Annotated in this window: 51 protein-coding genes (1 of these 51 running past the window's edge); 29 read left to right on the plus strand and 22 right to left on the minus strand. The window is 69.3% G+C overall.

Annotation, left to right across the window (positions count from 1 at the left end; translation table 11 throughout):
- Positions 1–89: 89 nt before the first annotated feature.
- Both A5789_RS09955 and A5789_RS09960 read right to left on the minus strand, forming a co-directional pair.
- Complete coding sequence (locus A5789_RS09955) at positions 90–959, minus strand: MaoC family dehydratase (protein WP_064901736.1); 870 nt, start codon at positions 957–959, stop codon at positions 90–92.
- A gap of 1 nt (position 960) precedes the next feature.
- Complete coding sequence (locus A5789_RS09960; RefSeq protein WP_082856781.1) at positions 961–2322, minus strand: 3-oxoacyl-ACP reductase; 1362 nt, start codon at positions 2320–2322, stop codon at positions 961–963.
- A gap of 303 nt (positions 2323–2625) precedes the next feature.
- On the opposite strand from A5789_RS09960, the gene A5789_RS09965 reads away from it, so the two are divergent.
- The gene (locus A5789_RS09965) at positions 2626–3981 is read left to right on the plus strand and encodes an acetyl-CoA C-acetyltransferase (protein WP_064901735.1); all 1356 of its coding nucleotides are present in this window, start codon (positions 2626–2628) and stop codon (positions 3979–3981) included.
- Positions 3982–4038: 57 nt separating this feature from the next.
- Here the strand turns inward: A5789_RS09965 and A5789_RS09970 are convergent, their stop codons facing one another.
- On the minus strand, positions 4039–5046 hold the full coding sequence (locus A5789_RS09970) for a sigma-70 family RNA polymerase sigma factor (protein WP_064927193.1): 1008 nt from the start codon (positions 5044–5046) through the stop codon (positions 4039–4041).
- A gap of 129 nt (positions 5047–5175) precedes the next feature.
- Here A5789_RS09970 and A5789_RS09975 point away from each other — a divergent pair, with 129 nt between their 5' ends.
- The 7 genes from A5789_RS09975 to A5789_RS10005 all read left to right on the plus strand — a co-directional run bounded on the left by A5789_RS09975 (position 5176) and on the right by A5789_RS10005 (position 11238).
- Complete coding sequence (locus tag A5789_RS09975; protein WP_063011430.1) at positions 5176–5523, plus strand: DoxX family protein; 348 nt, start codon at positions 5176–5178, stop codon at positions 5521–5523.
- 203 nt (positions 5524–5726) lie between these two features.
- A complete protein-coding gene (locus A5789_RS09980) occupies positions 5727–7007 on the plus strand; it encodes a glycosyltransferase (protein WP_063011432.1) in 1281 nt (426 codons plus the stop codon).
- Positions 7004–7957, plus strand: a complete 954-nt coding sequence (locus A5789_RS09985; protein ID WP_064906214.1) for a phytoene/squalene synthase family protein — start codon at positions 7004–7006, stop codon at positions 7955–7957. The genes A5789_RS09980 and A5789_RS09985 overlap by 4 nt, the downstream gene beginning before the upstream one ends.
- 8 nt (positions 7958–7965) lie before the next feature.
- Positions 7966–8310 (plus strand): lycopene cyclase domain-containing protein, encoded by a 345-nt coding sequence (locus A5789_RS09990; protein WP_030514245.1) that lies wholly within the window; start codon positions 7966–7968, stop codon positions 8308–8310.
- Entirely contained in the window at positions 8307–8639 is a 333-nt protein-coding gene (locus tag A5789_RS09995; protein ID WP_063011436.1) for a lycopene cyclase domain-containing protein, read from the plus strand. The genes A5789_RS09990 and A5789_RS09995 overlap by 4 nt, the downstream gene beginning before the upstream one ends.
- Positions 8636–10234 carry an FAD-dependent oxidoreductase gene (locus tag A5789_RS10000; protein ID WP_064906212.1) on the plus strand — a complete coding sequence of 533 codons (1599 nt, stop codon included), beginning with the start codon at positions 8636–8638 and terminating at the stop codon, positions 10232–10234. Before A5789_RS09995 ends, A5789_RS10000 begins: the two co-directional genes overlap by 4 nt.
- The gene (locus A5789_RS10005) at positions 10231–11238 is read left to right on the plus strand and encodes a DUF5914 domain-containing protein (RefSeq protein WP_064906209.1); all 1008 of its coding nucleotides are present in this window, start codon (positions 10231–10233) and stop codon (positions 11236–11238) included. The genes A5789_RS10000 and A5789_RS10005 overlap by 4 nt, the downstream gene beginning before the upstream one ends.
- A gap of 113 nt (positions 11239–11351) precedes the next feature.
- Here A5789_RS10005 and A5789_RS10010 read toward each other — a convergent pair whose 3' ends face one another.
- Positions 11352–11801 (minus strand): hypothetical protein, encoded by a 450-nt coding sequence (locus A5789_RS10010; protein WP_146100745.1) that lies wholly within the window; start codon positions 11799–11801, stop codon positions 11352–11354.
- A 340-nt stretch (positions 11802–12141) separates the two neighbouring features.
- Between A5789_RS10010 and A5789_RS10015 the strand changes: the two genes are divergently transcribed.
- From A5789_RS10015 to A5789_RS10025, 4 genes are all read left to right on the plus strand, one after another.
- Positions 12142–12645, plus strand: a complete 504-nt coding sequence (locus A5789_RS10015) for a universal stress protein (protein WP_030514240.1) — start codon at positions 12142–12144, stop codon at positions 12643–12645.
- 93 nt (positions 12646–12738) lie between these two features.
- Positions 12739–13839 carry an isochorismate synthase MenF gene (locus A5789_RS10020; RefSeq protein WP_064906205.1) on the plus strand — a complete coding sequence of 367 codons (1101 nt, stop codon included), beginning with the start codon at positions 12739–12741 and terminating at the stop codon, positions 13837–13839.
- 127 nt (positions 13840–13966) lie between these two features.
- On the plus strand, positions 13967–14137 hold the full coding sequence (locus tag A5789_RS35420) for a DUF2613 domain-containing protein (RefSeq protein WP_082940596.1): 171 nt from the start codon (positions 13967–13969) through the stop codon (positions 14135–14137).
- The gene (locus A5789_RS10025) at positions 14118–18770 is read left to right on the plus strand and encodes an alpha-(1->3)-arabinofuranosyltransferase (RefSeq protein WP_193615449.1); all 4653 of its coding nucleotides are present in this window, start codon (positions 14118–14120) and stop codon (positions 18768–18770) included. The genes A5789_RS35420 and A5789_RS10025 overlap by 20 nt, the downstream gene beginning before the upstream one ends.
- Here A5789_RS10025 and A5789_RS10030 read toward each other — a convergent pair.
- On the minus strand, positions 18751–19950 hold the full coding sequence (locus tag A5789_RS10030; RefSeq protein WP_082940597.1) for an acyltransferase: 1200 nt from the start codon (positions 19948–19950) through the stop codon (positions 18751–18753). The genes A5789_RS10025 and A5789_RS10030 overlap by 20 nt on opposite strands.
- Before the next feature lie 234 nt (positions 19951–20184).
- Here A5789_RS10030 and A5789_RS10035 point away from each other — a divergent pair, with 234 nt between their 5' ends.
- The gene (locus A5789_RS10035; RefSeq protein ID WP_064906202.1) at positions 20185–21324 is read left to right on the plus strand and encodes a DUF3068 domain-containing protein; all 1140 of its coding nucleotides are present in this window, start codon (positions 20185–20187) and stop codon (positions 21322–21324) included.
- Between the two features lie 63 nt (positions 21325–21387).
- On the opposite strand, the gene A5789_RS10040 is transcribed toward A5789_RS10035, so the two are convergent.
- Positions 21388–21828 (minus strand): SgcJ/EcaC family oxidoreductase, encoded by a 441-nt coding sequence (locus A5789_RS10040; protein ID WP_063011458.1) that lies wholly within the window; start codon positions 21826–21828, stop codon positions 21388–21390.
- Between the two features lie 95 nt (positions 21829–21923).
- Between A5789_RS10040 and A5789_RS10045 the strand changes: the two genes are divergently transcribed.
- Entirely contained in the window at positions 21924–22388 is a 465-nt protein-coding gene (locus tag A5789_RS10045) for a MarR family winged helix-turn-helix transcriptional regulator (RefSeq protein ID WP_064906233.1), read from the plus strand.
- Between the two features lie 18 nt (positions 22389–22406).
- Here the strand turns inward: A5789_RS10045 and A5789_RS10050 are convergent, their stop codons facing one another.
- Both A5789_RS10050 and A5789_RS10055 read right to left on the minus strand, forming a co-directional pair.
- Positions 22407–23738 (minus strand): hypothetical protein, encoded by a 1332-nt coding sequence (locus A5789_RS10050; protein WP_064906200.1) that lies wholly within the window; start codon positions 23736–23738, stop codon positions 22407–22409.
- Positions 23739–23808: 70 nt separating this feature from the next.
- A complete protein-coding gene (locus tag A5789_RS10055; protein ID WP_064906231.1) occupies positions 23809–24312 on the minus strand; it encodes a DinB family protein in 504 nt (167 codons plus the stop codon).
- Between the two features lie 128 nt (positions 24313–24440).
- On the opposite strand from A5789_RS10055, the gene A5789_RS37720 reads away from it, so the two are divergent.
- Positions 24441–25097 carry an ester cyclase gene (locus A5789_RS37720; RefSeq protein ID WP_228793152.1) on the plus strand — a complete coding sequence of 219 codons (657 nt, stop codon included), beginning with the start codon at positions 24441–24443 and terminating at the stop codon, positions 25095–25097.
- A complete protein-coding gene (locus A5789_RS10065) occupies positions 25000–26853 on the plus strand; it encodes a hypothetical protein (RefSeq protein WP_369817574.1) in 1854 nt (617 codons plus the stop codon). Before A5789_RS37720 ends, A5789_RS10065 begins: the two co-directional genes overlap by 98 nt.
- 50 nt (positions 26854–26903) lie before the next feature.
- On the opposite strand, the gene A5789_RS10070 is transcribed toward A5789_RS10065, so the two are convergent.
- Positions 26904–28130, minus strand: coding sequence for a glycosyltransferase family 4 protein (locus A5789_RS10070; RefSeq protein ID WP_082940604.1), 1227 nt, complete (start codon positions 28128–28130; stop codon positions 26904–26906).
- A gap of 191 nt (positions 28131–28321) precedes the next feature.
- Here A5789_RS10070 and A5789_RS10075 point away from each other — a divergent pair, with 191 nt between their 5' ends.
- Entirely contained in the window at positions 28322–29110 is a 789-nt protein-coding gene (locus A5789_RS10075; protein WP_064906196.1) for a bifunctional 2-polyprenyl-6-hydroxyphenol methylase/3-demethylubiquinol 3-O-methyltransferase UbiG, read from the plus strand.
- Between the two features lie 27 nt (positions 29111–29137).
- Here A5789_RS10075 and A5789_RS10080 read toward each other — a convergent pair whose 3' ends face one another.
- The 5 genes from A5789_RS10080 to A5789_RS10100 all read right to left on the minus strand — a co-directional run bounded on the left by A5789_RS10080 (position 29138) and on the right by A5789_RS10100 (position 34955).
- Positions 29138–29422 carry a hypothetical protein gene (locus tag A5789_RS10080; protein ID WP_030514228.1) on the minus strand — a complete coding sequence of 95 codons (285 nt, stop codon included), beginning with the start codon at positions 29420–29422 and terminating at the stop codon, positions 29138–29140.
- Positions 29423–29619: 197 nt separating this feature from the next.
- On the minus strand, positions 29620–29844 hold the full coding sequence (locus A5789_RS10085; protein WP_064906194.1) for a hypothetical protein: 225 nt from the start codon (positions 29842–29844) through the stop codon (positions 29620–29622).
- Positions 29845–30098: 254 nt separating this feature from the next.
- Positions 30099–31931, minus strand: coding sequence for a phosphoenolpyruvate carboxykinase (GTP) (locus A5789_RS10090; RefSeq protein ID WP_064906192.1), 1833 nt, complete (start codon positions 31929–31931; stop codon positions 30099–30101).
- Positions 31932–32215: 284 nt separating this feature from the next.
- The gene (locus A5789_RS10095; protein WP_082940600.1) at positions 32216–33826 is read right to left on the minus strand and encodes a hypothetical protein; all 1611 of its coding nucleotides are present in this window, start codon (positions 33824–33826) and stop codon (positions 32216–32218) included.
- Entirely contained in the window at positions 33813–34955 is a 1143-nt protein-coding gene (locus A5789_RS10100; RefSeq protein WP_227462681.1) for a hypothetical protein, read from the minus strand. Before A5789_RS10100 ends, A5789_RS10095 begins: the two co-directional genes overlap by 14 nt.
- Positions 34956–35355: 400 nt before the next feature.
- Between A5789_RS10100 and A5789_RS10105 the strand changes: the two genes are divergently transcribed.
- From A5789_RS10105 to A5789_RS10125, 5 genes are all read left to right on the plus strand, one after another.
- On the plus strand, positions 35356–36711 hold the full coding sequence (locus A5789_RS10105) for a lipase family protein (RefSeq protein WP_064906225.1): 1356 nt from the start codon (positions 35356–35358) through the stop codon (positions 36709–36711).
- A 156-nt stretch (positions 36712–36867) separates the two neighbouring features.
- Complete coding sequence (gene trmB, locus A5789_RS10110; protein WP_369817573.1) at positions 36868–37680, plus strand: tRNA (guanosine(46)-N7)-methyltransferase TrmB; 813 nt, start codon at positions 36868–36870, stop codon at positions 37678–37680.
- Positions 37681–37682: 2 nt separating this feature from the next.
- Positions 37683–38438, plus strand: coding sequence for an NYN domain-containing protein (locus tag A5789_RS10115; RefSeq protein WP_064906191.1), 756 nt, complete (start codon positions 37683–37685; stop codon positions 38436–38438).
- On the plus strand, positions 38438–42409 hold the full coding sequence (locus tag A5789_RS38490; RefSeq protein ID WP_082940602.1) for an MMPL family transporter: 3972 nt from the start codon (positions 38438–38440) through the stop codon (positions 42407–42409). The genes A5789_RS10115 and A5789_RS38490 overlap by 1 nt, the downstream gene beginning before the upstream one ends.
- Positions 42410–42475: 66 nt before the next feature.
- A complete protein-coding gene (locus A5789_RS10125) occupies positions 42476–42865 on the plus strand; it encodes a VOC family protein (protein WP_064906188.1) in 390 nt (129 codons plus the stop codon).
- A gap of 3 nt (positions 42866–42868) precedes the next feature.
- On the opposite strand, the gene A5789_RS10130 is transcribed toward A5789_RS10125, so the two are convergent.
- Genes A5789_RS10130 through A5789_RS10145 form a run of 4 tightly spaced genes read right to left on the minus strand, consistent with a single transcriptional unit; the run spans position 42869 to position 46656 of the window.
- A complete protein-coding gene (locus tag A5789_RS10130; RefSeq protein WP_051755533.1) occupies positions 42869–43564 on the minus strand; it encodes a DUF1707 domain-containing protein in 696 nt (231 codons plus the stop codon).
- 59 nt (positions 43565–43623) lie between these two features.
- Positions 43624–44295 carry a response regulator transcription factor gene (locus A5789_RS10135; protein WP_082856785.1) on the minus strand — a complete coding sequence of 224 codons (672 nt, stop codon included), beginning with the start codon at positions 44293–44295 and terminating at the stop codon, positions 43624–43626.
- Positions 44292–45488, minus strand: coding sequence for a MacS family sensor histidine kinase (gene macS / locus A5789_RS10140; protein ID WP_155525534.1), 1197 nt, complete (start codon positions 45486–45488; stop codon positions 44292–44294). The genes A5789_RS10135 and macS overlap by 4 nt, the downstream gene beginning before the upstream one ends.
- Positions 45472–46656, minus strand: a complete 1185-nt coding sequence (locus A5789_RS10145; protein ID WP_063011564.1) for an AI-2E family transporter — start codon at positions 46654–46656, stop codon at positions 45472–45474. The genes macS and A5789_RS10145 overlap by 17 nt, the downstream gene beginning before the upstream one ends.
- 244 nt (positions 46657–46900) lie before the next feature.
- Here A5789_RS10145 and A5789_RS10150 point away from each other — a divergent pair, with 244 nt between their 5' ends.
- From A5789_RS10150 to A5789_RS10160, 3 genes are read left to right on the plus strand one after another with little or no spacing between them, the layout of a single operon-like run.
- Complete coding sequence (locus A5789_RS10150) at positions 46901–48376, plus strand: adenylate/guanylate cyclase domain-containing protein (RefSeq protein WP_063011568.1); 1476 nt, start codon at positions 46901–46903, stop codon at positions 48374–48376.
- A gap of 42 nt (positions 48377–48418) precedes the next feature.
- Complete coding sequence (locus A5789_RS10155) at positions 48419–49591, plus strand: YbhN family protein (protein ID WP_063031093.1); 1173 nt, start codon at positions 48419–48421, stop codon at positions 49589–49591.
- Positions 49592–49639: 48 nt separating this feature from the next.
- Entirely contained in the window at positions 49640–50050 is a 411-nt protein-coding gene (locus A5789_RS10160) for a DUF3054 domain-containing protein (protein ID WP_064906186.1), read from the plus strand.
- A gap of 12 nt (positions 50051–50062) precedes the next feature.
- Here A5789_RS10160 and A5789_RS10165 read toward each other — a convergent pair whose 3' ends face one another.
- A complete protein-coding gene (locus A5789_RS10165) occupies positions 50063–51745 on the minus strand; it encodes an NTF2-like N-terminal transpeptidase domain-containing protein (protein ID WP_064906218.1) in 1683 nt (560 codons plus the stop codon).
- Positions 51746–52015: 270 nt separating this feature from the next.
- On the opposite strand from A5789_RS10165, the gene A5789_RS10170 reads away from it, so the two are divergent.
- Both A5789_RS10170 and aroQ read left to right on the plus strand, forming a co-directional pair.
- The gene (locus A5789_RS10170) at positions 52016–52600 is read left to right on the plus strand and encodes a hypothetical protein (RefSeq protein ID WP_030514211.1); all 585 of its coding nucleotides are present in this window, start codon (positions 52016–52018) and stop codon (positions 52598–52600) included.
- A 19-nt stretch (positions 52601–52619) separates the two neighbouring features.
- On the plus strand, positions 52620–53048 hold the full coding sequence (gene aroQ / locus A5789_RS10175; protein ID WP_062966518.1) for a type II 3-dehydroquinate dehydratase: 429 nt from the start codon (positions 52620–52622) through the stop codon (positions 53046–53048).
- 7 nt (positions 53049–53055) lie between these two features.
- Here aroQ and A5789_RS10180 read toward each other — a convergent pair whose 3' ends face one another.
- Entirely contained in the window at positions 53056–53958 is a 903-nt protein-coding gene (locus tag A5789_RS10180; protein ID WP_227462682.1) for an NAD(P)-dependent oxidoreductase, read from the minus strand.
- Between the two features lie 92 nt (positions 53959–54050).
- On the opposite strand from A5789_RS10180, the gene A5789_RS10185 reads away from it, so the two are divergent.
- Positions 54051–54398 (plus strand): helix-turn-helix domain-containing protein, encoded by a 348-nt coding sequence (locus A5789_RS10185; protein WP_030514208.1) that lies wholly within the window; start codon positions 54051–54053, stop codon positions 54396–54398.
- Between the two features lie 7 nt (positions 54399–54405).
- Here A5789_RS10185 and A5789_RS10190 read toward each other — a convergent pair whose 3' ends face one another.
- A complete protein-coding gene (locus A5789_RS10190; RefSeq protein ID WP_064906182.1) occupies positions 54406–55557 on the minus strand; it encodes a glycerate kinase in 1152 nt (383 codons plus the stop codon).
- A gap of 98 nt (positions 55558–55655) precedes the next feature.
- Positions 55656–57266 (minus strand): alpha/beta hydrolase, encoded by a 1611-nt coding sequence (locus A5789_RS10195; protein ID WP_227462680.1) that lies wholly within the window; start codon positions 57264–57266, stop codon positions 55656–55658.
- A gap of 128 nt (positions 57267–57394) precedes the next feature.
- On the opposite strand from A5789_RS10195, the gene A5789_RS10200 reads away from it, so the two are divergent.
- Positions 57395–57671, plus strand: partial view of a GNAT family N-acetyltransferase gene (locus A5789_RS10200; RefSeq protein ID WP_063011488.1) — the 5' portion only. 53 nt of this gene lie beyond the right edge of the window; the window shows 277 of its 330 coding nt (coding positions 1–277); it begins with the start codon at positions 57395–57397; the stop codon falls past the right edge of the window.

Here is a 57671-nt window from a genome sequence, read left to right on the forward strand (position 1 = left end):
CCTTCTCGGCGGCCGCATATCGGATCGCATGGGGGATTCGATATGTGGCGGAGGCGAAAAGGTGGGCGGCTGCTCGTGCCGTTCGCTGCTCAGCGCAGCGTCGCGGTCAGATGAGGGTAGCCCTTCTTCGGATGTTTCAGCGACAGATCCCAGCCCTCGGCGGTCCGGTCGGCGTAGACGTTGACCGTGGACGGCAGCAGGATCGGCTTACCGAATTTCACCGCGTACGACGTCTTCGCGGGCACCCGGCCTTCGATCACGCCGAGGATCGCGGCGGCCGACCACATGCCGTGGGCGATGGAGCGCGGGAAGCCGAAGGCCTTCGCCCCGAGCGCCGACATGTGGATCGGGTTGCGGTCACCGGAGGCGGCCGCGTAGCGATGGATCATCGCCTGGTCGACCTTCAGCCTGCGCAGCGGCGGCGGAGGCACCTCGTCCGGGGGCGGCGCGGCCTTCGGGCCACCGGACAACGAGGTGCGCTGCTGGTGCAGGAAGGTCGTGACCTGCCGCCACACCAGTTCCCGACCCACGCTGATCTCGCTGATCGCATCGACCAGCAGACCCTTCGGGTGCTCCCGCAGATTCTCCACGTGGGCGCGGATGTCGAGCGGTTCGCTGACCGAGATCTCGCGGGTGCGCTCGATCAGATTCTCCGCGTGCACCGCGCCGACCGCGACGAACGGGAAGTCCCGGGCCACCACCAGCTGCATCACCACGGGAAACGTGAGCACGAACGGATAGGTCAGCGGCAGGGAGTCGCCGAAGCGCAGCCCGGTCGCGTGGCAGTAGGCGGCGAGGTGGTCGGGATCGACGCGGACGCCGTTCCACTCGACCGCGCGGTCCGGAATCTGGGACTTGCGCGCCGACACCAGCGGCAGCGGAACGGCACCCAGGGCGGCCTTGAGATACAGGCTGCCGGTCTTGGGCGGCTCGTTCAGCGAGAGGGTCCGGGTTGCCACGTCAGGCTCCGATCATGGCCTGGCCGCAGACGCGAACGATGTTGCCGTTCACCGCATTCGAGGCCGGGCTGGCGAAGTAGGCGATGGTCTCGGCGACGTCGACGGTCTGCCCACCCTGCAGCAGCGAGCTGAGCAGCCGGCCCGCCTCGCGGGTGCCGACCGGAATGGCGGCGGTCATCGCGGTCTCGATGAAACCGGGGGCGACGGCGTTGATGGTGATGCCCTTCTCGGCCAGCTTGGGCGCCTCGGCGTTCACCATGCCGATGACACCGGCCTTGGAGGCGCCGTAGTTGGTCTGGCCGCGGTTACCGGCGATACCGGCGATCGAGGACACGTCGATCACCCGGCCGCCCTCCTTCAGCGCACCCTTGGCCACCAAGCCCTCGGTAATGCGGTGCGGCGCGGCGAGATTGACGTTGAGCACGGCGTCCCAGCGGGCGGCGTCCATGTTCGCGAGCAGCTTGTCGCGGGTGATGCCGGCGTTGTGCACGATGATGTCGACGCCGCCGAAGCGCTCGGTGGCGAATTCGGCGATCTTGTCCGCGGCGTCGGCGGCGGTGACGTCGACCGCGAGCGCCGTGCCGCCGACCTTGTTGGCGGTCTGCGACAGCGCCTCACCGGCGGCCGGGATGTCGGCGACGATCACGGTGGCGCCGTCGCGGGCGAACACCTCGGCGATGGTGGCGCCGATACCGCGGGCGGCGCCGGTGACCACGGCGACCTTGCCGTCGAGCGGCTTGGTCCAGTCGATGCCGGCCGCGGCGTTGTCGTCCTTGCCGACCCGGAAGACCTGGCCGTCGACGAACGCGGACTTAGCCGAGAGGATGAAGCGCAGGGTCGACTCCAGACCCGTGGCGGCCGCGGCGGCCTCCGGGTGCAGGTAGACCAGGTTGGCGGTGGCGCCGCGCAGGAGTTCCTTACCCACGCTGCGGGAGAAACCCTCCAGCGCGCGCTGCGCGATCTGCGCGTCGACGCTGCCCGCGAGTTCCGGCGTGGTGCCGACGACCAGCACGCGGCCGGAGGGGGCGATCGAGCGCATGGCCGGCTGGAAGAACTCGAACAGCTGCGACAGTTCCTCCACGGTGCCGATGCCGGTGGCGTCGAACACCAGCGCGCCGAGCTTCACGCCCTGGGTGGGGGCGTCGACGAAGGTGTAGTCCGACAAGAGGGTGCGCGCGGCGTCGGCGACGCGACCCTTACCGCCGAGCAGGACCGGGCCGGGCAACGCCGGCTCGCCCGGGGTGTAGCGGCGCAGCTTCTCCGGCTGCGGCAGGCCCAACTTGCCGGCCAGGAAGGCGCCGGGGGCGGAATTGACGAACGAACCGTAAAGGTTGGGAGCACCCTTGCTCTTGCTGGCTGCCACTGTTCCTACCTTCTCCTTGTGTCGAATGTGGACGATCTGGACGTCTGCCGTTTCCGTATTTCCCCACTACCCCGCGCGTTGTAGCCCACATCTCCGGGGTACGGTGTCGACAATTAACTTACTCCAGAGTAAGTTTAATGTAAACCGACGGAATCGCCGGCAATACAGTCGGCCGGGTTACCGACTTCGTCCCCAATATGCGGCATTCCCGGCTCCGGCCCCAGAAAACCCGACGAGACAGTGCCTACCCACCCGCCGGCTCCGCAAGCTCCGCCGGCCCGACCGTCCTCCAAGGAGACTCGAGTGACTACCAAAGCCCGTTCGGCGAAGACCGCACCATCGAGCAGCCGGGCCGACAAGGCCAAGCAGGCCAAACCTGTCGCCGTCCTCGGCGGTAATCGGATCCCGTTCGCGCGATCCGACGGCCGTTACGCCCGCGCCTCGAACCAGGACATGTTCACCTCCGCGCTGAACGGCCTGGTCAGCCGGTTCGGGCTGCAGGGCGAGCGGCTGGGCATGGTCGTCGGCGGCGCGGTGCTCAAGCGCGTCGGCGAGCACGGCATGGTCCGCGAGAGCGTGCTGGGCAGCGAACTGTCGCCCTACACCCCCGCCCACGATCTGCAGCTGGCCTGCGGCACGGGCCTGCAGTCGATCGTCACCGTCGGCGACGCCATCGCGCTGGGCCGGATCGAGGCCGGTATCGGCGGCGGTACCGACACCACCTCCGACGCGCCGATCGGCGTCAGCGAATCCATGCGTGAATGGATGCTCGACGCCAACCGGGCGCGCAACAACAAGGACTACGTCAAGCTCGTGGGCCGGCTGCGCCCGAGCATGGTCGGCATCGAGATCCCGCGCAACGCCGAGCCCCGCACCGGCCTGTCGATGGGTGACCACGCGGCGATCACCGCCAAGGAATTCGGCATCGCCCGCGAGGCGCAGGACGAACTGGCCTACCTCTCGCACAAGAACATGGCCGCCGCCTACGACCGCGGCTTCTTCGACGACCTGGTCACCCCCTTCCTGGGCCTGACCCGCGACGACAACCTGCGCCCGAACTCCTCGCTGGAGAAGCTGGCCACCCTGAAGCCGGTGTTCGGCAACAAGCTCGGCAATGGTGAAAAAGACCCGAGTGCCACCATGACCGCCGGCAACTCCACCCCGCTCACCGACGGCGCCTCCGCAGTGCTGCTGGGCAGCGAGGAGTGGGCCGCCGAGCGCAACCTGAAGCCGCTGGCCTACCTCGTCGACAGTGAAGTCGCCGCCGTCGACTACGTCTGGGGTCCGGACGGCCTGCTGATGGCGCCGACCTACGCGGTGCCGCGCCTGCTCGCCCGCAACGGCCTCACCCTGCAGGATTTCGACTACTACGAGATCCACGAGGCGTTCGCCTCGGTCGTGCTGGCCACCCTGCAGGCGTGGGAATCCGACCAGTACTGCAAGGAGCGCCTGGGTCTGGACGGAGCCCTCGGTGCGATCGACCGCACCAAGCTCAATGTCAACGGCTCCTCGCTGGCCGCCGGGCACCCGTTCGCCGCGACCGGTGGACGCATCGTCGCCCAGACCGCGAAGCAGTTGGCGGAGAAGGGTTCCGGACGCGCGCTGATCTCCATCTGCGCCGCCGGCGGCCAGGGTGTGGTCGCGATCCTGGAGCGTTGATCCGCGACTTCACTTCGGTGACATAGGAATTCGACAACCGGGACAGCGCCGGTTCGGCTACGGCCGAACCGGCGCTGTCCCGTATTCGGGCAACACGGTGACAGTCAGCGCGGCGAGTCGCTCGGAATCGGCGACGACGTCGTAGGCGATGACCCGGTCGCCGCGCACGGTGACGAGCAGGACCGCGGCGAGACGCCCGGCCGGGGCGACGACGACACCGACCGCGCCGTCGATCAGCGCCACACCCGCGACCTGGGAACGGTTGCGCAGCAAGACGGTTTCCTCGGCCACGGCGGCGGCGCCGCGCACGACCGCCGCGATGCCGGGCGGCAGAACCGCCGGGTCCGCGGTACGCACGACATCGGGCGCGAGGACCGCGAGCAGGGCACCGAGGTCGCCTGCCCGTGCCGCCGACAGGAATGCGGTGACCACCTCACGATGACGGGCGAGTTCGGCCGGGGGCGTCGAGCCGTCGCCCCGCACCCGTTGCCGGGCGCGACTGGCCAGCTTCTTCGTCGTCGCCGTGGTTCGGCCCACGATCGGGGCGATATCGCCGAACGGGACGGCGAACATATCGTGCAGTACGAAGGCGACGCGCTCGTCCGGGCTCAGCGCGTGCAACACCACCAGCATCGCGCGGCCGACCGAATCGGCCAGTAGCGCTTCGGGTTCCGGTTCGGTGAAGGCGCCGGACCGAGAGCCGGCCTCGGTGCCGGCGGAGTCGAGCGCGGCGGATCGGTCCACGGGGTCGACGAACTCTTCCCGCCGGGCGGTCCGGGAACGCAACTGGTCCAGACAGATTCGCGAGACGACGGTGGTGAGCCACGCCGCGAGATTGTCGATCCCGAGCCCGTCCACCGCACGCCCCTTCACCGCAGACCCGTCCGCAACACCTCGCTCACCGCGCGTCGTCTCGGTCGCGCTCGCGGCCCGATCGAGGCGCAGCCAGGCTTCCTGCACCGCGTCCTCGGCCTCGTGCAGCGAGCCCAGCATGCGGTAGGCGATATCGCGCAGCAGGTCGCGGTGTCGTTCGAAGCGCCGCGCCAGCTCGTCCCGATCGCGCACCGGTCACCTTTCTCGGTCGCCGCACGTCGAACTCGATGTGGGACGGATTCGCCCTGTTCGCCCGCGCAGTGGGCTCGGCCCACACCTTCACCATCGCAGATCAGGGCGCCGAACGAGCAGGAGGGTGTCATGCACACCGCATACGTGACCGTCACGATCGTCGCCGCCGTGGTCGTCTTCGGGGCGACCGTCGTCGACATCGTCAACCCGGACTGGGTGCGCGGAAATATGCGCAGCTACGGGGTGCCGGACTGGGCGTTGATGCCGTTGGCGGCGATCAAGGCCGCGGGTGCGCTCGGGTTGCTGGTCGGCCTGGCGATCCCGGCGATCGGCATCGCCGCGGCCGTCGGCCTCGTGCTGTATTTCGTCGGCGCGGTGATCACCATCGTGCGGGCGCGCTGGTACGCGCATCTGCCGTATCCGATGCCGTGCCTGGTCCTGGCACTCGCCGTCGCCTGCCTGTTCCCGATCGCCTGAACCGGCCGGGCGTTCTACCGTAAAATCTCGTGTCGTACGGGCAACACGTCGCCGATCGATGTGGTGCCCGAACGCTTCTTCACTGAGCTCGACGTGACGGTTGCTGCCGCGTGCAGTGTCAGCGCGGCGCAGAGTAGGCCGGATCGACATCCTGGGCGGACACCGCCGAGGCGATCCGGCCACGATCAGCGAGGAACCGTGGAATGGCACGATATTTGCTGGCCGCGAGTCCCATACCCGGTCATGTTCTGCCGCTGGCCACCGTCGCGGGCGAACTTCGGCGGCGCGGGCACCGAGTCCGATTGCTCACCGGAGCTCGATTTCGCGAATTCGCGATCGAACACGGCGTGCCGGCGGCGGAATTACCGCGCGCGGCCGATGTTCGTCCCGTGGCTTCGAGAGCGGGCCGCGGGCTCGGCCGACGTCTGCGGATCGGCCGGGCGGAACTGAGTTCGATCTTTCTCGCGCCCCTCACGGCCCAGTACACAGCGCTGTCCTCCGAGCTGGCCCGCGGGCATTTCGACGCCGTGCTGGTGGATTCGATGTTCAGCGGTGCGATACCCCTGCTCGTGTCCGATGCTCCCCGACCGCCGGTCCTGGTGTGCGGAGTCGGACCGCTCACGCTCTCCAGCGCCGATTGCCCGCCGTTCGGTGTGGGATGGCAGCCACGGGCCGGGCGCGACTACACGCGGATGAATCGTTTCGTGCACCACGTACTGTTCCGCCCGTCGCAGGCGAGGTTGAATGCGATTCTTGCCGAACTCGGCATGCCGCCGGCCCCGGTCTTCCTGCTCGATTGGCCGATCCTGGCCGACCGGATACTGCAGTTCACCGTCCCCGGTTTCGAATACCCTCGGCGCGATCTTCCGTCCTCGGTGGTGTTCACCGGACCGATTCCGGCGTCGGCGGACGGGTTCGAGGCGTCCCCCGACTGGAAGTCCGTCGGTGACCACCGCCGGGTCGTACACCTCACCCAGGGCACCTGGGACAACGGCGATCCCGATCAGCTGCTCCGGCCCGCGCTGGCAGCGCTGGCGCGGCGCCCGGATCTGGTCGTCGTGGTCAGCACCGGCGGGAAGGACGCGAGCCTGGGCCCGCTGCCCGCGCATATTCACGTGCGTGATTTCGTTCCGTACGCAGAGTTGCTGCCGCATGTCGACCTCGTGATCACCAACGGCGGTTACGGCGGGGTGCACCATGCGTTGCGTCACGGCATCCCGGTGATCGTCGCGGGTGGCACCGCGGACAAGCCGGAAGTCGCCGCGCGCGTGGCCTATACCGGCGCGGGCATCGATCTCGGTGGCGCCGCGCCCGCACCGGCCGCGGTCGCGGCGGCGGTGGACCGCGTTTTCGGCGACACCGGCTATCGCGTGGCGGCGCGTCGATTGGCGAGGGAAATCGCACAGCACAAGCCCTTCGACACCATCGAGTCCGTACTCGCGGACACGACCACGGGTGTGCGGCCCCGAGGGGAGGCGTTGTGACCCGCACCGAACTCGAGGCGGCCGGCATCACCGATCCGCGACTGCGTGACTCGTACCGATATTGCCGATCTCTCAACGCTCGCCACGGCAAGACCTTCTTCCTGGCAACCAGATTGCTCGCGCCCGATCAGCGGCCCGCCGTGCACGCGCTGTACGGATTCGCCCGCCGCGTCGACGACATACTCGACGAATTCGATCCGGCCTGGACCGTTCACCGCCGCGAGGCGCGTTTGACGCAGTTGGCAGCGCAACTCGAGGCCGGTGACGGCGATGCCGATCCGGTGCTGGCCGCGGTATTGGATACCGCCCAACGGCATCACATCCGCGCCGAACTGTTCCAGGCCTTCCTGGCATCCATGCGCCTCGATCTGACAGTCACCGACTACCCGGACCGGAAGGCGCTCGACCGCTATATCTACGGGTCGGCGGAGGTGATCGGGCTGCAACTGCTGCCGATACTGGGGACCGTCGGCCCCGCGCCGGCAGCCGAGCCATATGCCGCCGCCTTGGGAAAGGCCTTCCAGCTCACCAACTTTCTGCGCGATGTCGACGAGGATCTGGCGCGCGGCCGGATCTACCTGCCCGCGGACGAGCTGGCGGCGCACGGCGTCGACCGCGATCTGCTGATGTGGTGCCGGAAACAACGGCACAGCGATTCCCGGGTGCGTGACGCGCTGGCCGAGCAACATGCCCGCACCCGGGAGATATATGCCTACGCTCGGGACGGGATCGAACTCCTGGCACCCCGTTCCCGCCCGTGCGTGGCGACGGCTCTACAGCTCTATTCGGAGATTCTGGATCGCATCGAACACGGCGGGTTCGAAGTCTTCGGGCAGCGCGCCACCGTCGGCAAGCTTCGCCGGGCGTATGTCGGTGCCACCGGTCTGGCGCACGCGCAGTGGGCCCGCCGCCGGCCGGAACGCGGACACAGGATCAACGAACGACGGTAGGAGTCGGCATGGCGCATTGGCATTACCTGTTCCTCCTCATGGCCTGTCTGGCGCTGACCGCGCCATTGGAATGCTTCGGCCGCGGCGTGTATCGCCGGCCACGATTACTGGCGGCCGCGCTGATACCGCCCGCTCTGCTCTTCCTGACCTGGGATCTGCTCGCGATCGCCGGTGGCGTATGGAGTTTCGACAGCCGTTACCTGGTCGGCATCACCCTGCCGGGCTCGATACCGCTCGAGGAAGTGCTGTTCTTCCTGGTTGTTCCGATCTGCGGGCTCTTCACCTTCGTCGCCGTCGAAGCGCTGCTCGGCAGCGAACGAGGCCGGCGCCCGGCACTGCGAGGCAGACGATGAGCGTCGGAATATTCGCGTACACCGTGCCCGCTGTGGCGGCGGTGCCGGCGGTGTGGGTCGCCGAATGGACCGTGCTGCGCACCGGATTGCTGCGGCGCCCCGCCTACTGGATATCGATGGTCATCGTGCTCGGCTTCCAGATACCGGTCGACGGGTGGTTGACGAAGCTCAGCGCGCCGATCGTGCTGTACAACCCGGACCACATACTCGGGATCCGGTTTCCCTGGGATATCCCGGTGGAGGACTTCTTCTTCGGATTCGCCCTGGTCACAGCGGTATTGCTCTGCTGGGAGCGGGCGCGGCAACGGCAGGAGGGATCGCCGTCATGAGAACCCGGTCGGCTCACGACGGGCTGGGGCGGGATCCGCGGCGGGTCCGGCTCCCGGCCGCGCCGGGACGAATGGATGTCGGCGCGGGCGGGCAGCCGCGACCACGAGTGGCGGTGGTGGGCGCGGGCATCGCGGGTCTGGCCGCGGCCACAGGGCTGGCCGAACGGGGATTTCGAGTCGACGTGATCGAACGCGAGCGATATCTCGGCGGCCGCGTCGGCGGATGGACCGAGACGCTGCCCGACGGCACCGCGCTCGCCATGAACCGGGGTTTCCACGCCTTCTTTCCACAGTACTACAATTTGCGAAAGCTGTTGTCGCGCAGCGATCCCGGGCTGACCAGGTGGCAACGTGTCGACGACTATCCGCTGATCGACGCGCAGGGCCGCCGGGACGGTTTCCGTCATCTGCCCCGCACCCCTCCCTGGAACGCGGTGGCGTTCGCGTTGCGCAGTCCCACCTTCCGGCTGCGCGACCTGATCCGGATGGACCCCTCCGCGGCGGCGCCGCTGGCCGCCGTGTCGGTACCGCGGATCTATCGGCAGCTCGACGACGTGGACGCCGATACCTTCCTGCAGCGCATCAATTTCCCGGTTGCCGCGCGGCATCTGGCCTTCGACGTCTTTTCTCGCAGCTTCTTCGCCGCTCCCCAGCAGATGTCGGCAGCCGAACTGGCGACGATGTTCCACATCTACTTCCTGGGCTCCAGCGAGGGTTTGGTCTTCGACACGATTCGGGACAATTTCGATGTGGGCCTGTGGAATCCGCTGCGGGACCATCTCACCGCGCCGGACGTCGCCGGACGTCCCGGCCGTGTCGACTTCCACACCGGCGTCGGAATCACCCGAATCGACACCGACGGCCCCGGTTTCCGGCTGCACGCCGACAACGGGTCCGGTCTGTCCGCCGATGCCGTCGTACTCGCCGCCGACGTAGCCGGTCTGCGCGACATTGTCGCCGCGTCACCGGAATTGGGGACTGCCGAATGGCGCGAGCGAGTCGCCGCATTGGCGCTCGCCCCGGCCTTCGTCGTCCACCGGCTCTGGCTGGACCGGCCGTTGCGCCGCGACCGGCCCAGCTTCCTCGCCACCGGCAACCTCAGCCCGATCGACAACATCAGTGTCGTCGATCGCTACGAGAGCGCCGCTGCCCGATGGGCCCGGCAACGGGGCGGCAGCGTCGTGGAACTGCACGCCTACGCGGCTGCGCCCGAACTACCCGGCACATCGGTACGGGAGGCGGTGCGAGAACGGCTGTACGCACGACTGCACGAGATCTACCCCGAATCCAGGCAGGCGCGGGTCGTGGCGGAACGCACGCTGTGGCGCCGGGACTGCCCCCGTTTCGCGCCGGGCGATTTCGCCAACCGGCCGGAGGTCACCACCCCGCACCCGCGGTTGATGCTGGCAGGCGACGGCATACGAGTGGATCTTCCGGTGGCCCTCATGGAACGCGCCGCGACGACCGGTTGGCTCGCGGCGTCGACGTTGGCGCAACACTGGCGGGCAGCCGGTCATTCACTGCAGACGGTGCCCAACCGCGGCCGCTCGGTCGTCCTGCGCACCCTCGCGCTCCGGGAAAGGAATTCGTCGTGAACCATCGGCTCCAGCTCACCGGCCGGGTGAAAAACATTCCACTGCGACGTTTCGCCGCCGAAGAGTGGTCGCGACAGCGGCCCACCTACCGCGACGCCGATCCTGCCCTGATCGACGCGACACTGGACTGGTCCCAGCGATTGCCCAGCGGAAACTGGTACGTGTTCGCGGCGAGTCGCGCGATCCGGGCGGGGCGGCCGTTCGGCACGACCGTCGGCGGTGTCGAGATCGTCGCCTGGCGAGACCGCGACGGCAGCCTGCTGGTCGGCCCCGGCGCGTGCCCGCACCTCGGTGCGTCGCTCGCGACCGGCCGGGTCGAGAACGGCACCTTGATCTGCCGCTGGCACGGCCTGCGAATCGGCGCCGACGGCGGGCCGCGGTGGTCACCGTTCCCCTGCCACGACGACGGCGTGCTCGCCTGGGTACGCCTGGACGCCGTGGGCGGGCACACGCCGACCGAGGCGCCGGTCGTCGGCGCCCGGCCCGACGACACCACGGTGCACGCGGTCAATCGGTCGACGGGCATCTGCGAGCCGAGCGACATCGTCGCCAACCGGCTCGATCCGTGGCACGGCGGATGGCTCCACCCGTACTCCTTCACCCGCCTGGATGTCACTCGGACACCCCCGCGTGAGCACCTCGGCGAGGACGATCATCGCTTCCTGCTCACCGTCACCTTCCGCGTCACCCGCGGTCTCGGCGTTCCGGTCGAAGCGGAATTCACCTGTCCCGACCCGCGCACGATCGTCATGCGCATCGTCGGCGGCGAAGGCGCGGGCAGCGTGGTGGAAACTCACGCCACCCCGCTCGGCCCGGGCCCCGACGGCCGGCCTCGCACCGCGGTGATCGAAGCGGTCATCGCACACTCGCCTCGCCCCGGTTTCCGGCACGCGCACCGCGCTCTCCCGGTGCTGCGGCCGCTGATCAACCACGCGGCGGCCCGCCTCTGGCGCGACGACCTGGCCTATGCCGAGCGCCGCTACGAGTTGCGCACCCGCCGATAGCCTCGCGATTGCGGCGCCGCCGGACGCCGGCCCGGTCGTCGTGCCCCGGTCGTCGTGCCCCGGTCGTCGTGCCCCGGTCGTCGTGCCCCGGTCGTCGTGCCCCGGTCGTCGTGCTATGCCGCGATGCGCTCCACCGCTGCCACGACCTCCGACAGCAGCGGCAGCGATTCGTCGCGCTGGGGCGCGCGCGCCCACCACCGGCCCTCATGGGTGTGCCGCCCGAATCCGGTGGGCAGAATGACATTGCTGCGATGGGATCCGATATCGACGCCGTGGCGTTCCAATCGCAGTGTCCGGTCCACATCGGGATATCCGTCGAATACCGCGATAAACGTTCGACGCGGCGGGTGTTCACGCACGAGCACCGGCCCCGGAATCCCGCGCACGGTCAATTCACCGAGTACCAGCGCACCGAGCGGTTCCGGCGTATTCACCGCGGCGACCGAGTCGCCGAGAGGTAACACGACATATCCCGGCGAGGTGACGCGCACGTAGGGTAATCCGAACAGCTCGCGGTAGGTGTCCGCCCAATCCTGTGGCGTAGCAATCTCTTTCAATCGCACGATGCACCTCACTCACTGTCCATCTCCCGGCGCCGTGCCCCGGCTCCGTTCGTCGGTTGTTCCAGTGAATACCGGAAATCACAGCAGTTACACGTGATTCGGTGAATCACGCGCGAATTGTCAGCCACGAGTGAGGTTCAGGACACAGTCCGGCCGGTCCGGACCGAATGGTCGCATTCGGTCCGGACCGAATCCGGTGACGGAACGGAACGGTTTCGAATCGAATCGGCGAATACCGATCGACATCCCGCATTTACGCTGATCGCCCGAGTACTCTCGGGGCCGCGGGTAGTCTCGGAACAACCCGCATGCGCACGGCACGGATGTCCGGGAGGTCGGCATGACTTGCGACTTGATGCTCATCGCGTACGACGGATCCGAGAATGCGAAGCGGGCCGTGGAATATGCGGGGCGATTCTTGTCCGCGCCCAAGGCGGTCGTGCTCACCGCATGGGAGCCGATGGTGCGCCAGGCCGCGCGGCTGTCCGGACTTTCCGGTGTGATGCAGCCGGAATGGCTGCCGGACGAGGAGATCGAGGATATCGCCTACGTCGACGCGAAACAGATCAATGCCGAGGGCGTACGGCTGGCCAAATTGGCGGGATTGAATGCGGAGCCCCGAACCGCCGAATGCACCTCGACCATCTGGAACGCCATCGTCGACGTGGCAGACGAGCTGAATGTGGACATCATCGTCGCCGGTACGCGCGGTTCCACCGGCATCCGCGCCCTGCTGCATTCGAGCGTGGCCGAGGCCGTGCTGAAGCACTGCCATCGGCCGATTCTGCTGGTGCCGCCGGGAAAGGAACCGATACCGGTCAGCGATCTCGCCGGTCAGCTGTGAGGGTGCCGCCCCCTTCACATGAGTCTGCCCACATGAGATCTGCGTCGCTACCCGGGCGCCGCCGCTTCCGCACACGACTATCGTCGGGAAACTATGGACGGCTTTCTGCTCGCACAACCGGGGGGCGTGGTCCGTACGACCGGCATCCGGCGCGCATTCGACGATGCGCGGCGGGCAGCGACGGCCCTGCGTGACGGTGCGGCGGAACTGATCGTCGGCGCGATCCCGTTCGACCCGGGCGATGCGGCCGCGCTGTGTGAGCCGCAGCAGGCCCAGCACAGTGCGGGCCCGTGGCGTCCGGCCGCCGTTCCGCCCCTGCCCGAGGTCCGGGTCGTCGCGGAGATTCCCAGTCCGGCAGAGCATGTGGCCCGGGTGACGAAACTGGTGGAGCAGCTGTCGGATCCGGCGCAGCCGCTGCGCAAGGTGGTCGCCGCGCGCTCGCTGATCGCCGAGGCGGACCAGCCGCTCGAGCCCGAGGTGGTCGCCGCGCACCTGCTGGTACGCCATCCTCAGGCCAACGTCTTCGCCGTCGATCTGACGCCCGCCGGCCGGACCGGCGCGCACCTGGTCGGCGCCACACCGGAGGTGCTGGTCGCCCGGCACGGTGACACCGTCACGCTGCGTCCGCTGGCCGGAACGCTGCCCCGGCACGCCGATCCCACCGTCGATGCCGAACGGTCGCGGGAGTTGTTGTCCAGTACCAAGAATCGCGACGAACACGCCTTCGTCATCGAGTGGATCCGGGAACGACTCACCCCCGTGTGCGCCGAACTCGCGATCCCGGACGGCCCCGAGCTGATCAACACCGCCGAGGTCTGGCATCTGGCCACACCCATCACCGGACGCCTGCGCGACCCCGCCACCACCGCGCTCGATCTGGCCCTGCTGCTGCATCCCACGCCCGCGGTCTGTGGCACCCCCACCGGCCTCGCCCTGCGGACCATCACCGAGTACGAGGAGCCGCGCGGCTTCTACGGCGGTGCGGTCGGCTGGTGCGATGCGCGCGGCGACGGCGAATGGGTGGTCGCGATCCGGTGCGCCGACGTGTCCGCGGACGGACGCACCGTGCAGGCCTACGGTGGCGGCGGCATCGTGGCGGCCTCCGACCCGCGCACCGAACTCGACGAGACGACCGCGAAACTGCGCACCCTGTTGAACGGGCTGGCCTGCCCGGTACCGGACCAGCCGAGCTGATCGCAGCTGCTCGGAAGGCCGCTCGAGAACCGTTCGCCCGGCGGGTTGCCGTGCTGCGTGTCTCTCGGGGCGCGTCCATGTTGTAGGTTGGCTCGCAAGACGCCTGTGTCGATGTTGGGAGTACGCGATGAAGTTTGCCGTCCCGGGGGTTGCGAGCGCCGTCGCCGGAGCGCTGCTCGGTGTGATCGCGGTGTTCATTGTCGTGACGGCGACAGCGCAGAATACGCGACCCGAGGTGGATCGCAGTGGCGACGCGTCGTCGTCGCTGCTGAACAACGTTGAGTACGGCGCGCGCTGACGCTGCGCCCGCCGCTGCCTCTTCCGCCGACTCTCTCTCCTCGGCCGGCGCACCATTGGGCCGGCGTTGGTTCGCCGGTACCGTTCTCGTCGCCTTCCTGCTGACCTTTCTGCAGGCGCCCGGTAACACCGTCGCCGACACCAAATACGACCTCGCCCAGAATCCGGTCGGATTCCTGCAGCGTGCCGCCCATCTGTGGAGCAGTCAGGCGCCGATGGGCCAGGTGCAGAACCAGGCCTACGGATATTTCTTCCCGCACGGCGCCTTCTTCTCGCTGGGCCATGTGCTGGGCCTTCCGGCGTGGGTGACGCAGCGGATCTGGTGGGCGCTGCTGATCCTCGCCGGCTTCTGGGGCATCGTCCGGCTGTGCGAGGTGCTGGGCATCGGCACCCGCGGTTCCCGGGTGATCGCGGCGGTCGCGTTCGCGCTGTCGCCGCGGGTGTTGACCACGCTCGGATCCATCTCCTCGGAAACCCTGCCGATGATGCTGGCTCCCTGGGTGCTGCTCGCACCGGCGGCCCTGGGTGTGGTCGGGATGCCGCGCATCCATGCCGCCCGGTCCGGGTGGCGGCGACTGCTACCGCACCGGCCGACCGCCGAATCGGTCTCGATGCGGGGTGCGACCTCACCGGCGGCGAGCGCCCTCGCGTTGGCGCTGATGGGGTCGGTCAACGCGGTCGCGACGGTGGCCGCCTTCCTGCCCGCGGCACTGTGGTGGGCGTCGTATCGCCCGAATCGGACCTGGTGGCGGTTCACCCGGGCCTGGATTCCGCTGCTGATCCTGGGCACCTTGTGGTGGGTGGTGCCGCTGCTGGTGCTGGGCAAGGTGAGTCCGCCGTTCCTGGACTACATCGAATCCTCCGGCGTGACCACCCAGTGGGCGTCGCTGGGTGAGGTGTTGCGCGGCACCGACAGCTGGACGCCGTACGTCTCACCGGAGCGGATCGCGGGTGCGGTGCTGGTCACCCAGCCCGCGGCGGTGCTGGCGACGGGCGTGCTGGCGGCGGCCGGAATGGCCGGGCTGGCGCTGCGTTCCATGCCGGCGCGCGGGCGGTTCACGCTCGTCCTGATCGCCGGCCTGGTCGGCATCTGCGCCGGATATGCCGGACAGCTGGGCGGCCCGTTCGCCGAATCGGTGCGGATCTTCCTGGATTCCGGCGGCGCCCCGCTGCGCAATGTGCACAAGCTGGAACCACTGATCCGGATCCCGCTGGTGATCGGGCTCGCCCATCTGCTGCGGCGGGTGCCGCTGCCCGCCTCGGTGCCGATGCCCCTGTGGCGCAGCGCCTTCGCCCATCCCGAGCGCAACCGCATGGTCGCGGTGGCGGCGCTGCTGCTGGCGGCGCTGGCGCTGTCGACCTCGTTGGCATGGACCGGCAAACTCGCCCCGCGCGGCGCCTACGACAAGGTGCCGGCGTACTGGCAGCAGACCGCGGACTGGTTGGCGCGCAACGCTTCCGACACCCGGGCGCTGGTGGTGCCCGGAGCACCGTTCGGCAGTCAGATCTGGGGCCTGACCCGCGACGAACCACTACAGGCCCTGGCCCGCACGCCGTGGGCGGTGCGTGATGCCGTGCCGCTCACGCCGCCGGGCGCGATCCGGGCGATGGATTCGGTGCAGCGGCTGATCGCCGACGGCCGGCCCTCGACCGGGCTCGCACCGACACTGATCGATCAGGGCATCGGAATTCTGGTGCTGCGCAACGATCTCGACCCCGATACCTCCCGCTCCACCCGGCCGATGCTGGCGCACGCGGCGATCGAAGGTTCGCCCGGCATCACCAAGGTCGCCGAATTCGGCAACCCGATCGAGGTGGGCCACGGTGACGGTCTGGTCGCCGACGGTGATCTGCGCCCCACGTATCCGGCGATCGAGATCTACCGGGTGAGCGCCGGCGACCGCGGTGACCCTGCCGAGATTCGCAGTGGTCCCGGCGCTCCGGCGAGTTTCCCGGGGGCACGGACGGTGCCGCTGCCTTCGGTTCCGGTGGTACAGGGCGGGCCGGAAGTGCTGGAACGGCTGCGTCGCAACGACTCCGACGCGAACGGTCCCGCACTGCTGGCCGCCGATGCCGCACGCGCCGGACTGACTCCGGTCGCGACCACGATCACCGATACCCCGATGGATCGGGAGGCCGATTTCGGACGCGTGGACAACCACAATTCGGCGCTGCGCGCGCCCACCGACGCCCGCCGCACCCACAATCTGGTACCCGACTACCCGGTGCCCGGCGCGCAGCCGGTGCAGGGACAGTGGTCCGGCGCGGCCGTCACGGCATCCAGTTCCGCGGCCGATGCCACGCAGCTCGGCGGAGCGGCGCCCGGCAGTTCGACCGCCGCCGCCTTCGACGGGGATCCGAGCACCGCGTGGTTGAGCACCAGCGCCGAACACGCTGTCGGGCAATGGCTGCGACTCGACCTCGACCATCCCATCGAAGCCGGTGCACTGCAGGTGACCACGAGCCCCGCCGCGATCGGCGACCCGGTGAAGTGGATCGAGGTGCGCACCGCCAACGGCACGGTGGCCGCACGGATATCGGAACCCGGTGCGCCGGTGTCGGTTTCGTTGCCGCCTGGCCGTACCGACTGGCTCACCATTACCGCGACCCGCACCGAGAACGGCACCGGCGGTGGGCAATTCGGCATCAGCGAAGTTCAGCTGTTCGACTATTCGAACCGGGACGCGCCCACGCCCGTGACGATTCGCCACCACACGGTGCTACCGCCCGTTCCGGCCGGAACGCCGGTGCGCGGCTGGAATCTGGGACAGGAATTCCCCGGCCGCAGCGGATGTTTCGATGCGCCGGATCGGGTGCGCTGCAGTAAGGGCCTCGCGCTGCCCGCCGAGGAGCCGGGCGCCTTCGAACGCACTCTCGGTGTGCCGGACCCGATGACGGTCGCACCGCGACTGACTCTGCGCACGCGACAGGGCCCCGCACTGGAAGGCTTGCTGACCGATCCGGAGCGGCCCATCGCCCGCGGCAAGGCCGACGTGGGCGATCTGCGCGGTTCGGCCTTCGCGGCGACCGACGGCGATCCGCGCACCAGCTGGATCGCGCCCGAGGACACCGTGCGCAATCGCACCGGCGCCAAACCGACACTGACGATTCAGCTGCCGCGACCGGAACTGGTGACCGGCCTCGAGGTCACCCCGCCGATGGGCGCACTGCCCGCGCGACCGACCTCGATCGCGGTCAATCTCGGGGACGGGCCGCAGGTTCGCGAGGTTCCGCCCGCGCCGAAGGGACGCGATCCGGAGGCGACGGCCGACTCACCGGGCCGAACCTCGCCGACCGCCACACCGCCGCGCAACGCGCCCGCCCCGGAGCCCAAGTCGACCGACACCCCCGCCCCGATGTCGGCGCCGCCGACTCCGGTGCGGCTGGAGTTGCATCCGTACGTCACCGACCACATCGAGCTCAGCATCGATACCTGGAAGCCGGTGCTGGACCGGACCGCCCTCGGGCTCACCCAGGAGCAACCGCCGGGCCTGGCGGAGGTGTCGGTACTCGGACCGGACTACCCCGCGCCCGCCCCCGGCGATCGGCCGGTGACCGTCGACTGTGACCACGGCCCGACCATCGCGGTCGCCGGGCGGGTATTGCACACCAGCGTGACGGCGACGGCCGATGCGTTGCTCACGGGAAAGCCGGTGTCCGCCACCGTGTGCGTGCCCGGCGACGGCGGCGCCCCGGGGACGGTCGACCTCCCCGCCGGTTCCGTCGACGTCACGGTCGCCCCGACGGAACTGTTCTCCGTCGACGAACTGCGCTTGGACAACACGGCTTTCGCGGCCGACGGCTCCGCCTCGCCCGAATCCCTCGCTCCGGGGTCGCCCGAAGACGCGGGTCGCCCGGCCGGCATCGATGCGCCGGCCGGCGATCGCCTGCTGGTCCTGCCACTCAGTACCAATGTCGGCTGGACCGCGCACACCGGGGACGGCCACCCGTTGCGGCCCGTCGTGGTCGACGGGTGGAAGCAGGGGTGGGTGATTCCCGCCGATGCGCACGGCCCGGTGACGGTGGGGTTCCCGATCGACCGCTGGTATCGCCTGGCCATCTTCGGCGGATTGCTGTTGCTGATCCCGCTGGCACTGTTGGCTCTGCCGGTTCCGAGACGACTGCGTAAACGGTTGTGGCACAACGGCGATGGTCGCCACGCGGCCGAACTGCCGGCCGACGGGACTACGCCGCTCCCCGCAGCAGGCAGAACACCCGGCGCCCCAGTCCTGTCGGCGGCCGAGTCGCCCGCACCTGCGGACGGCGAACCCGCGACGACCTACGACCCACCACCTCGGACCTGGAACAGTTGGTGGCTGGGTGCGGCCGGTGTGTCGATCGCCGCGTTCCTCATCTCCGGTCCGATCGGAACACTCTGCGCTGCCGCAGGTTTGGTTGCGGTGCGGCTGCTGCCGAAGGCGCCGCTCGTTCTCGCGGTCCTCGCCGGGGCCGGAACGATTCTGGGTGAAGCCGCGCTCTCGACCGGACCGTGGCGTTCGGCCGAGGCCTATATGGGTGGCTCGCTGTGGACGCAGTTCCCGGCGCTGGTGGCGGTGGTCGCGGTGGGCGTCGCCGCACTGCCCGCGCGCGCACCGATCCGGCGGGCGCGTTCCACTAACCGAACCGGCGTTTGACCCACTGCCGCACCGGTTCTTCGACCAGCGCGTAACTCGCGGCGGCCAACGGCATCGTGAAGGCGACCGTCAATGCCAGCACATGCAGGAACCCGCCGTTGAACGGGATGAATCCGAAGATCGGGAACATCATCGCCAGCACCACCAGATGCCAGATGAAGATGCCGTAGGACCAGCGTCCGATCGTCAGCGCCAGGCGGCTCTCCAGAAAGCGGTGCCGGGCGACACCGACCACGAGCGGGGCGAGCAGGCCGAAACAGATCAAGGCCCCTAGACCCATTTTCATCGCGTACTGCCACGCCGCGGCGCGGGCCAGTCCGGCGGGACCGGCCAGATCGGTCGCCGACAGCGCGAACGCGACCGCGGCGACCGACCACATCAGCCGGCGGTCGCCGAGCGGGCGTTGCCAGCGCGGGGTCACATCCCCGCTGCGGGACCGCGCGGCCAGGACCTCGGCCAGTTCGGCCAGCACCATGCCGGCCGCGAACCACGGCAGATATCCGGGCAGCCAATTGTCGGCGTGGATGGCGTCCGGGGTCGGCACCGGCAGGAAATTCCAGCCCAGGCACAGCAGTCCCATCGCGGTCACCGCGAACACCCGCTGCCGTGCCGCCGCGCCGCGCAACCGGACCAGCGCCCAGGCCAGCAGCGGCAGCATCAGATAGAACGCCACCTCCACCGACAGACTCCACATCTGGGTGAGACCGTCGGTCAGGGTCAGCGGAACGAACACCTGCACCAGGATCAGATTCGCCCCCCATACCCGCAGCCCGGCCGAATGTGCCGCCGACGGCAGCAAAGTGAGCGCCACGCAGACCACGACCCAGTAGGCCGGCAGGATGCGAGCGGCCCGGTGCAGCAGATAGCGCCCGGCCCGAGGGGCGGTGCCCAGGCCGCGGGCCGCTGCGGCGTGCGGGCGCCACAGCAGGAAACCGGAGAGACCGAAGAATACGGCGACGGCCATGTCGAACCGTTCCCACACCCGCCCGATCACCGGCGTCGCGGTGGCGCCGGTCTGGAAGGCCACGTGCGTCAGCACCACGCCGAGGGCGGCCAGTCCGCGCAACCCCTCCAGCGCGGGAACGAATCTCCGGCTTCCGGGAACCGGCGGAGCGGGACGCGACGCCGCGGCAACCGGCACGTCGGTGCTGGATGTGGCGATTTCTGGCGTTGCGGTCATCGCGATCCAGTGTGCCCTGCCGGGTTCGCCGGCGCCTCGTGCGGCTCCCCGCGCCCGCGGACTCGAACCGCGACTCGCCGGACACTCGTACTTTTTCGGAGTGTTTTCCGCACTCAGCTCGCCAGGTTAAGGTGCCGGACTGTTAGTGTCGGGGCTCACGAGTGCTTGTGTTATGACCGCACCCGGTTATGAGCGCACCCGGACGAGGCTTGTTCGACGACGAGGAGAGTTTGCATGGCACTCAGTGCCGGTACCAAGAGGACGGTGGCCTGCCTGCTCGTGGGACTCGGTGCGCTGTTGATCGTCGCAGCGATACTGGTCCCGACGTATGGAGTGAGCCAATTGGCCAAAACTCCCCTCGACCTCGAGATCACCACCATCGCATCCAACAAACCCGACGCCCCGAGCGAGGTGCTGGATTCGAAAACGCTCCTCACGGGCGAGGGCCCGGCGGTGGTCGACAAGAACGTCGGGCTCATCTCGCAGCGCTTCCTCACCGTCGAGGAACCGTCCGGCAAGACCAACATGACCATCCAGGCCGGTCAGACGCTGCGCCGCAAGGACAAGACGGGCGACACCGGCCTGCTGTCGGCGATCATCGACCGCGTCACCATCAACCGCAAGACCGGCCAGCCGATCGACGACGACCCCAACGGCTCGATCGCCACCACCGTCGACAGCAAGGGCAACAGCGTCGCGGATCCCGTGCAGCACACCGGTCTCCAGTACCGCTTCCCACTCGGAACCGAGAAGACGACCTACCCGTACTTCGACATCAACGCCCGCAAGTCGTTCGATATGAAGTTCGTGGAGGAGACCGAGATCAACGATCTGAAGGTCTACCACTTCCACCAGCAGGTGCCGGCCACCGATCTGTCGAAGGTCACCTCCTCGCCGACCAACCGGCTCACCTTCCCGGCCGCGAAGTGGGGCGTCCCGGGCGACGGCGACATCACGATGAACCGCTACTACACCAACACACGTGACGTGTATGTGGAGCCGCAGACAGGCACCGTCATCAACGGCTCCGAACAGCTGCATCAGTACTACGCGCGCAGTGCCGACAAGCCCGAGGTCACCGCGATCAACACCACGCTGACCTTCGATCCCGACACCATCCGCTCGCAGATCGACGAGGCCCGCAAGTACATGGATCAGCTGTCGCTCTACGGCCGCACGCTGCCGATCATCTTCGGTGTGCTGGGCGCGATCTCGCTGATCGCCGGCCTGATCCTGGGCCTGCGCGGTGGCGACGGCACCTCGAAGCCGGGCCGTCTGGTCAAGAAGCCGCAGACCACCCCGCCGAGCGACAAGCCGGGGCAGGCGTTCTCGGAGGCTCCGACGCAGCAGATCGACATCAGTAAGAACCGCTAGGCTTCCGCTCGCACAGTGGCTCCCCGGTTGTCGGACCGGGGAGCCACTGTCGTATTCCGGGCGCTACCGTGCGGCCGGCCGAGCGGCGGGCTGCAGGCGGAAGGTCAGGGCCTCCATCAGGGTTTTGCGCTGGGTCTTCTGCACCGCCGCGATCCGCCACCGGCCGTCGGATTCGCGGACCACCGTGTAGGTGGCGAGTTTGCCCAGTTTCTTCGCCTGCCCCTTGGCCGATTCGCCGCGAGTGACGACCACGGCGGTATCGCTGCCGTAGTGGCGGATCTCGACGATGTCGACGGTGAGCCGGGTGCCCTTCAGGAAGCTGTCGAACAGCGCCTGATGCGCGCTGCCGATCTCGGACCCGCCGTGGTAGACGCTGCCCAGGTAGGTGACGTCGGTGGCGTCGGCGGTGAAACACGCCCCGTAGGCGGCGCCGTCACCGCGATTCCACGCGTCCCGGCTGCGCTCGATGAGGGCGCGGATGGCAGTGGTGTCGGTGGCGGTCATGAGCGTTCCCTCTCGTGATATTCTCTGCTTAGAAGATTTTTCTTCTTTGAAGAAGTCTCTTTGTTGAGGAAGAGATTATGAGAGAGGTGCGCCTGGTGTCAACAGCAAGCCGCGACAGCGAGGTCTTTCGGCGCTATCTGAGTTCGGTGGTGCTGCATGCCCAAGCGGGAGCGAAAGCGGTCGGGCTCGGGGCCACCGACCTCTACGCGCTGAACATCCTGGAATTGAGCGGGGCGATGACGCCCGGCGAACTCGGTGCCCGCACCGGGCTCACCACCGGACCCACCACCCGCCTGATCGATCGCCTGGAACAGGGCGGTTACGTGCGCCGGGCGCCCGATCCGGTCGACCGGCGCAAGGTCATCGTCGAACCGGTGGACCGGCCCGCCGGCCTGGACAGCGCCCTGGCCCCCGCGCGCCGCCGGATCGGCGAGATCGTGCGCGGCTACACCCCCGAACAGCGGGAATTGCTGTTCGACTATTTCGCGCGCGCGGCCGAGGCGTACCAGCGCGCGGCCGAGGACATCACCGCCGAGGACGTCACGGAATCGGACGCATAAGCCGCGCCGACCCCGATGTCACTCGGCCGACAACGGCGAAAGCCGTTCTCCCACAGCAACATCGGTGGCAGCGCGCGGGTCGCGGCGTACGGTCCGGATCACGACGGCGACCACCAGCGCGGTGACCGTCGCGGCGACTCCGGTGGCCAGCGCGATCAACACGGGCAGGCTGCGCACGAACGGCACGGCGACGCCCACTTCGACCGCCAATCCGATCCAGATCACGACGGCCGGCGCCGTGCGGTCGGCGGCGATGGCCGACAGCAGGGCTCCCTGCAGCACCGCCAACAGCGCGCCGGCGAGCGCGAACAGCCACAGCAGATCCTGGATCGGCGCGTAGTCGCGCCCGGCGAACAACGGGGCCAGCGGCGCCAGCACGGCCGCACCCGCCACGGCGACCAGCCCGACCGCCCCCAGCACGCCGAGCGCGGAACGCAGCGCACGCACGGAATGCTGCGGTTGCGCCATCCGCGGATACAGCACGACGCCGACGGCCTGCGGCAGCCAGAAAGCGATCTTGGTGGCGATCGCACCGAGGGCGTAGCGGCTGGCGTCCGCCTCGTCGAGCACGATGCGGGCGACGATCAGATCCGCGGACGAGAGCGCCATCAACGCGGCTTGAACCTGTGCGGCGCGCAGGACCGCGCCCACGCCGGCGGCCCGCACCGCCCCGGCCCGCGCACCGGTTCCCCAGGCCTCGCCGGCGACCGGAGCCTCCGCGACTTCGGCCGCGTCCGGCGGCAACGGGGGCGAGCCGGCATCCCTCGCCGAGAGTGCGAGTCGCGCGATCCGGTTCGCCGCAACGGTGGCCACCAGCAGGCCGAGGGCAGCGCCCCAGAGCGCGGCAGCGGCACCCGCCCCGACGGCCAGCGCGATCAGCGCCGGAGCTACCCGGGCGATCGCCGAACCACCGAGAACGATGGCGAGCGAACGGAATCGGTTCGTTCCCTGCAGAATGCCCTGCTCCCCGGAGAGCAGTACCAGCACCGGCGCCGCGATCAGCGCCCCGCCCGCGGCGGGTGCCGGCACGTGCAGCAGCACCGCGACGAGGGGTATGAGCGCGAGTGCGACAACCGCCACGATCAGCGCGCAGCGCCGGGTCAAACCGCGCACCGTCGCCACCGCGGCGCCGCGCACCAGCTCCCGTGCGACCACATTCTGCAGGGCCAACGCCGGCACCGCGGCCAGCAACTGCACGGCCAGCAGGCTCGCGAAGGCGCTGTAGCCGGCCACGCCCAGCCAGCGCCCGGCCAGCAGTTGCAGCAGATAGCCGGCGATATTCGCGGTCATGGCCCCAGCGGTCACCAGGGTCATATCCGCGACCACGGGTAGACGGCGCAGGGCAGGCATCCCGCCATGCTCCCACCTCGTCCCCGCCCGGAACAGCCGAGGCCCGCGGTACGCCGTCGGGCGGCTGTTTTCAGTCCTCGTCCGCCAGCTGGCGCCGCACGTCGAGCAGATGGTGGCGGACCTCGTGGACGGTGTGGACCGCCACCCAGCGCAGTTCGCGCTCGACGCGATCGGGGTAGTTGTACAGAACGCGGCGGTCCCAGTCGTCCTCGGCGAGGCGGTCGAGCACATTCGCGAGCAGTCGCGCCGACACGAGCAGTTCCTGCGCCACGTCGGCGGGATCCTGGTCGGCGTAGCCGTCGTGATCGGCACGTTCGTCGCGGCCCATGGTGAGCAGGGCCGGGCGGTCGGTGCGGCGCGCCAGCAGGATGCGTTCCCGCTGCACGAGCAGGACGTCGCGGACGTGACAGCCGTACTCGAGCGGCGACCACAGCTGCGGAAGGCGGCGACGCTCCGCGTCGGGGCAGTCGTTCAGCGTCGCCGCCAGCTCGGTGACGCCCGCGACGATCGCGCCCGCGGCCTGCGGCGACTCGGCCGGCCGGTACTCGAAACCGCATTCGGCGCATCGATCCATGAACAACCCCTCATCTCGCCGCGTTGACACCATCTCACTGAGACCATATCTTTAGTATCAACGATACGGTCTCAATGTGAGGGTTGGATATGTCGATCGAAGCGAACAAGGATGTCATTCGCCGATTCATGAAGGTCGGCGACGCCGCGACCAGGGATCTGGCGGCAATCTGGGACAGCTTCACGCCGGATTGCACCTTCCCGACCCTCGCCGCCCGCACCGGTCGCGCCGATTTCACCGTGCAGGACTACCGCGCGTTCCTGCTCGACTACTTCCGCGCGCTTCCCGATGCCACCTTCACCGTGGACGAGCTGATCGCCGAGGACGACCGGGTCTGGGCCCACATCACGATCCGCGGCACCCATTCCGCGGAATTGCGCGGCGTCCCGGCGACCCACCGGCCGGTGGAGTACACCCAGCTCGGCCTGTACACGATCCGCGAGGGGAAGATCGCTCGGGCTCGTGCGGTATTCGACGACGTGACGTTGCTGCGCCAGATCGGCGTGCGAGTTCAGGAGCACCGGACGGGCGACCGTCGCCGGCATTGCGGCCGACGTAGGGTGACTCAGCGTGACCGGGGCTCGAGAACACGGCGACGACACCAGAAGCTCGCAGCTGCCTGCGGCCGCCGCGCCGAGGTGGGCTCGGATCGTTCCCGTGGCCTACAGCCTGGCGCTCGCCCTGATCGTGGTCGGGCCGCTGCTGGGGCCGGGTTATCTGCTGCTGCGCGACGGCGTGAGCACGCCCCGGTCGTATCCGACCGACGCGGCACTGGGCCTGGGTGACGCGGCGCCGCGGGCCGTGCCACAGGACGGATTGCTCGCGGCACTGTCGGTGGTGGTGGACGGCGGGATCGTCGTCAAGGCCATCCTGGTGCTGGCACTCACGGCCGCCGGATGGGGTGCGGCCCGGCTCGCGCACACCCTGCTGGGAGTCTCCCTGGCTCCCCGGCTCGTCGCCGCGACGGTCGCGATCTGGAATCCCTATGTCGCCGAACGGCTGCTGCAGGGACATTGGAGCCTGCTGGCCGGATACGCGGCACTGCCCTGGACCGTCGTCCTCGGACAACGGATACGGACCGGCGGCGCCCGGGAGCCGGCCGGTGAGGGAGCGGAGCGGACCACCGACGATCACCGGCCCCGTCGGGGGCTACCGGCCGCCGCCGCGCCGTGGTCGATGCTGGGTGGCGTCCTCGCCGCGGCGGGTTTGACCCCGACCGGTTCGCTGCTGGCGGGCGTGCTGGCGATTCTCACGGTGGGCCGGCGCAATGTCCTCGGCGCGGTGGCGCTGTGGCTGGTGAGCGCCAGTCCGTGGCTGGTGGCTACCGCACTGTCCGGTAGCGGGGCCGAACCGTCCGATCCGACGGGGGTGGCGGCCTTCGCCGCGCGGGCCGAACCGGGGCTCGGCACGCTGGGGAGCCTGGCCGGACTGGGTGGGATCTGGAACGGCGAGGCGGTACCCGGCTCCCGGACAACGCTTTTCGCGGTGTTGTCGACTCTCGTCCTGCTGGCGATCGTCGTCTCGGGCGTGCGCGCGGTGGCAGCCCGGGGTGAACGATCCACGCGTTATCCCCGGCGGATGTTGCTGGTACTGGCCGCCGTCTGCATCCTGCTGCCGGCCCTGGGGGCTACGGGGTGGGGGCTCGCCATCGGCGAATCCCTGATCGCGCGCATCCCCGGCGCCGGACTGCTGCGCGACACCCAGAAATACGTCGCCCTTGCCATGCCCGCGTACGCCCTGTGCGCGGCGGCGGGCTGTCGCGCCCTCGCCGCACTCGGCCGCCGACACAGCACGCAGATCGCGAAACAGACTGCGCCACAAGCGGACCAGACGAATACGAGCAGCCCGTCGGCAACGCCGTCACCACGAGCGGCGGATGCGGACCGACCGTCGAACGCTGGTGGCGAGCCGGTGCAGGCCGAACCTGTTGCCGCGCAACCGCTTACCGCTCTGCTGTTCATCGCCGCGCTGATCCTCACCCTTCCCGACCTGGCGTGGGGAGTGGGCGGAGCACTGCGACCGGTGCACTACCCGCCGGCGTGGCAGCGGGTCGCCGCGGTGGTCGACGGTCCCGGTGACGTCGCCGTATCGCCCGCGGGGATGTTCCGCGTCTTCCCCTACAGCGGACGGGTGCCGGTGCTGGATCCGGCGCCGCGCATGCTGCGGTCGGATGTTCTGCAGACAGGGGTGCTGCCGGTCCGGGGCCGAGTGGTGGCGGGCGAGGGGGCACGGGCCCAGCGAGTGGAAAACCTTCTGCTCCGGGGAGCGGCACCCGCCGACCTCGCCGCCCACGGCGTCGGGTGGATTCTCGTCGAACATCGCACGCCGGGAGCGGTCGGCGATGCGAAGACCACGCTGGGCGCGCTACAGCCGGTGTACTCCGACGCCGATCTGACGCTGTACCGCGTACCGGGCGCACGGGACGTGGCCAGGGCCACCGCCACCGACCGCACCGTAGCCATCGCCGCGCACGCGCTCTGGGCCGCTCTGCTCCTGGCCGGCCTCGTCGCGGCGCCGGCCGACAGGCGACGGAGGAGATGATCCACACGGATCGACAGGCGTGCCGTCGGCCGGCAGATATCGTCCGCTGATCAGCGCAGAGTCGGCGCGACGCGGTCGTCTCGCAGCGGCGCCGACGTCGCAGCGGCCACCGTCGCACGTCCCGTCACCAGCCCCGAGATGAACCGCCCCCGGGCGGCAGCGGCCAGGACCTCACCGACTCCGGTACCCGTCTGCTCCCAGGAGAACTCGCGAGCTCGCGTACGAGCCTTCTCCCCCATGACAATTCGCGCCTCGGAGTCGGCGAGCAGTTCCCCGACGGTCTCGATGAGCTGGCTGGAGTCGTCCACCAGCACCCCGGTCACGCCGTCGACGATGGAGTCGGTGAGCCCCCGTGAACTGCGGTAGCCGATGGTCGGGACGCCGTGCTGCGCGGCCTCGATCACCGCGAGACCCCACCCTTCCTTGCGGGAGGGCAGCACCTGAACCCAAGCGCGGGAAAGCAATTCGTGCTTGCGCGCTTCGTCGACGAAGCCGTGGAATTCCACCGCGTCGGCGATACCCGAGCGATGCGCGCGGTCTTTCAGATTGTCGGCCCACCAGCCGTCGCCGATCACGTCGAGGCGCAGACCGGGCAGGCGGTCACGCAGACCCGCGACGACGTCGAGCGCGTCCTCGATCTGCTTGTGCGGCACCAGCCTCGACAGCACGACGATGCTCGGATACGGGGTGCGGGTCGATTCGCCACCGGTCGGCGCTTGCGCGGGTACGGGTTCGGCACCGTTGCGCACCACCGCGATTCGCGTCGCATCGACCCCGAGCGAGGCGAGCTCCTCCGCGGAGGGCAGCGATACGGTCAGATATTGGTCGCGCCGATGGACCCGCGGGGACAGTCGCGATTCGATCCACCAGCCGATCCGCCCGACCACACGACCCGCCACCGGCCACTGCTCCCGATGGCCGTGGTGCACCAGGACCACCGAGGGCGCCCCGGAGACCGTCCGGGCGAAGAACGGAATGCCGTTCTGGGTGTCGATCACCGCGTCCGGCCGCACTCCGCGCAGCGGGCCGAAGCCCAGCCGCCCGGCCGCGATGGCGGCCAGCGCGCGCGGATAGACGGTGAAGCGCCCGCCGGCCCGGCTGATCTCGATGCCGTCGATACGCTCCCGGCGCGGCGCGCCCGGATAGTGCGCGGTCCGCAGCGTCACCTTCACCCCGCGCGCCGCCAACTGCGCACCCACCTGCTCGAGATACCGCTCGCTCCCGCCGCCCTGCGGATGTCCCGTATCGCGCCAGCACAGCAGCAGGACTTCCCGCACGTCAGCACTCGGGTGGGCCTCGTTCTCGCCGCCGCCGGGCCCACAGAGCTGCGCCACGGCAGCGCGCTCGCGAGGGCCGATTTCGGGCACGGCAGTTCTCCAGATCGTTCACGTCGGACGACAGTGGGGTCCACCATAGCCGCCGACGGCCGTTCCGGGTCGCTGCGGTGGCCGCATAGACTGGCGCGGCCATGCTTCGATCCGACGCAACCGGACCGCGTCCCCGCTTCGCGCGCCGGGCCACCCTTCGCCGTTCACTGCGCCTGTTGGGCAGTTTCCGCTTCGAACAAACCGATCCGGCGCGGTTCTACGGCGGGATCGCCGCCGATACCGCCGACCTGATCGCCGATTTCTATCGCGATCTGACCGGCCGGGACCTCAGCGGCACCGTGATCGTCGACGTGGGCGGGGGCCCCGGCTACTTCGCGGACGAATTCGCGGCGGCGGGCGCGCGCTATCTGCCGATCGAACCCGATCCGACCGAAATGCACGCCGCCGGGCTCACCGTCGCCGGCGCGGTCCGCGGATCCGGAATGGCGCTCCCCATCCGCGACGACGCCGTCGACATCTGTCTTTCCTCGAATGTCGCCGAACATGTGCCGCAGCCCTGGGTCATGGCCGACGAGATGCTGCGGATCACCAAACCGGGCGGTCTGATGGTGCTGTCCTACACGGTGTGGCTCGGACCGTTCGGCGGGCACGAGACCGGTCCGTGGCACTACCTCGGCGGTGAGTTCGCGGCCCGGCGCTACACCCGCCGCACCGGAAAGCAGCCCAAGAACCGCTTCGGCAGCTCCCTGTTCGCCGTCAGCGCCGCCGACGGGCTGCGATGGGCTCGCGAAACCGGCGGCCGGGCCCGGATCCTCGCCGCTTTCCCCCGCTACCACCCGCGCTGGGCGTGGTGGGTGACGCGCATACCGGGCATGCGGGAACTACTGGTCAGCAATCTGGTCGTCGTCGCGACCAAACCCCTCCGCTGAGCCGCATCCGGATCTACGCGGGCCGATCTACTCCAGCCATCCTCGCCGACGGGTGCGCCGCGCCGGTTCGCTCCACGGCGGCTCCTGCATGGCCAGGCCGACGGTTTCCAGCGGGGTCAGGCCGACGCGGTCGGCGAGTGAGCGGACCGCCGCCACCGCCTCGGCCGCCTGCAGCGCCGCCGTCGCCTGTTCGAGCGTCAAGGTCCGGCCGGGCAGAAAGGACACCACCCAGCCCCCGGTACCGACGGACCTTGCCTGATGTGGGGTCTGATCACTGGTCATCAGCGATCGGCCGACCACGTGCACCGCCATGATTCGGACTCCCCTGCGATTGCATCTGTAAAATCGTCCGGCAATGTTGCTCTAAGCATGCTCTGCAATCACAGGAAACGCAATAGTGCGTTTTGCGAAAAGCGAACCGCGAGGTAGGATTTCGCGCCTCCCGGCTGGGCGATCGGTCCGGGATGTCCGCTGCGCGCAGTACGTGACGCCAGGGACTGTGCGCCGAATCAATTCTCGGACAAGCGAACTCGCAGCACCGGCTGCGGATTTTCGTGCGGGCGCGGCGCGGCGAGGTCGATGTCGACCTGCCATCCAGGGGGGAGTACGGCCTGCAAGCGGGCCGCGGCACGCTGCAGCGGCGTACTCGCCGCCGTCGGCGTGAAGTCCGCGTCCGGATCGGCCCACCGCGCGCCGGCTAATCCCGAGACAGCATCGAACCCGAGTTCTGTCATGCCTACACCCACCTCCCACATACCCCGACCGGTCGGCCAGACAACGGAATCCACGAGCACCTGCAAGCAGTCAGTTCAGCCGAGTAGTTAATTCCCCGCAACCACGGGGAGTATTCGTGAGATGCAGAACACAATCAGAATAGGACAAGCGCGCCATTCCGCACGCGGAACCGCGGAAATGACGAGCCGCCCGCCCCGTCGCAAAGACGGTGCGGGCGGCTCGCTTTCGTCGTTCGGTGAACGGCGTCGTCCGACTAGCCCAGGCGTTGCTTGAGCGCCTCGAATTCGTCACGCACGCCCGAGGGCAGCTTGTCGCCGACGAATTCGAACCACTCCTCGATCAGCGGGATCTCCTTGCGCCACTCGTCGAGGTCGACCTTCAGCGAGGCGTCGACGTCGGCCGGGTCCACGTCCAGACCCTCGAGGTCCAGGTCGCCGGCGGTGGGCACATTGCCGATCGCGGTGGCCTCGGCCTCGGCCTTGCCCTCGATCCGGTTGACGATCCACTCCAGCACGCGGGAGTTCTCGCCGAAGCCCGGCCACAGGAAGCGGCCGTCGTCGCCGCGGCGGAACCAGTTGACGTAGAAGATCTTCGGCAACTTGGCGGCGTCGGCGTTCTTGCCCAGGTTGATCCAGTGGTTCATGTAGTCACCGACGTGGTAGCCCATGAACGGCAGCATGGCCATCGGATCGCGGCGCACGTTGCCGACCTTGCCCTCGGCGGCGGCGGTCTGCTCGGAAGACATTGTGGCGCCCATGAATACGCCGTGCTGCCAGTCGAAGGACTCGGTCACCAGCGGGATCGTGGTCTTGCGGCGGCCGCCGAACAGGATCGCCGAAATCGGCACGCCCTGCGGGTCGTCCCACTCCGGGGCGAGGGTCGGGCACTGCGACATCGGCGTGCAGTAGCGCGAGTTCGGATGCGCGGCAAGCGTTTCGGTCTCGCGCAGGTACCAGTCGTTACCCTTCCAGTCGATCAGGTGGTCGGGCTCGCCCTCGAGTCCCTCCCACCAGACGTCGCGGTCGTCGGTCAGCGCGACGTTGGTGTAGACGGTGTTGCCGGCCTCGAGCGTGGCCATCGCATTCGGGTTCGACTTGTGGTTGGTGCCGGGGGCGACGCCGAAGAAGCCGAACTCCGGGTTCACCGCGTACAGGCGGCCGTCCTCGCCGAAGCGCATCCACGCGATGTCGTCACCCAGGGTCTCCGCGCGCCAGCCCGGAACGGTCGGCTGCAGCATCGCCAGGTTCGTCTTACCGCAGGCGCTCGGGAACGCGGCGGCGACGTAGTAGTTCTTGTTCTCCGGGGAGATGAGCTTGAGGATCAGCATGTGCTCGGCCAGCCAGCCCTCGTCGTGCGCCATCGCCGAGGCGATGCGCAGCGAGTAGCACTTCTTGCCCAGCAGCGCGTTGCCGCCGTAGCCCGAACCGTAGGACCAGATCTCGCGGTCCTCGGGGAAGTGGGTGATGTACTTGGTGTCGTTGCACGGCCAGGGGACATCTGCCACGTCGCCCGTCAAAGGCGCACCGACCGAATGCAGCGCCTTCACGAACGGGCGATCGGTGCCCAGCTTCTCCAGCGCGGCCTTGCCCATGCGGGTCATCACGCGCATCGACACCACGACGTATTCGGAGTCGGTGAGCTCGACGCCGAGCTTCGGGTCCGCGGCGCCCAGCGGGCCCATGCAGAAGGGCACCACGTACATGGTGCGGCCCTTCATGCTGCCGCGGTACAGCTCGGTCATGGTGGCGCGCATCTCGTTCGGGTCGACCCAGTTGTTGGTCGGGCCGGCGTCGGCCTCGGTGCGCGAACAGATGAAGGTGCGCGACTCGACGCGGGCGACGTCGGAGGGGTCCGACAGCGCGAGGAAGGAATTCGGCTTCTTGTGCTCGTTGAGCTTCTGGAAGGTGCCGGCCGCGACCAGTCGATCGGTCAGCCGGTCCCATTCCTCATCGGAACCGTCGGCCCAGACGACCCGCTCCGGCTGGGTGAGCTCTGCGACCTCCTGCACCCAGGCGAGCAGTCCGGCGTGCTTGGTCGGCGCGGTGCCATCGGATCCGTGAAGACCAGGAATGGTCGCTGAGGTCATGAAAACTCTCCTGAGATGAGCGGCGGGCCAGAGAGCTGCCGAAAACAGCTTTCAACACCAGGAAGGCCGCCGTTGGCTGTGGACATCCGCCCGGCTCGCCGACAGCACGCCCCGGCTGGGCGGCGTACGAGAACGAGACGGACACCCGGATTCCTTAAGTAAAGAGGTTAACGCGATGTGACGGTCGGTACGGAATGGGGTTGCTCACTCGGGACCCGGTCGAAACCTTCCCACCTCACCAGGACCGCAGCTGTGCGGAACCGGCAAACCGCGACCGGGCCGGATCACCCGGCGACCGCGGCCCGCAGGATCGCCAGATCGCGTTCGCATGCGGCCACTCGAGCAGGCTGTTCGGCGGCCGCGCGGCGCAGTTGCCCCTCCAGCTCCGCGACCCGGCGATCGGCCTCGACCATGCGGGCGGTGCTCGCGCGCACCACCTGTTCGGTCAGCTCGGACTCGGCCTCCACCAGGGCCGTCGCCACCCGCTGCTCCAGCTGGGCCTTCACATTGACCAGCACATCGGTCACCCATTGCCGCAGATGTGCCCGATCGGCCAGATGTCCCCGGGCCCCCACCACCCACCACGCCACGCCCGCGCCGAGGGCCAGGGTGACCGGCACGGTGGCGTAATCCAACGCCGGCACCAGCGACAACGGCGCAACGATCAACCGGCCGAGGCCGAAACCCGCCGATGCGCCCAGGGCGATCATCAGCCGATCCTCGACGCCGCGGTGGCGGCGCTCCGGATCGGGCCCGACCCGGGGTGCGGGATCGGTCGGCGGAGCCGGCGGTGAGGCGAGCGTGGGCTGTGGTTCCGACCCCGCCACGGCCTCGAGCTGGCGGGCGAGTTCGGCCAGGCGGTGACGGACCACGCCGTCGAGTTCGGCGGTGGCCTGATTCACCGCCGCCTGCAACAGATCGGGATAGCCGCGCACCGAGCGGCGGTCGAGGCGGTCCAGATCGGCACGGGCGGTGGCGTTCACGGTGCGGACGCGGGCGCCGACCTCGTGCGTCAGATCGACCCGGGCCAACTGCAGCCGATTACGCAGGGCGCCCAGGGCCTGGGCGCGGCCACCGTCGCGTCCGGCCAGCGCGGCGGTACGTTCGGCGCGCAGGGCGGCGACCGCGCTGCCCGAGCGCAGCGCCTCGATCTGGCTCAGCACCCGGGCGCGGGTGTCGGCGAGCACCCGAGCGGTGACCTCGGCCAGTCGCTCGGGGCCGACCCGGGCCCCGACGGCGGCGCTGAGCTGGGCATGCAGGGCGGCCAAGCCGGAGCGGTCCAGGAGCGCGGCGTCGCCGCTGCCGCGCGCGGCCACGGCCAGGCGCGCCGAGACCGGAAGAATCTCGGGCTCGGCGCCGAGCGCTCGGGCCAGCATGGCGGTATCGCGATCCAGTACCGAACGCCAGTCGGGATGGGCGTGAATGCCGTTCATGGCGAACAGCATTCGCGTTCCCACCGCCCGCAGGCGGGCGACCGGATCGAGCAGTGCGGCGCCGACGGCGGCGCCGGGGTCCACCAGCACGAGCGCCACCGGCGGTCCGCTGCCGGGGCCGAAATCGGTGGCGGCGACCAGGGTTGCCGGGTCGGTGACCGGATCGGTGAGCGCTACGCGCGGTTCGAAGCGGGACAGTTCGGTACGCAGCAGGGTGGTGTTGGCGTCGTCGGGACCGATGACCGTCACCGACACCGGTTGTGTCGCAATGACTTCCGCATGTGTCGCCGCGACTCCGTTCGGCGCGACGGGATTCGGGCCCGGTTCGGCGGGAACCGCGCGCAGCAGCGCGCCGCCCTGCGGATTCCATCGCTCGACGACGGCCAGCACCTCGGGATCCACCCCGCCCGCCCGCCGACTGTTCAGCTCGGCCGGCGATCCGGGTACCTCACAGTCCGGCACTACTCATCCGCTCCCACATCCGCATATATCCGTTGTGCAGCCGGATCGCGGCGCGGCGAGCGGCGGCCGGCATATCGCTGGCGGCCACCGCGCGCCAGCGTTGCGCGCGAACCAGCGCGTCGTCGGCGTCGGCCGGTGTCGCCGACGGATATCCGGCCGCGAGATGACGGACCTCCGGGCGAGCCAGTCCGGCCTGCAGCGCGGTCCACAGCGCCTCGTCACCGGCCAGGTAGTCCTCGATCAGGTCGCGGGCGCGCCCACCGTCACCCTGTGGGATCGCGCGCGCGGCGATGCGAGCCAGATCGTCGAGCAGATCACCGCCGCGCAAGGCCGCGAGCTGCTCGTAGCGCTGGTGCAGGCGCGCGTGCACGGGATCGATCCCACTCACGGCATGCAGCAGTTGCAGCAATTGCTGCGGTCCCAACTCCGGCTCATGACGCAGTGCGGCCAGGGCGCAGCTCACCCCGTGCAGGCCCCAGCGCTCCAGCAGCGCCCGGCGATCGGCCACATCGGGCCCGGCCGATTGGTCGACGAACAGTTCCGGGGAGAGCGTGAGCGCCGCGCCGCCACCGGCCGCGTGGCGGCGCAGCGTGCGCAGATCGTCGTCGCTCGGTGTGCCGGCGCGGGTGCGCACGGCCAGTTCGGCGACCATCGGCGCCACCGGAACACCCAGCACGTGCGCCGCCTGATCGGCGGCCACCACCGCATCGCCCCAGCGCGAGCCCACGGCATCGGCCTTGTTGAGTACGACCATCGTGGTTTCGGGCCGCAGGGATTCGAGGACGCGACGATCGGCGGCCTGCAGCGAACCCGCCAGCACGTAGACGACGAGATCGGCGTCGAGCACCGGATCCGGCACGCCCGGCTGATCCACCGGCGCGGTCTCCTCCGCCGACATCAGGGCCAACGCCCGCAACAGCGTCGATTTCCCGGCGCCGGCCCGGCCGGTCACCTGAATCCGCAGCGGCCGCCGGAAGGCCACGGCCGCGCTCGCCAGCTGATCGGCGACGCCCGGGGCGGACCCGGCGCCGACGCGCACCGTGGCGATGAGTTGCTCGAGTTCCGGTGCGGGCCCGCCGTGGTCGTTCAGCAAGCCCGGCGAAGCGCTGGTTGCAGTGGCTCTCGACACAGGTGATACCCCCTTCCGGCGGCAAATTCTGTCAGAAGACGCGGCGGTTGTCGGCACCGACCGGATTTTCACCGGCGCGCCCGATCGTCGTTGCGCCACACAGCGATGTGTAATCGATCACACGAAACCGCCTGCCCGAGCTCGCGACCGGCGACGATGGCCTGCGGACCGACCATCACCGCAGGTGAGCGGTAATTGGCGCGGAATTGGGAATCTCTCTGGTGAAACGGTGGTTGTGCTTGTGTCACAGCATAATTCGACAGTGGTGAACTATCGGGTCACGGATTCGATCACCTACGCTGAAGCCGCCGGCGGCACCGCCGGTGCGCGGCCTCGGCGGTGTGGACCCCGGTCGGCCGTGCGCCCGTGCGCCGGCCCCGTGGATCCGAAGGAGGTTGCGATGAGCGTCAACGTCGACGTCATCGGTAACGACGGCGCCGCCGTCGCGACGAAGAACGAACGGCCGCTGCCGCCGTCGCAGGACCCCTTCTATCGCGCACCCGCCGACGCGGCCGCGCACGCACCCGGAACCGTTCTGCGCAGCCGGCCCGTGCAGATCGCGCTGCTGGGACTCATTCCGCAGCGCGTGACGGCGTGGCAGCTGCTGTATCGCAGCAACGACCTGCACGGTGACGCCGAGGTCGCCGTGACCACGGTGCTGCTGCCCGCCGATGCCGATCCGGCCGAACGCCGCCCGTTGCTGGCCTTCGAATCGGCGATCGACGCCGTCACCGAGCGATGCGCTCCCTCCTATGCACTCCGCCGCGGCGCCGTCGTCCCGGGCTCGATCACCCAGCTCGAACTGCTGCTCGTCGCCAACGCACTGCGCCGCGGCTGGGCGGTGAGCATCGCCGATCACGAGGGACCGGACGGCCGTTTCGGCGCGCCCCGGGAACCGGGCTACCGCTCGCTCGACGGCATCCGCGCCGCGATGCACTTCCGTCCGCTGGGGCTCGGTACCGACACCCCCGTGGTGGTCTGGGGCTACTCCGGGGGCGGGATGGCCGGCTCCTGGCTGGTCGAGATGGCTCCCACCTATGCGCCCGAGCTCACCATCGCCGGTGCGGTACTGGGCGCGCCGGTCGGCGATCCGGGTGAGGTGTTCATCCGGCTGAACGGTGGCCGGTACGCCGGTTTCCCCGCCATCGTGATCTCGGCGCTACGCCAGGTGTATCCGGCGCTCGAGGAGGTGCTCGACAAGCACATCACCAGCTCCGGGGAGCGCCTGCTGGAACGGGCGGCTCAGCTGCCACCGATCGTCGCGCTCGCTCGGCTCGCCGGCCACGACGTCAGCAAACACCTCGATCACCCACTGGAAGAGGTACTGAGCACCCCCGCGATGTGCGACATGTTCGACGATATGCGGCTCGGCAAGCACACCCCGCACTGCCCGATCCTGGTGATCCAGCCGCTGCACGATCGCATCATCGACGTCTCGTGTATCGATGCGCAGGTCGAGCGCTACCGCGCGGGCGGTGCCACCGTCGGCTACCTGCGCGATCGGCTGAGCGACCACTTCACGTTGTTACCGCTGGCCACGCCGCTGAGCCTGGACTGGCTGGCCGACCGCATCGCCGGCCGCCCGGTCGCCGACGCCGACACCGAGACCCGGACCGTCTGGTCGGTGATGGCGTCCCCGTCGCGCTGGCGCGGGCTGTTCGAGCTGGCCGGCACCGCGGGCCGGATGATCCTGGGCCTGCCGCTGGGCAGGCAGAGCGAACCGGAACTGCCGCAGACGCAGCCGCTCGCCGCCTGACGCCGGGCTCCGCGCCACCGCGGCAACACTTCTGACCCGGGATTTCCCTCCTCGACGCGGTCGATTGCGGCCCTGATCATCGAATACTGGACAATGGACGCCGTGAACGACGCCGCGAACGACACCGCTGGTAGCGACGGGGCCGGAGGCGGCAGCTTGCGTAACCACGCAGGCCCCCGCGAACAGCGCGAAGATGCAGCTGGTAGCGACGGGGCCGGAGGCGGCAGCTTGCGTAACCATGACGGCCCCTCCCCCGAGCGTGAGCCCTCCCGCCTCTACCCGCGGGTAACCAGCTTCCGCTCGCGTCGTGGCGCGTTGACCGCGACCCAACAGCAATCCTGGGAGCGGATGTGGCCGCGCATCGGCCGCGAGGTGAGCGACGAGCCGCTCGACGCCGCCGCCTGGTTCGGCCGGACCGCCCCGCTGATCATCGAGATCGGCTGTGGCACGGGGACCGCGACCGCGGCGATGGCCAAGGCCGAGCCGCAGTTCGACCTGATCGGCATCGAGGTATACAAGCCGGGTCTCGCCCAGCTGGTACAGCGGATCGAGCGGGAAGGCATCGAGAACATCCGGCTGCTGCGCGGCGATGCCGTCGACGTCCTCGAGCACATGATTGCCAAGGATTCGCTAGCGGGCGTGCGCGTGTTCTTCCCGGATCCCTGGCCGAAGGCTCGCCACCACAAGCGCCGGCTGCTGCAGCCCGCGACGATGACCCTGATCGCCAGCCGGCTGCAGCGTGGCGGCATTGTGCACGTAGCCACCGACCACGCGGGCTACGCCGAACATATCGCCGAGGTGGGCGCGGGAGAACCGCAGCTCGTAGGCCTGAACGAGGCCACCGGCGGCGACGCGGAACACCCCGGAACCGATACGGTGATCGGCCTCGAACGCCCGGTGACGAAGTTCGAGAGCAAGGCGCATCGAGCCGGAAGCGCCATCACCGAGTTCATTTGGGGGAAGATCTAGATATGAGTCTCAGGGAGATGGCCCAGCCGGCCGACGAGGTTGCCGGAACAGTGCGCGGCGACGAATCGGACGTCGTCGCCGGCGCGGCGGCCCCCGCGACGCCGGTCGCCGAGCCCGCCGGGGTGCGACGGGTGCTGCTGGTGTGGGACGCACCGAACCTCGATATGGGCCTGGGCGCCATCCTCGGCGGCCGTCCCACCGCGGCCTACCGGCCGCGCTTCGACGCACTCGGCCGCTGGCTGCTGGCGCGTACCGCCGAGTTGTCCGCCGGCAGTACACAGCGCATCGAACCCGAGGCCACCGTCTTCACCAATATCGCCCCCGGGACCGCCGATGTGGTGCGTCCGTGGGTCGAGGCGCTGCGCAACGTCGGTTACGCGGTCTTCGCCAAACCGAAGATCGACGAGGATTCCGACGTCGACAGCGACATGCTGGCACATATCCAGTTACGCCGCAGCGGAGCCGGTCTCGCGGGGATCATGGTGGCCTCCGCGGACGGTCAGGCCTTCCGCGAACCGCTCGAGGAGGTCGCGGCCACCGGGGTTCCGGTCCAGGTGCTCGGATTCCGCGAGCACGCGAGTTGGGCTGTCACGTCCGATATCCTCGATTTCGTCGACCTCGAGGACATCCCGGGTGTGTTCCGTGAACCGCTGCCCCGGGTCAGCCTCGACTCGCTGCCCGACGAGGGAGCCTGGCTGCAGCCCTTCCGGCCGCTGTCCGCACTGCTCACCTCCCGCCCCGCTCAAGGAGTCGCTTAGTGTTCACCCGCTGGGGCGAGCTGGTCCACAGGTTCCGCTACACCGTGCTGGGTGTAGCGGTGGCCGCGCTTCTCGCCCTGGGGGCGTACGGGTTCGGTCTGGAAAACCATCTGAGCTCCAGCGGCTGGTTCGACCCCGGTGCGGAGTCCTCGCAGGCCGCGGTGCTCAAGGACCAGGTCTACGGCCGCGATCACATGTCCGATGTGATCGTGCTCTACACCGCGCCCGACGGTAAGACCATCGACGATCCGGAGTTCGGGCGGAAGATCACCGACAATCTCAACAGCCTGCCCAGGGACCATCCGGACCAGATCAACAAGGTCAACGTCGCCTACTGGAAGACCGAGACCGGCGACTGGAGCGCCTCGGCTACCGGTAGTAAGGACAAGAAGTACGCGTTCGCCTCGGTCGCCATCAAGGGTGACGACGACACGACCACGATGAACAACTACCGCGCGGTCAAGAACGCCTTCTACATCCCCGGCGTGGATGTCCAGCTGGCGGGCATGCAGCCGGTCGCGGGAGAGCTGAACGACACCATCGCCTCCGACCAGAAGCGCATGGAGATGCTGGCCATTCCGGCCGTCGCGATCCTGCTGTTCTTCATCTTCGGCGGTATCGTCGCCGCGGCCCTGCCGCTGATCATCGGCGGTCTCACCGTCCTGGGCGCCAACGGCATCGTCATGGCGATCACCCATGTCACCGAGGTGAATTCGTTCGTCGGGGCCGTGGTGTCGATGATCGGCCTGGGCTTGGCGATCGACTACGGCTTGTTCATAGTCAGCCGGTTCCGCGAGGAGCTGGCCGAGGGCTACACCACCCGCCAGGCCGTACGGCGATCAGTGATGACCGCCGGGCGTACGGTCACCTTCTCGGCGACCATGATCATCGCCGCCAGCGCCGGCATGCTGCTGTTCCCGCAGGGCTTCCTGAAATCGGTCGCCTACGGCACCATCGCGACCGTGCTGCTGGCCGCGCTGGCCTCGCTCACCATCCTGCCCGCGCTGCTGTCGATCCTCGGACCGCGCGTCGACGCGCTGGGATTCAAGCGGTTCCGCAAGACCAAGACCGCCGAAGAGGTCGAGAACGGTTTCTGGGGCCGCACCACGCAGTGGGTGATGAAGCATCCGCTGAAGGTGGCGGTGCCGCTGTGCATCATCCTGCTGCTGCTGATCATCCCGGTGAAGAACCTGAAGTTCGGCGGTATCAGCGAAACCTATCTGCCGCCGGACAATCCGACCCGCATGGCGCAGGAGAAGTTCGACGAGATCTTCCCGCTGCGCCAGACCGACCCGATCCAGCTGGTCATCACCACGCAGAACACCGGCGAGATCAAGGCCATCCTGGACGAGGCCAGTGGCGCACCCGGACTCACCGATCCGTTCGGCACGCCGGGCATTCCGCCGAACGGCTCCGATGTCTGGGTGTCCGAGGCGACGATGGCGCCGGACGCGAACGTCGAGGACACGATCGCCTATCTGCGCTCGATCAGCGTGCCCGACGATGTGGATCTGATGGTCGGCGGCCAGCCGGTCCTGATGCAGGACAGTATCGATTCGCTGCTGGATCGCATGCCGCTGATGATCGTGCTGGTCGTCTTCGTGACCACGCTGCTGATGTTCCTGACCTTCGGCTCGCTGGTGCTGCCGATCAAGGCGGCGTTGATGAGCGCGCTGGGCCTCGGCTCCACGCTCGGCATTCTGACCTGGATCTTCGTCGACGGCCACGGCGCCGGACTGCTCAATTTCACGCCGCAGCCGATCATGTCGCCGGTACTGGTGTTGATCATGGCGGTGATCTACGGCCTGTCCACCGACTACGAGGTGTTCCTGCTCTCCCGCATGGTGGAGGCGCGCGCCCAAGGCGCGAGTACCACCGAGTCGGTGCGCTCCGGAACCGCGCAGACCGGTCGCATCATCACCGCCGCGGCACTGATCCTGCTCGTGGTGGTCGGCGCGTTCGCCTTCTCCGATCTGGTGATGATGCAGTACATCGCCTACGGCATGATGGCCGCGCTGTTCATCGACGCCACCGTGCTGCGCATGCTGCTCGTTCCCGCGACCATGAAACTGCTGGGTGACGACTGCTGGTGGGCCCCGACCTGGATGAAGCGCATTCAGCAGCGCATCGGCCTGGGCGAACCCATCCTCGACGACGAGCGTCCCGGCACCGGCGAGGTCGTCGACCTGGTCAAGACGACGCCGGTCACCGATCCGGTGACCATGCAGCTGCCGCAGCTGCCCGACGGGACGCCGAAGGGCCCGCGCAAGCCGCGGCGGTTGAAGTTCCTGCGGGTCGACCCGGAGGCGCCGACCGAGCAGTTGGATCGCATCGATCCGGCCACGGCCGGCACGTCCACGCGCGCGACTCGCGCCAAGAGCCCCGAGGCGTCTCGGTCCGAGGGCTCCGAGTCGTCGGCGTCGCGGACCGCGCGGTCCAAGGCGGGCGCCGGAGAGTCGACGGAATCGCGGGCGAAAGCCGTTGCTCCCCCGGCGGCCGCGGAAGCCGATTCGTCGGCGTCGGGGAAGCCGGTTAAGGACGAGAAGCCGGTTGAGGCCGAAAAGTCGGAAAAGTCCCCGAAGCGCAAGCGTTTCGGCCGCCGCCGGTCGGACTCCGGCGCAGATGCGCCGTCGGCCGATTCGGGCAATGCCTCGTCCGGCGACAGTGATGCCGATGCCTCGGACGGCACCGGGAATCAGGCACGGCCCGCCGCCTCGGCCTCTGCCGACGCCGCCCCGGTCCGCACGCCGTCCGGCCCGGAGGCCGGGCGCCCGACAACCCCGCCGCAAACGCCCGGCATCCGATCCTCCCGCGTGCTGCCTCCCTCCGGCCGCCCGCAGCCGCCTCGGACCCCAGGCGGTCCCGGTGTCATCGGCGAATCCGGTGTCATCGGCGGTTCCTCCGCCGCGGAGGAGCCGGTCCGGGGCGCGGGAACGCCGCAACCGGCCCGCTCGGCCGATGCCGGCAGCACTCCCGGCGTGCTCGGCGCGGCCCCGATGCCGGGGCGCACCTCGCCGAATCCGGGACAGGCCCCGTCGGGCACTCCCGAACCCCAAGCGCCGCAAGCGCCTTCGGCACCGCCCTCGGTCTCGCTGCCCGGTTCGGATACCGCCCCGAACCGTGGCGTGGTGCGGCCGCCGCAGGTCGTCCGCCCCGGTATGCCGCCCCGGACGGTGCCCGCGCCGGACACCGCTCCCGACGCCACCGATTCCGTGCCGCCGACCGCTCCGGTCGGCACCACGCCGCGGGTGCTGCCGCCGAAACCGGCGAAGGTGCCGCCGCATCCGTCGGTCCGCGCCCAGCTCTATCGTCCGGACGCCCCGCCGTACCACCCTGGACAGGCTCCCGCCCAGGGCGCCGGGCCGGCGCCGGACGCCGGTCGGCCCGGCCACAGCGGACCTCCGGCCGCTCCCGAGGGGCCCGGTCGCTCGCAGCGAGTAGCCCCCGAAGGCCGCCCGCCGGCCGTGCAGCCGCCGCGGCGCATCCCGCCCGATGGCATGCGGCATTCGCCTACGCGGACAACGGAATCCGGGCCCGGCAGTGTGTCTCCCGCCATGCCCCGGGAGCCGAAGGACACCGATGCGACCCAGGAGCTGCACGGGCCGGCGAATCCGGGCCACCGGCCACCGGCCGGCGGCCACAACGCACCGGCTTCGGGGCCACGAGGCGACCTCGGCTCGCCGCACGGTCCGGGCTCGATGGGCACCGGTGAAGCCGGTGGTCCGACGGCGCCCGAGCCCGGGAATTCCACGGCCGCAACCGAATCCGATGCGTCCGGAAACCCGGCCGACCACCCCGACGCACCGGGTGACGACAACCGCAACAACATCGAACAGTGGATGGCCGACCTGCGCTCGTCCCGTCGTCGCCCCGAGCCGGAACCGGCCGATCCCGACGACGAGGGTAAGCATCGCACCAGCGGCCGCACGGTGAGCGTCAACGAACTGCTGCGCCGCCAGAACCGCGACTGATCGACTGCGCGGGCCGGTGGCTTCGTACCGGCCCGCGCCCGCAGCTCGCGGCTCTACGATGCCCCCATGCTGAACACCGCGCGGATCGAGGCACGCGTCCCCACGCAGGATCTGGAACGGGCGAGGCGTTGGTACGCCGAGAAACTCGGTCTGGAACCCGTGGAGGAGCGCCCGGGCGGGCTGCGCTACGAGGGGGCGTCAGGGGTCTTCTGCCTGTTCGCGTCGGCCGGTGCGTCCGATGGTTCCTTCACCCAACTGGGGTTCTACGTCGACGATATCGAGAGCACCGTGGCCGCCCTGCGAGAGCGCGGCGTGGTCTTCGAGGAGTACTCGGGCACCGTCGGCGGGATCATGGAGATCGAGGGGAACTACCCCAGCAAGGGACGCGCGGAACGGGGTGCGTGGTTTCGCGACAGCGAGGGAAACATGATCGGACTCGGCGAGGTCGTCGAATAGCGATCAGAACCCCGACATCAGCTTCTTCCACTGCACGCCGAACGGATGCTTCGCGGTGATCGAGCTGAACCGGCTGCGCCCGTGCACGATGATGTGCAGCGGTCCGATCGGCGGCCCGGTGCGCACTTTGTTGTTGGCGCTGGAACCGATCAGCTCCACGCCATTCAGGTCGACGGTCGCCTCGCCGGGCAGGATCATGGTCAGCGAGCTGCAGAAATCGTCGACCCGGATCTCGACCACCTGGGTCGACATGACGGCCTGGGTGAAATCCAGGGTGACGCCCGACAGATAGCTGTTGACGTACAGCGAGGGCGGCACCTGCCACGGCCCCTTGCGGGTGACGCCGGACAGGCGCGGACGAATCGCGGTTTCGGCCTCGGTGCGTCCGGCGGGGGCACCCCACCGCCACGTCTGAGCCGGTCCGGGCGAGGCGGTCGGCTGGGCGGGATTCGGTTGTCCCGCAAGGCGAATCCCGGGCAGGTCGATCAGGACGGCGTTGAGTTCGCCGCGCGTCTTGGCCGCCAGCGCGGTATCCATCCGCTCGCTGAACTCGCCCAGCGACAACATGCCCAGCCCGACCGCGCGCTGTAGCAGGGTCCCGACATGTTCGCGTTCGGCATCCGATACTCGCAGGTCACGGTCGCCTACGGCTCCCCCGGTTCCCGCGGACCCCGGGGCGGAAACGGTCTCACCACCCATGTTCACGAGGCTACCGACGCCGCGGCCGCAGCACATCAGGGCAATCCCTGATCCGGCCCCTACTCGAGGCCCTGTTCGATGGCATACCGGGTGAGTTCGACCCGGTTGCCGAGCTGCAGTTTGCGCAGCGTCGCCTGCACGTGGTTCTCCACCGTGCGATGGCTGACGCTCAGCCTGGTCGCGATCTGTTTCGCCGACAAACCCTTCGCCACCAGCCGCAACACCTCGGTTTCGCGGTCGGTGAGGACGGGCTGCTCGGCGCTCCTATCGGCCCCAGCCCCGGCGATGCGACGGAATTCGCCGAGCACCACACCGGCCAGGCCTGGCGTGAACACCGCCTGGCCCGCGGCCGTCGCCCGCACCGCGTCGATCAACTCGGCCGCCGACGCGCTCTTGACCAGATAGCCGCTCGCCCCGGCCTTGACGGCTTCCAGCACATCACCGCGTTCGTCCGAGGCCGAGAGCACCAGTACTCGGCTGCGCGGCGAGACGCGGAGCACTTCCGCGGTGGCCTGGGCTCCGCTGCCGTCGGGCAGTTGCATATCCATCAGGACGACGTCAGGTCGGACCGCGGCGGCCCGGCGCGCGGCCGTGCCCGCGCCGTCCGCCGTCGCCACCACCCGGAAACCGGCTTCGGTGAGATCGCGGGACACGCCGTCGCGCCACATCGGATGGTCGTCGACCACCATCACCGAAACATCTTCTGCCGCGACGTCTTCCGATGTCCTCATCGTTGCTCCCCGTCACGTGGAATCCGGAATTCCCATTCGGTGCCGTCGGCGGTGTCGAGCAGTTCGGCGGTGCCGCCCAGCGCCTCGATCCGCCCGACGATCGAATGCGAGACACCCATCCGCCCCTCGGCGGCCGCGGCCGGCAGCCGGCCCTGCGCGATCCCCGGCCCGTCGTCGCGCACACTGACCACCACCGCATCGCCCATATCCTCCAGCAGCACAAAGGCTTTCGCCTCGGCGCCGGCGTGCAGCGCGGTATTGGACAGCGCGGCACCGACGGCGGCGGCGATCTCCCGGGCGGTCCGTGCCCCGATCGTCACCGGCTCACCGGGCGCGGAGACCGCGATCGACGGCGCGGCGAAGGCTCTCAGCAGCGCACGCAGGTCCGCGCGGGCGTCGAGACCCGAACCGTCCCTGCCTTGTTCGGAGATCAGCACCCGGAGCGCGACTTCCTGTTCGCGGGCACGATCCGCCAATTCGGCCGTGCGTCCACCGATTTCACTGCCGCGCCGACTGATGTACGCGAGGACCTGCAGCACCCCGTCGTGTACTTCGCGGGCGAGCCGTTCGCGTTCGGCGGTGGCGGCGGACAACCGCATCGCCTGCTCGAGGTGCCCCTGCGCGCGTCGCGCCGTCGCGGCCGCCAACCCGATGGCCAGCCCGACCGAAACCAGCACGGGCGCGGTCGCATCCGACCACAGATCCAACTCCCACTGTTCCCGCACCACGATGCTCACCACCGAAATCGCGAGCCCTGCGAGCACGCCGCCGAGCGCACCCCATTCGATCGCCGCCGACATCACCGCATTCGCCACCCACAGCGTGGTCGGCAGGGTCTGATGCCCGTGGTACCAGGGGTAGTCGGCGACCAGCCGAGTCGCCGCCATCAGCCCGACGGCGACCGCCAGGTCACCGATCACCACCGCTCGCCGCTCCCACCCGGTGACCGACCAGCGCGACAACCACAGCGCCGAGACGACCGACCAGAGCACCAGCATCCCGATCAGCACCCAACTCAGCGGCTGCCGCTCGTACGACGACACCGAGGCGACCTGCTGGCCCACCGCGTAGAGCATTGTGACCAGGCGAAACACCTGCGCCGCCCGCCACAGCGGCGCGGTCGCGGCCGTCGGTCCCGGCGCGGTCGAGGCGGCGGGCGGCGTGACGCCCGCGGACTCAGCCCTCGTCCGCATCACCGCCGTCCGCATCACCGCCGTCCGCATCGGACCGCGATTCGGCCCGGCGGTAGCGATCCGGCTCGGGCCGGTCGGCATCGGCGTGGAACATCGGCTCCCCCGGTTCCCCGGTATTGAGTTCCTGATACAGCTCTTCCGGGCTGCCGACCAGCAACGAACGGATCGCGGTGTTCATCACCGCGACGAACGGCACCGCCAGCAGACCGCCCGCGATACCGGCCAGCACCACCCCCGCCGTGATCGCCAGCACCACCGCCAGCGGATGGATGCGCACCGCGCGGCCCAGCAACAACGGTTGCAGCACATGGCCTTCCAGCTGCATCACCGCCACCGTGATGCCGAGCACGATCAGCGCGGTGACGAAACCCTTCGTCATCAAGGCCAGGAAGACCGCGATGAAACCCGCGAGCAGGGAGCCGACGATCGGGACGAAGGCGCCGATGAACACCAGCGATGCCAGCGGAAGGGCCAGCGGCACACTGAGAATCGCCAGCCCGGCGCCGATGCCGATGGCGTCGACGGCCGCCACCACGACGGTGGCGCGCACGAATCCGATCAGCGTGCCGAAGCCGAGCCGCCCGGCGGTGCGCACCCGTTCACGTTGCGGGGTGGGCACGATCCGGGTCACGAAGTTCCAGATCTGGTCGCCGCCGTAGAGGAAGAAAATCAGGATGAACAGCGTCAGGAAGGCGCCGGTCAAGAATTCGCCGATCGCCGCGGCGGTGGTCAGGGCGCCGCTGGTCAGCGAATCCTGATTGGCCTCCAGGGTTTTGATGATCGTATTGCCGCCGTTGCGGATCTGGTCGTTGCTCAGATGCAGCGGACCGTTGATCAGCCAGTCCTGCACGGTGTGGATGCTGGTCTTGAATTCGTCGGTCAACTGCGGCACACCGGTGATGAACTGCTCGATCACGAAGGTGAAGATCCCCGCCAGCAAGCCCAGCGATCCGACCAGGGCCACGAATACGCCGATGCCGCGCGGCATTCCGAGGCGTTGCAGCAGATCCACCAGCGGCGAGAGCAGCGCCGCCGCGAGCAGGGCGATCGCGACCGGAATGACGACCGTGGTCAGCTTGTGCGCCAGGTAGGCGACCGCCAGCACCGCCACCAGGATGATCAACAATCGCCAGCACCATTCGGCGCCCTGACGCACCAGTGGATGCACCGAGTCGGCCGCGCTGCGCTCGCGCCCGCGATCGGGTGCGCTTCGGCTCGAAGCCGCCGATGCGACGCCCGCCGGGGCAGGCTCGGCCGGATTCCCGGAGGTCTTGCTGTCCCCACTCACGCCGCGAGCCTATCGGCCGGGGACGCAACCGGCACGTGTCCGCTCCGCCCGAATCCGGTGACCTACGACGCGCCCCGCTAGATTGGTCATCGTGTCAGCGCCTCTGGAAGCGGTCAAACAGACCATGCGAACGCGCTGGCCGCTGTACCTCGCATCGATGCTGGCGGCCAATGCCTTCGGTGCGGTCCTGGTCTACGCGTTCATCCAGTACGGGCTGCCCGCGCCCGAGGGCACGCCGAACGGATTGCGGCGCGCCGGCCTGCTGCTTCCGGCGCTGGTCTTCGCGATCGGCGGATTCCTGAGCGTCACCGCCTCGGCGTTGATGCTGCGACCGGTGATGCGCTGGCAGATGCGCGGCGGTCCGCCCAGTCGCCAGGAACAGATGGCGGCCCTGCACGCGCCGCTGCGGCAGTCCATCCTCCACCTGCTGTTGTGGCTGGTGGGCGGTGCGGTGCTGGCCGCGCGGATCATCGTGGAAACACCCGAGCTCGCGGGTGCGGTGATCGTCACCGAATGTATGGCCGCCACCATCGTGTTCGGCTTCACCTACATGCTGGGTGAACGAATCTTGCGCCCGGTGGCCGCGCACGCACTGACCACCGGCACCTTCGATCACACGCTCACCCCCGGTGTCGGCACGCGCATGGCGATGACGTGGGGCATGGGCACATTCGCGCCGACCATCGCGATCGTGCTGCTGTGCGTCACCCAGATCACGTCGCAGGTGCATTTCTCGGCGCAGTCGCTGGCCATCTCGATTCTGCTGCTGTGCGGTGTGGTGATCATGCAGGCGCTGGCGCTGTCGATGCTCACCGCGTCGAGCATCTCCGACCCGGTGCGGCAGCTCTCCCGGGCGATCAACCGGGTGCAGGGAGGTGCGCGCGATGTCCAGGTCGAGGTGTTCGACGGCAGTGAGATCGGCCTGCTGCAGGTCGGTTTCAACCGCATGATGGAAGAGGCCGCGCAGCGCCGCGAACTGCAGGAACTGTTCGGCCAGCACGTCGGCGAGGAAGTGGCCCGCCGCGCGCTCGAGTACGGCACCGAACTGGGTGGTGAAACCCGGTTCGTGGCCGTGTTGTTCGTGGATATGGTCGGCTCCACCGCCACCGCCGCCGAGCGGCCGCCCACGGAGGTGGTCAGCCTGCTCAACGAATTCTTCCGGGTGGTGGTCGATGTGGTCGACCGGCACAACGGCCTGATCAACAAGTTCGTCGGCGATGCGGCGCTGGCGATCTTCGGTGCGCCACTGGACCGTCCGGACGCGCCGACCGCCGCGCTGGCCGCGGCCCGCGATCTGCGCGAGGCGCTGCGCGAGGTGCAGGGCCTGGATATCGGCATCGGTGTCTCGGCCGGCCTCGCCGTCGCCGGAAACATCGGCGCCGCGAATCGCTTCGAGTACACGGTGATCGGCGATCCGGTGAACGAGGCCTCGCGCCTCACGGAATTGGCGAAGGAACATCCGGGCCGCGTCCTGGCCTCGGGCAGCGCCCTGTACTTCGCCGACGACGACGAACAGAAGCAGTGGATCTCCGGCGACGAGGTGCAATTGCGCGGTCGCCGCCGCAAGACCCGGCTCGCGTGGCCGAAGGCTCTCGGATGAGCCACTGCCGCCTTCGGGCCCGACCCCACTAGGCTGGGCGTCGTGACGGCCCACGCTGAACCCGGCGGCGAACCGGCGCGGCCCGCGCGGCGCAGGTTCCGCTGGTTGAAATGGGCCCTCGGCGTTGCCCTGTCGGCGTTGCTGATCGCCGAGGGCGTATACCTGTGGCCGCGCCTGCACGATTCCTGGCGCAACCTCACGGAGATCCATTGGGGCTGGGTCGCCCTGTGCGTCTGGATGCAGGCGTTGTCGATGAGTGGATTCGGCCGCATCCAGAAACGCCTGCTGCGCGCGGGCGGGGTCGACGTCTCGCAGCGCGCCTCGGTATCGGTCGTCTACGGAGCCACCGCGATGTCGGTGTCGCTGCCCGCCGGCCAGGTGTTCTCCACCGCCTTCACCTATCGCCAGACCCGCCGCTGGGGTGCGAGCCCGATCGTCGCGTCCTGGCAGCTGCTGATGTCGGGCGTGGTCGCGACGAGCGGCATGCTGCTGCTCGGCGTGGGCGGCGCGCTGCTGGTCGGCAATCGCATCGGTCCGTGGAAGCTGGTCCTCACGCTGGGCGCGGTAGCGCTGCTGGTGTGGGCGGGCAAATACATATCCGGTAACCCCGGTGCGCTGCAGGCGCTGGTGCGCCGCGGGGTGCGGCTGGTCAACCGGATCCGGCGACATCCGGCCGATGCCGGGCTGGCGCACGTCGACGAGGTGCTGCGACAGCTGGAATCGGTGGATGTGCACCGGCGGGATGCCGCGTGGGTCGCGTTCTGGGCGGTCGTGCATCGGCTCGGCGATGTGGCCTGCCTGGGTGCGGCCTGCTACGCGGTCGGCGCCGATCCGCGCTGGGCGGGCCTGCTGATCGCCTTCAGTGTGGGCAAGGCGGTCGGCACCATTCCGTTCGCACCCGGTGGCATCGTCTACGTCGATGCCACCCTGATCTACAGCCTCACCGCCGCCGCGGGACTGCCGGCGGCGCAGGCGGTGGCCGCCGCCTTCGTCTACCGCATGGTGAGTTTCATTCTCGTCGCGATCATCGGCTGGATCGTCTTCGTCTTCCGCTTCCGCAATCCGCAGCTCGGCGATGCGCAGTTCGAGCAGGAATTCGAACAGCGCTCGGCCCTGCTCGCCGAACCCCGCCGCGCCGACAGCGGCGCGAACCGGCCCCTTCGCGAGGGCGATTCGCCCGGACCGGCCGAACCCGACGGCGAACCGCAGCCCTGAGCGGTCCCGGAATCCGGCTGCCGCACCGCTGTCACTACCCTGGCGACCGTGAGGAAATGGCTGCCGCTGCTGATCGATGTCGTGCTGGTGATCGTGTTCTGCGCGATCGGCCGGCGCAGCCACGACGAGGCGGTGGCGGCGGGTCTGCTGCGCACGGTCTGGCCGTTCGGCGCCGGTCTGCTGATCGGCTGGGTGATTGCTCCGGCGATCGCCGGCCGCGGGCGACTGTCCGACGCGCTCGCACGATTCGACGGATCGGCGGTGTGGCCGACCGGCGTGGTGGTGTGGTTGTCGACGCTGATCGGCGGCATGGTGCTGCGAGTGATCAGCGGTCAGGGCACCGCGGTCAGCTTCGTCATCGTCGCGGCGACCGTTCTCGCGGTCTTCCTGCTGGGCTGGCGCGCGGTGTGGATCCTCGCCGCCCGGCGCATTCGAGTCACCGGCGCATCCGTGAACTGACGCCCGCGACCGCTACTTGTTGTCGTCCGGCGTGGCCAGCGACTGCAGCATCCGCGCGGCCATCCGGGAGGTGGCATCGCCGCTGTCGATATCGTCGATGTGGATGGCGAAGGCCAGGTCACCGGCATTGGCGAGCAGCCATCCGTCCGAGCCGGCATTCGCGGTGAAGGCGGTGACCCCGGCATAGCGGGCGACCGTCACCTCCTGCGGGCTTCCGGTCGCGTCGCGCAGCATGCCGCGCAGCTTGTCGACCACATCGCCGGGCAGCGGTTCCAGCTTGGCCTCGGTGGTGCCGGGCCGGCCGATCTCGATCATCGGCGGAGCCACCGATCCGCGCGCGATCGTGGCCGCTGCGATCGCCATCCCGAACGGGCTGGCCAGAATCGGATCGTTGGTGCCCTGTTTGACCTGCTCGACGCCGCGACCACCGATCGGCAGCCGGCCCGTGGTCTCGTCGAGTCCGGGCACCTTGAACCCGATGCCGACGCCCAGCATGGCCGCCGCCTCGGCCGCATCCTGCACCGAAACGTCCTGCGGCGCCTTCTTCTTCACGATCGAGGCGACCGCCTTGAACAGGTCCATCGCACCGCCGACCGGATAGGTGGCGGTGAATGCGGGCGCGCCCTGGGCGCTGGCGTAGTTGTTCTGGGCCGCCGCGACCACGGCACCCGTGGAGGGCTGTATCGCCACGATCGAGGCCGCCGTACCGACACTGACCACCGCGTCCTCGGCCGCACGCTGCAACTTCTGGTCCATCGTGGAGGCGATGTCCGGCCCCGGCGGACCCTGATATCCGGCCAGTTGGGTGACCATCCGGCCGTCGGGCTCGAACAGCTGCACACCCCAGCCGGCGTGCTGATCCCGGTTCTCCTGCCACACCTTCTGCAGCGCATCGGTCATGGGCGACCACACCCGGCGGTCGGCGACGATCAGCCTCGGCTGCTTCTCCATCACCACGCCCGGAATCGAGGCCATCCGAGGCTCGAGAATCGCGAAATCGTCCTCGCGCAGGCTCACCGCGGTGATCGGCTTGCCCTGCGCGCCTGCCAGCTGCTGCATCAGCGAGGCACCGGTGATCAGCGGCGCGACCGGCGCGATGGCATCGGCCAGGGCATTGGTGGTGCCGACCGGATCACCCGTCTTGGTGGGATCCACCTTGATGACGTTGATGGTCTGCTGGGTCAGCAACGGCCGGCCGTCGTTGTCGTTGACCTTCGGAGCCGGCGTCGCCTCGGTGCGGACGAGCTTCACCGACCGCTTGTAATCCAGTTGCGGCATGACGACGGTGGGGTCCCAGGAGATCCGCCAGCCGATAGCCAGCTTGCGGATATTGCCCTGCAGGTCGTAGCTCCAGTCCTTACCCGGCCCGAAGTTCCAGGCGGCCTTCAGGTTGAACATCGCCGAATCGCCGTCGAGGCTGATGAACTGAACCAGCTTGTAATCGGGCTTACCGGGCTGGAGTCCGTCGAACATCGACTTCAGAGTGCTCTCGGCACCGGAGGGGTACGAGGTCAGTGCGGCGGCGCCGGCGGCATCGCGATCGTCCATTAGCTGGGTGAAATGCTCGACGACCGCTTCGGGTCCACTCGGCGTGCTGTGAAAATCGCACGACCCCATCACGATCGCTACGGCAGCAATTGCGGCCAGTGCCACTGCGCCCCGAACGCGAAAGCGGCGGGATCCCCACACATCCATGTCGCCCACTCTTCACTCTTGTCACTCCAGCAACAAGACCAACGGTACCCGAAGGAGTTGCCCGCGGTCCCACCTAGGCACCGACCGCATCTTCCATGCTCAGCGACCACAATAGTGCCCGATCACCGACATCCGTTGCAGCCGGTCGGCGAAATCGGCGGACGTGTTCGGAAGCTTCCCCTTTCCTCCGACAGCGAAACCCGGGGTGCATTTATGCGGAGTAATCTTGTAATCACAGTTACACAGGAACTTCCGCAGTGAGGAAACATCATGAGACACGGACACGGACGTGGATTCGGGCGGCCGGGGGGCTGGCAACAAGCGGATCTTCCGGACGCCGCCGACGCTCCGGACTGGTTCGCCGGAAGGTTGCCGAGCGAGTGGTTCAGCGGTCCGGCGACCATCGAAATCGACCGCGACGAGATTGTGGTGATCGGTGAACTGGCGCTGCCGGCACCCGAATCGAGCGAGGACGAGGAAGCCGGATCCGAACCGTCTCCCGCGACGGTGGACGGCCTGATCGCGCGCTTCCGCGAATCGACCCGGCCGGCACGCATGCAGATCGCCCAGGAGGCTCAGGCGCGCTACGGCCGCAATGTGGCCTGGGGCGTCTCGGTCAACGGGGAACGCACCCTGTTCACCCATCTCTCGGTGCCGGTGATGACGCGGCTGCGCCAGCCCGAACGCAAGGTGCTCGACACGCTCGTCGACGCCGGGGTCGCCCGCTCCCGCGCCGATGCGCTCGCCTGGACGGTGAAATTGGCCGGTAAGCACGCCGAGGAGTGGTTGGCGGAACTGCGGTCGGCGATGCGCAAGGTGGACGACCTGCGAGCCGAGGGGCCGCGCGGCCTGTGACCGGGCTAGGGTACCGGTCATGGCACCGATTCTCGTGCTCAACGGCCCGAATCTGAATATGCTCGGCACCCGCCAGCCCGAGGTCTACGGCTCGGACACCCTCGACGACGTGGTCGAGCTGTGCCGGGAGACCGCCGCCCGCTTCGATCGCGAGATCACCGCCTATCAATCCAATTCCGAAGGGGCGTTGATCGATCGGATCCACGCCGCGCGCGGGGTGGAAGCCGGGATCGTGATCAATCCCGGCGGCCTGACCCACACCTCGGTCGCCCTGCGCGACGCCCTGGTGATTCCCGAGGTGCCGATCGTGGAGGTACACATCTCGAATGTGCACGCACGCGAGGAATTCCGGCACCATTCCTACATTTCGCCGATCGCCACCGCGGTGATCGCCGGGATGGGGATCCGGGGCTACGCGGCGGCGATCGAATTCCTCTGCACCCGTTGACTTTCGCTCAGGCTCCGTCGCGCAGTAGCCGGTACATCGGCAGTCCGGCGCCGGCGGCGACCACCTTCTCCCACAGCTCCCGCACGGTATGCGACAGCGTGGCGTCCACCCCCACCTCCGCGCTGGTCTCGACGACATGGGCCGCACCCGCCACCATCATCCGGGCGGCCGCGTCGTCACCCCAGCCGCCGGACTTCGCGGCGGTGGCGTATTCGGCCATGAAGAAGGAGAACGCCTCGGCGGAGCGTTGCGCGAAGGGCAGGAAGCGGTCGATGTCGTGCCCGGCGCGTTCGACGACGGCCAGGGCCTGGTTGTAGCCGATCAGCCAGGGATGGAACAGCGTGAGCAGAGCCTGGTAGAACAACTGCGCCAGCCCGTCGTCGGCGCCGAGGTACTCCGGTGCGCTGAGTGGGCGCAGCAGGTCGGCATGGGCGTCGAAGACCTCGCGTGGACCGCTGTAGAAGATGTAGGACGCCGGATGGGTGATGTTGTCGCCGGCCGACATGAACCCGCCGGACAGGAACCGCGCCCCGTGCGAGCGCACCCATCGGGCGCCCGCGCGGGTGCGCTCCGGCGAATCGGAGGACAGATTCACGATCACCCTGTCCCGCAACCGTTCCGGAGCCCGGCCCAGGACGTCGTACATGGCGGCGTAGTCGGTGAGGCTCAGGATGATCACCTCGTTGCGCTCGAGCGCGTCGGCCACCGACTCGGCGCGCCGGGCGCCCAGTTCCGCCATGGCCTCGGCTTTGTCGGCGCTGCGATTCCAGACCGTCACCTCGGTGCCGGCGGCCAGCAGCACGCGCACGATCGCCCGGCCCATCGGGCCCAGCCCGATCACCGTGACGGAGGAACGTTCGGACATGGTGTACTCCTTGGTGTTTCGAAGTTCTTCCGATCGGCGCCGGATTCGATCGTCACCGGGATCCGCGTCCGGGGCAATAACGCACGTCGACGTGCGGTTGCTTACCTCGAAGTTCGAAAAATGGTCAGGAGGCCGAGATGGCGAACGACAGTGATGCAGATCACTCGGTATGTGGGATGTCGGTGGCCATCGACGTGGTCGGCGGCAAGTGGAAACTGCACCTGATGTGGGTGCTGGGCGAGGGCCCGCAGCGTTTCGGCCGCATTCGTGCCCTGCTGCCCGGGGTGAGCGAGAAGGTGCTCACCGAGAATCTCCGCCATCTGGAATCCCACGGCGTGGTCCGCCGGGAGGTGTTCCCCGAAATCCCTCCGCGCGTGGAATATTCGCTCACTCCCTCGGGGATCGACTTGGCCGCGGCCCTGCGCCCGCTCGAGCAGTGGGGTGAACGGCGCCGCGACGGACTGCTCGACACCGCGACGGCATGAGGGCGGGTCAGCCCAGGTAGTCGCGCGCTATCCGGGCACCGACTTCTTCGAGCAGTCGGGCGGCCTCGGCGATCGAGCGAACCGGATCGGATTCGAGGTCGCTCAGCGGATAGCAGCGGGCGAAGCCCGCGGCGCGCAGTCGCTCCGGGCTCAGCGCGCAGCGTCCGGCGACGGCGACCACCGGCACACCCGCGGCGGCCGCAGCGACTCCGGCGGGCGCCTTCCCGCGCAACGTCTGCTCGTCCATCGCCCCCTCGCCGGTGACCACCAACTCCGCGTCCCGGACCCGACCGGCGAAATCGATCAGCTCGAGAATCACCTCGATCCCGGACCGCTGCCGCGCCCCGAGCACCGCCATGGCCCCGAATCCGGTACCCCCCGCGGCGCCCGCCCCGGGATGCCCGGCCAGGCCGGCGCCGGGCTGATGCCCCTCCCCCGTCCCGAACGCGCGACCGCTCGCGTCGACCAGATGCGCCCAATGCGCCAGGATCGCTTCGAGTTCGGCGCATTGCCGCGGGGAAGCACCCTTCTGAGGCGCGAAAACCGCTGCCGCGCCGTCCGGTCCGAGCAGCGGGTTGTCGACGTCCCCGGCGAGTACGAAGGCCGCATCCCGGACGGCCGGGTGCAGATCGGAGTGGTCGAGGCGTCGTGCGCGCGCCAGTTCCGCTGCCCCCGAACCGATTTCGACGCCGTCCTCGTCGAGGATGTGCAGCCCGAGCGCTTGCAGCATGCCCGCGCCGCCATCGGTGGACGCGCTGCCGCCCAGTCCGAGCACGACCTCCCGAATGCCGTGGTCCAGGGCGTGGCGGATCAGCACCCCGAGCCCGTACGTGCCCGCACCCATCGGATCGGTTCGGCCGCTGGGCAATTCGACCAATCCGACCGCTGCGGCCAATTCGACCACGGCCGTATTCCCGCGCACCGCGTAGCTCGCCGAATGCGGCGCACCCGTCGGCCCGACGGTGTCGACCGGTACCCGCTCCCACCCGGCGGCGACGAAGGCGTCGACGGTGCCGTCGCCGCCATCGGCCACCGGCACCTGCTGAACCTCGGCGTCCGGCGCCACGCGCGCGATTCCGGCCGCGAGCGCCGCGGCCACCCCCGGCGCCGCCAGTGACCCTTTGAACTTGTCCGGCGCCACCACTACCCGCCGCGCCATCGCAACCCCATTCCTCCGGCGAGATCGAACTCCGGTCACCGTACTGCGCCGCTCAGCCGGGGGCCGACGCCCCGGCCGCCACACCGGTGACCGTGGCGTCACGGCATGGGCGCCTGATCCACGTGATCGATGTTCACCTCGCCGGTACGCAGGTACCGGATCACGGCGTCGTCGAGCGGAGCGTTACCGCGACCGAAGGTGCCGTGGTCGCCACCGTCGACGCTGATCAGATGTCCGTGCAGGGCCGCCGCCATCGCGGGACCGCCGGGATACGCGGTCACCGCGTCGTTGCGACTCTGCAGTATCAGCGGCGCGGTGGCCAGGCCGTGGTCGGCGATCGGCGTCGGCCTTGTCACCGGATCCCAGTCGGCGCAGGCCAATCCGCTGCGTACCAGATCGGCGCGGGCGTCGAGGGCGTTGCCGCCGGAAGCGACGATGGCGGCCGCCGAACCGATGGCGTCCCACCGGGCCGGCACCGCGTTCTCGTTGCAGGTGATCGCGGAGAACACCGCCTGGCCGGTCGGGTCGGTGCTCGCCACGCCCGCGATCGCGCGCATCCGCCGCAGATCGCCGGGTTGCGCATTCGCCTCGGCCATCGCCTGCGCCAGACTCGGCCAGAAGCCGCGGGCGTAGGCGGCCACGGTGGTCGCCGATACCAACGGCACCTGGGCCGACATGCCGCCGGAGGTCAACGCGCGCACCAGATTCTGGGCCTTGCCCATTTCCTCGGCGCCGGCGTTCACGCCCGCGCGTGCCACGGCCGGCAGCGGTGCGGGCAGCTCGCGCGGCAGGTCGGCCGCCGACACCGGGGGCGGGGTCAGGTTGGCGTACCAGCCGCCGCCCTGTGCCGACACCAGCCGCACCCAGGTCTCGTACACCCGCAGCGCCGAATCGCCCAGGTGATAGACATTGTCGTGCTGGGCGATCCAGCCGAACAGGTCGTCGAGCCGCTGTTTCCCCGCGAGCTGCTGCTGTGCGAACTGTTCGGTCCACACCCACTGCGGGTCGACATTCGAGTCCAGCACCATCCGGTCGACATGCTGCGGGAACAGCGCCGCGTAGACCGCGCCCAGATAGGTCCCGTAGGAGATGCCGAGGAAGTCGATGCGCTCCAGCCCCAGCGCCGCGCGCACCGCATCCATATCGCGGGCCGTGGTCTCGGTGGTGATGGTCCGCAGGTAGCCGGGCTGGGCGGCGTCACATGCCTTCCGCAGTGATTCGCGCTCGTGGTCACCGTCCTGCGCGATCTCGGCCCCGCAGGTCAGCGGGGTCGACCAGCGCAGTCCGCGCGGCTGTACGGCCACCAGGTCGTAGTGCTCGACCAGTTCCTTCGGCAGTTGGGCCAGCCGGACGCCCCAGTAGTCGAGGGCGTCCGCACCGGGCCCGCCCGGATTGGCGAAGAGAGTGCCGTAGCGCTGCCCGCTCGCGCGAATTCGGCTGACGGTCACCTCGATTCGCGAACCGTCCGGTGCGGCGTAGTCCCTCGGCACCGAGATGGACGCGCAGCGCGTCGGCCGCCCGTCGCCGACGGAGCCGGCCGGGCACGTCCCGAAATCCGGCTCGGCATGCGCGGTCGCCGGCGCCAGCGCGGCGAGCACCGCCGTCAGTACCGCAACGGTGGCCGATCGCGCCGCCACAGGTAGTCCCCGTCGTCCCATCCGCGCCGCCTCCCCGTCCGGCCGGTCGACGGCCGTCGCCGCATCGAGCATCCGACCACTCGAGCCCCTGCATTGTCGCCAGCCGCGCCGGGTGCGACAACTCGAACCACGTCCGACACGGGGAAGGATGTCGGCGTAGCCGCGCACCGTCGGCGATCGACACGCTCTAGGCTCAGCGAATGACGCAGGGTGCGCAGCAGAACATCGAGATTCGAGACAACTCACAGCTCGACCGATTCGAACTGTATGTCGACGGACAGCACGCCGGGGTGGCCGCCTATCAGGACACCGCCTCCGAGCGCGCCTTCGTGCACACCGAGATCTATCCGCAGTTCGAGGGCCAGGGCTACGGCCGTCTGCTGGTGCAGGGTGCGCTCGACCGGACCGTGGAACAGGGCTACGGCATCCTGCCGCTGTGCGCGATGGTGCACCACTTCGTCGAATCCCGGCCGCGCT

Origin of the sequence: Nocardia sp. 852002-51101_SCH5132738 (assembly GCF_001665695.1) — a bacterium.
Lineage (GTDB): Bacteria > Actinomycetota > Actinomycetes > Mycobacteriales > Mycobacteriaceae > Nocardia > Nocardia nova.

Bases quoted from the DNA above. Each gene is read 5' to 3' on its own strand.
- A5789_RS10115 (WP_064906191.1), top strand. From the start codon at position 37,683: ATGAGTCTCAGGGAGATGGCCCAGCCGGCCGACGAGGTTGCCGGAACA.
- A5789_RS10035 (WP_064906202.1), top strand. From the start codon at position 20,185: ATGGCACTCAGTGCCGGTACCAAGAGGACGGTGGCCTGCCTGCTCGTG.
- A5789_RS10080 (WP_030514228.1), bottom strand. From the start codon at position 29,422: ATGGCGGTGCACGTGGTCGGCCGATCGCTGATGACCAGTGATCAGACC.
- A5789_RS10185 (WP_030514208.1), top strand. From the start codon at position 54,051: ATGGCGAACGACAGTGATGCAGATCACTCGGTATGTGGGATGTCGGTG.
- A5789_RS35420 (WP_082940596.1), top strand. From the start codon at position 13,967: ATGAAGTTTGCCGTCCCGGGGGTTGCGAGCGCCGTCGCCGGAGCGCTG.
- A5789_RS09975 (WP_063011430.1), top strand. From the start codon at position 5,176: ATGCACACCGCATACGTGACCGTCACGATCGTCGCCGCCGTGGTCGTC.
- A5789_RS10050 (WP_064906200.1), bottom strand. From the start codon at position 23,738: ATGCCTGCCCTGCGCCGTCTACCCGTGGTCGCGGATATGACCCTGGTG.
- A5789_RS10090 (WP_064906192.1), bottom strand. From the start codon at position 31,931: ATGACCTCAGCGACCATTCCTGGTCTTCACGGATCCGATGGCACCGCG.
- A5789_RS10015 (WP_030514240.1), top strand. From the start codon at position 12,142: ATGACTTGCGACTTGATGCTCATCGCGTACGACGGATCCGAGAATGCG.
- A5789_RS10150 (WP_063011568.1), top strand. From the start codon at position 46,901: ATGCGAACGCGCTGGCCGCTGTACCTCGCATCGATGCTGGCGGCCAAT.
- A5789_RS10020 (WP_064906205.1), top strand. From the start codon at position 12,739: ATGGACGGCTTTCTGCTCGCACAACCGGGGGGCGTGGTCCGTACGACC.
- A5789_RS09980 (WP_063011432.1), top strand. From the start codon at position 5,727: ATGGCACGATATTTGCTGGCCGCGAGTCCCATACCCGGTCATGTTCTG.
- A5789_RS10190 (WP_064906182.1), bottom strand. From the start codon at position 55,557: ATGGCGCGGCGGGTAGTGGTGGCGCCGGACAAGTTCAAAGGGTCACTG.
- A5789_RS09990 (WP_030514245.1), top strand. From the start codon at position 7,966: ATGGCGCATTGGCATTACCTGTTCCTCCTCATGGCCTGTCTGGCGCTG.
- A5789_RS10040 (WP_063011458.1), bottom strand. From the start codon at position 21,828: ATGACCGCCACCGACACCACTGCCATCCGCGCCCTCATCGAGCGCAGC.
- A5789_RS10125 (WP_064906188.1), top strand. From the start codon at position 42,476: ATGCTGAACACCGCGCGGATCGAGGCACGCGTCCCCACGCAGGATCTG.
- aroQ (WP_062966518.1), top strand. From the start codon at position 52,620: ATGGCACCGATTCTCGTGCTCAACGGCCCGAATCTGAATATGCTCGGC.
- A5789_RS10030 (WP_082940597.1), bottom strand. From the start codon at position 19,950: ATGACCGCAACGCCAGAAATCGCCACATCCAGCACCGACGTGCCGGTT.
- macS (WP_155525534.1), bottom strand. From the start codon at position 45,488: ATGCGGACGAGGGCTGAGTCCGCGGGCGTCACGCCGCCCGCCGCCTCG.
- A5789_RS10085 (WP_064906194.1), bottom strand. From the start codon at position 29,844: ATGACAGAACTCGGGTTCGATGCTGTCTCGGGATTAGCCGGCGCGCGG.
- A5789_RS10105 (WP_064906225.1), top strand. From the start codon at position 35,356: ATGAGCGTCAACGTCGACGTCATCGGTAACGACGGCGCCGCCGTCGCG.
- A5789_RS10130 (WP_051755533.1), bottom strand. From the start codon at position 43,564: ATGGGTGGTGAGACCGTTTCCGCCCCGGGGTCCGCGGGAACCGGGGGA.
- A5789_RS10135 (WP_082856785.1), bottom strand. From the start codon at position 44,295: ATGAGGACATCGGAAGACGTCGCGGCAGAAGATGTTTCGGTGATGGTG.
- A5789_RS10170 (WP_030514211.1), top strand. From the start codon at position 52,016: ATGAGACACGGACACGGACGTGGATTCGGGCGGCCGGGGGGCTGGCAA.
- A5789_RS10055 (WP_064906231.1), bottom strand. From the start codon at position 24,312: ATGGATCGATGCGCCGAATGCGGTTTCGAGTACCGGCCGGCCGAGTCG.
- A5789_RS10195 (WP_227462680.1), bottom strand. From the start codon at position 57,266: ATGCTCGATGCGGCGACGGCCGTCGACCGGCCGGACGGGGAGGCGGCG.
- A5789_RS10165 (WP_064906218.1), bottom strand. From the start codon at position 51,745: ATGGATGTGTGGGGATCCCGCCGCTTTCGCGTTCGGGGCGCAGTGGCA.
- A5789_RS37720 (WP_228793152.1), top strand. From the start codon at position 24,441: ATGAAGGTCGGCGACGCCGCGACCAGGGATCTGGCGGCAATCTGGGAC.
- A5789_RS10075 (WP_064906196.1), top strand. From the start codon at position 28,322: ATGCTTCGATCCGACGCAACCGGACCGCGTCCCCGCTTCGCGCGCCGG.
- A5789_RS10000 (WP_064906212.1), top strand. From the start codon at position 8,636: ATGAGAACCCGGTCGGCTCACGACGGGCTGGGGCGGGATCCGCGGCGG.
- A5789_RS09995 (WP_063011436.1), top strand. From the start codon at position 8,307: ATGAGCGTCGGAATATTCGCGTACACCGTGCCCGCTGTGGCGGCGGTG.